44 protein-coding genes and 1 tRNA gene (1 of these 45 only partly in view) are annotated in these 57,671 nt (G+C 41.6%); 32 read left to right on the plus strand and 13 right to left on the minus strand.

The window, feature by feature from the left end:
- Positions 1-69 carry the 3' end of a RidA family protein gene (locus C0V77_RS04230; protein ID WP_101725096.1) on the plus strand. The gene continues 393 nt to the left of window position 1, outside the view, so 69 of the gene's 462 nt are visible here — the last part of the coding sequence; the start codon falls outside the window, past its left edge; the stop codon is at positions 67-69.
- A 78-nt stretch (positions 70-147) separates the two neighbouring features.
- On the plus strand, positions 148-549 hold the full coding sequence (locus C0V77_RS04235) for a MoaF-related domain-containing protein (RefSeq protein ID WP_101725097.1): 402 nt from the start codon (positions 148-150) through the stop codon (positions 547-549).
- 137 nt (positions 550-686) lie between these two features.
- On the opposite strand, the gene C0V77_RS04240 is transcribed toward C0V77_RS04235, so the two are convergent.
- On the minus strand, positions 687-1,925 hold the full coding sequence (locus C0V77_RS04240) for an alkaline phosphatase family protein (protein ID WP_101725098.1): 1,239 nt from the start codon (positions 1,923-1,925) through the stop codon (positions 687-689).
- A gap of 508 nt (positions 1,926-2,433) precedes the next feature.
- On the opposite strand from C0V77_RS04240, the gene C0V77_RS04245 reads away from it, so the two are divergent.
- Both C0V77_RS04245 and C0V77_RS04250 read left to right on the plus strand, forming a co-directional pair.
- Positions 2,434-4,086 (plus strand): M28 family metallopeptidase, encoded by a 1,653-nt coding sequence (locus tag C0V77_RS04245; protein WP_101725099.1) that lies wholly within the window; start codon positions 2,434-2,436, stop codon positions 4,084-4,086.
- Positions 4,087-4,099: 13 nt separating this feature from the next.
- Positions 4,100-4,438 (plus strand): hypothetical protein, encoded by a 339-nt coding sequence (locus C0V77_RS04250; protein WP_101725100.1) that lies wholly within the window; start codon positions 4,100-4,102, stop codon positions 4,436-4,438.
- 81 nt (positions 4,439-4,519) lie between these two features.
- On the opposite strand, the gene C0V77_RS04255 is transcribed toward C0V77_RS04250, so the two are convergent.
- Both C0V77_RS04255 and C0V77_RS04260 read right to left on the minus strand, forming a co-directional pair.
- A complete protein-coding gene (locus tag C0V77_RS04255; RefSeq protein ID WP_101725101.1) occupies positions 4,520-5,425 on the minus strand; it encodes an OmpA family protein in 906 nt (301 codons plus the stop codon).
- Between the two features lie 499 nt (positions 5,426-5,924).
- A tRNA-Glu gene (locus C0V77_RS04260) sits at positions 5,925-5,996 on the minus strand.
- Positions 5,997-6,176: 180 nt separating this feature from the next.
- On the opposite strand from C0V77_RS04260, the gene C0V77_RS04265 reads away from it, so the two are divergent.
- Both C0V77_RS04265 and C0V77_RS04270 read left to right on the plus strand, forming a co-directional pair.
- Positions 6,177-8,675 (plus strand): M14 metallopeptidase family protein, encoded by a 2,499-nt coding sequence (locus tag C0V77_RS04265; RefSeq protein WP_101725102.1) that lies wholly within the window; start codon positions 6,177-6,179, stop codon positions 8,673-8,675.
- Between the two features lie 25 nt (positions 8,676-8,700).
- Positions 8,701-9,630: a sugar phosphate isomerase/epimerase gene (locus C0V77_RS04270; RefSeq protein ID WP_101725103.1), complete on the plus strand. Its 930-nt coding sequence runs from the start codon at positions 8,701-8,703 to the stop codon at positions 9,628-9,630.
- A 191-nt stretch (positions 9,631-9,821) separates the two neighbouring features.
- Here C0V77_RS04270 and C0V77_RS04275 read toward each other — a convergent pair whose 3' ends face one another.
- The gene (locus C0V77_RS04275) at positions 9,822-10,859 is read right to left on the minus strand and encodes an SMP-30/gluconolactonase/LRE family protein (RefSeq protein WP_101725104.1); all 1,038 of its coding nucleotides are present in this window, start codon (positions 10,857-10,859) and stop codon (positions 9,822-9,824) included.
- 201 nt (positions 10,860-11,060) lie between these two features.
- Here C0V77_RS04275 and C0V77_RS04280 point away from each other — a divergent pair, with 201 nt between their 5' ends.
- Entirely contained in the window at positions 11,061-11,912 is an 852-nt protein-coding gene (locus C0V77_RS04280) for a family 16 glycosylhydrolase (RefSeq protein WP_101725105.1), read from the plus strand.
- A 502-nt stretch (positions 11,913-12,414) separates the two neighbouring features.
- On the opposite strand, the gene C0V77_RS04285 is transcribed toward C0V77_RS04280, so the two are convergent.
- The 3 genes from C0V77_RS04285 to C0V77_RS04295 form a co-directional block, all read right to left on the minus strand.
- On the minus strand, positions 12,415-13,089 hold the full coding sequence (locus C0V77_RS04285) for a response regulator transcription factor (RefSeq protein WP_143706001.1): 675 nt from the start codon (positions 13,087-13,089) through the stop codon (positions 12,415-12,417).
- On the minus strand, positions 13,070-14,950 hold the full coding sequence (locus C0V77_RS04290) for a 7TM-DISM domain-containing protein (RefSeq protein WP_158237883.1): 1,881 nt from the start codon (positions 14,948-14,950) through the stop codon (positions 13,070-13,072). The genes C0V77_RS04285 and C0V77_RS04290 overlap by 20 nt, the downstream gene beginning before the upstream one ends.
- A 75-nt stretch (positions 14,951-15,025) precedes the next feature.
- Positions 15,026-16,261 carry a nucleoside recognition domain-containing protein gene (locus C0V77_RS04295; RefSeq protein WP_101725108.1) on the minus strand — a complete coding sequence of 412 codons (1,236 nt, stop codon included), beginning with the start codon at positions 16,259-16,261 and terminating at the stop codon, positions 15,026-15,028.
- A 117-nt stretch (positions 16,262-16,378) separates the two neighbouring features.
- Between C0V77_RS04295 and C0V77_RS04300 the strand changes: the two genes are divergently transcribed.
- The 9 genes from C0V77_RS04300 to C0V77_RS04340 all read left to right on the plus strand — a co-directional run bounded on the left by C0V77_RS04300 (position 16,379) and on the right by C0V77_RS04340 (position 25,984).
- Complete coding sequence (locus C0V77_RS04300) at positions 16,379-17,149, plus strand: M15 family metallopeptidase (protein WP_101725109.1); 771 nt, start codon at positions 16,379-16,381, stop codon at positions 17,147-17,149.
- Between the two features lie 33 nt (positions 17,150-17,182).
- The gene (locus C0V77_RS04305; RefSeq protein WP_101725110.1) at positions 17,183-17,767 is read left to right on the plus strand and encodes a Crp/Fnr family transcriptional regulator; all 585 of its coding nucleotides are present in this window, start codon (positions 17,183-17,185) and stop codon (positions 17,765-17,767) included.
- 150 nt (positions 17,768-17,917) lie between these two features.
- Positions 17,918-18,856, plus strand: a complete 939-nt coding sequence (locus tag C0V77_RS04310; RefSeq protein WP_101725111.1) for a ring-cleaving dioxygenase — start codon at positions 17,918-17,920, stop codon at positions 18,854-18,856.
- Positions 18,857-18,876: 20 nt separating this feature from the next.
- Positions 18,877-19,506: an alpha/beta hydrolase gene (locus C0V77_RS04315; RefSeq protein WP_101725112.1), complete on the plus strand. Its 630-nt coding sequence runs from the start codon at positions 18,877-18,879 to the stop codon at positions 19,504-19,506.
- A 90-nt stretch (positions 19,507-19,596) separates the two neighbouring features.
- Positions 19,597-20,406, plus strand: a complete 810-nt coding sequence (locus C0V77_RS04320) for a glutaminyl-peptide cyclotransferase (RefSeq protein ID WP_101725113.1) — start codon at positions 19,597-19,599, stop codon at positions 20,404-20,406.
- Positions 20,407-20,610: 204 nt separating this feature from the next.
- Positions 20,611-21,420 (plus strand): glycogen/starch synthase, encoded by an 810-nt coding sequence (locus C0V77_RS04325; protein ID WP_101725114.1) that lies wholly within the window; start codon positions 20,611-20,613, stop codon positions 21,418-21,420.
- A complete protein-coding gene (locus C0V77_RS04330) occupies positions 21,329-22,801 on the plus strand; it encodes a DUF4270 family protein (RefSeq protein ID WP_101725115.1) in 1,473 nt (490 codons plus the stop codon). Before C0V77_RS04325 ends, C0V77_RS04330 begins: the two co-directional genes overlap by 92 nt.
- A 160-nt stretch (positions 22,802-22,961) precedes the next feature.
- Positions 22,962-24,800: a glutamine--fructose-6-phosphate transaminase (isomerizing) gene (gene glmS, locus C0V77_RS04335; protein ID WP_101725116.1), complete on the plus strand. Its 1,839-nt coding sequence runs from the start codon at positions 22,962-22,964 to the stop codon at positions 24,798-24,800.
- Between the two features lie 215 nt (positions 24,801-25,015).
- Positions 25,016-25,984: a hypothetical protein gene (locus tag C0V77_RS04340; RefSeq protein WP_101725117.1), complete on the plus strand. Its 969-nt coding sequence runs from the start codon at positions 25,016-25,018 to the stop codon at positions 25,982-25,984.
- 174 nt (positions 25,985-26,158) lie between these two features.
- On the opposite strand, the gene C0V77_RS04345 is transcribed toward C0V77_RS04340, so the two are convergent.
- Complete coding sequence (locus tag C0V77_RS04345; protein WP_173830520.1) at positions 26,159-26,665, minus strand: GbsR/MarR family transcriptional regulator; 507 nt, start codon at positions 26,663-26,665, stop codon at positions 26,159-26,161.
- Positions 26,666-27,002: 337 nt separating this feature from the next.
- Between C0V77_RS04345 and C0V77_RS04350 the strand changes: the two genes are divergently transcribed.
- The 5 genes from C0V77_RS04350 (at position 27,003) to C0V77_RS04370 (ending at position 35,901) form a co-directional block, all read left to right on the plus strand.
- The gene (locus tag C0V77_RS04350) at positions 27,003-28,376 is read left to right on the plus strand and encodes an aminopeptidase P family protein (RefSeq protein ID WP_101725119.1); all 1,374 of its coding nucleotides are present in this window, start codon (positions 27,003-27,005) and stop codon (positions 28,374-28,376) included.
- A 52-nt stretch (positions 28,377-28,428) separates the two neighbouring features.
- Positions 28,429-29,688 (plus strand): acetylxylan esterase, encoded by a 1,260-nt coding sequence (locus C0V77_RS04355; RefSeq protein WP_101725120.1) that lies wholly within the window; start codon positions 28,429-28,431, stop codon positions 29,686-29,688.
- Between the two features lie 129 nt (positions 29,689-29,817).
- A complete protein-coding gene (locus C0V77_RS04360; protein WP_101725121.1) occupies positions 29,818-30,684 on the plus strand; it encodes an ABC transporter ATP-binding protein in 867 nt (288 codons plus the stop codon).
- 20 nt (positions 30,685-30,704) lie between these two features.
- Positions 30,705-34,331 (plus strand): M1 family aminopeptidase, encoded by a 3,627-nt coding sequence (locus C0V77_RS04365; protein WP_101725122.1) that lies wholly within the window; start codon positions 30,705-30,707, stop codon positions 34,329-34,331.
- A gap of 310 nt (positions 34,332-34,641) precedes the next feature.
- The gene (locus C0V77_RS04370; protein WP_101725123.1) at positions 34,642-35,901 is read left to right on the plus strand and encodes a nucleoside permease; all 1,260 of its coding nucleotides are present in this window, start codon (positions 34,642-34,644) and stop codon (positions 35,899-35,901) included.
- A 61-nt stretch (positions 35,902-35,962) separates the two neighbouring features.
- Here C0V77_RS04370 and C0V77_RS04375 read toward each other — a convergent pair whose 3' ends face one another.
- A complete protein-coding gene (locus C0V77_RS04375; protein WP_101725124.1) occupies positions 35,963-37,399 on the minus strand; it encodes a sodium:solute symporter in 1,437 nt (478 codons plus the stop codon).
- Positions 37,400-37,603: 204 nt separating this feature from the next.
- Here C0V77_RS04375 and C0V77_RS04380 point away from each other — a divergent pair, with 204 nt between their 5' ends.
- The 9 genes from C0V77_RS04380 to C0V77_RS04420 all read left to right on the plus strand — a co-directional run bounded on the left by C0V77_RS04380 (position 37,604) and on the right by C0V77_RS04420 (position 47,153).
- Complete coding sequence (locus C0V77_RS04380; protein WP_101725125.1) at positions 37,604-37,897, plus strand: ATP-dependent Clp protease adaptor ClpS; 294 nt, start codon at positions 37,604-37,606, stop codon at positions 37,895-37,897.
- Positions 37,898-37,960: 63 nt separating this feature from the next.
- Complete coding sequence (gene recR, locus C0V77_RS04385; protein ID WP_101725126.1) at positions 37,961-38,575, plus strand: recombination mediator RecR; 615 nt, start codon at positions 37,961-37,963, stop codon at positions 38,573-38,575.
- A 40-nt stretch (positions 38,576-38,615) separates the two neighbouring features.
- Positions 38,616-39,311, plus strand: a complete 696-nt coding sequence (locus C0V77_RS04390; RefSeq protein ID WP_101725481.1) for a phosphoribosylanthranilate isomerase — start codon at positions 38,616-38,618, stop codon at positions 39,309-39,311.
- Between the two features lie 63 nt (positions 39,312-39,374).
- Positions 39,375-40,070, plus strand: a complete 696-nt coding sequence (locus tag C0V77_RS04395; RefSeq protein ID WP_101725127.1) for a superoxide dismutase — start codon at positions 39,375-39,377, stop codon at positions 40,068-40,070.
- Between the two features lie 101 nt (positions 40,071-40,171).
- Positions 40,172-42,787: a DNA gyrase/topoisomerase IV subunit A gene (locus C0V77_RS04400; RefSeq protein ID WP_101725128.1), complete on the plus strand. Its 2,616-nt coding sequence runs from the start codon at positions 40,172-40,174 to the stop codon at positions 42,785-42,787.
- A 96-nt stretch (positions 42,788-42,883) separates the two neighbouring features.
- Entirely contained in the window at positions 42,884-43,780 is an 897-nt protein-coding gene (locus tag C0V77_RS04405) for a DUF6454 family protein (RefSeq protein WP_101725129.1), read from the plus strand.
- 133 nt (positions 43,781-43,913) lie between these two features.
- Positions 43,914-44,699, plus strand: a complete 786-nt coding sequence (locus C0V77_RS04410) for a LexA family transcriptional regulator (protein WP_143706002.1) — start codon at positions 43,914-43,916, stop codon at positions 44,697-44,699.
- An 87-nt stretch (positions 44,700-44,786) separates the two neighbouring features.
- Positions 44,787-44,981, plus strand: a complete 195-nt coding sequence (locus C0V77_RS04415) for a hypothetical protein (protein WP_101725131.1) — start codon at positions 44,787-44,789, stop codon at positions 44,979-44,981.
- 309 nt (positions 44,982-45,290) lie between these two features.
- A complete protein-coding gene (locus tag C0V77_RS04420) occupies positions 45,291-47,153 on the plus strand; it encodes a penicillin-binding transpeptidase domain-containing protein (RefSeq protein WP_101725132.1) in 1,863 nt (620 codons plus the stop codon).
- A gap of 51 nt (positions 47,154-47,204) precedes the next feature.
- Here the strand turns inward: C0V77_RS04420 and C0V77_RS04425 are convergent, their stop codons facing one another.
- On the minus strand, positions 47,205-48,080 hold the full coding sequence (locus tag C0V77_RS04425) for a PIG-L deacetylase family protein (RefSeq protein WP_101725133.1): 876 nt from the start codon (positions 48,078-48,080) through the stop codon (positions 47,205-47,207).
- Positions 48,081-48,339: 259 nt separating this feature from the next.
- On the opposite strand from C0V77_RS04425, the gene C0V77_RS04430 reads away from it, so the two are divergent.
- A complete protein-coding gene (locus C0V77_RS04430) occupies positions 48,340-48,843 on the plus strand; it encodes a hypothetical protein (protein ID WP_101725134.1) in 504 nt (167 codons plus the stop codon).
- Here the strand turns inward: C0V77_RS04430 and C0V77_RS04435 are convergent, their stop codons facing one another.
- Entirely contained in the window at positions 48,844-51,831 is a 2,988-nt protein-coding gene (locus tag C0V77_RS04435) for a DNA polymerase III subunit alpha (protein WP_101725135.1), read from the minus strand.
- Positions 51,832-51,858: 27 nt separating this feature from the next.
- Positions 51,859-53,049, minus strand: coding sequence for a DNA polymerase IV (dinB, locus tag C0V77_RS04440; RefSeq protein WP_173830521.1), 1,191 nt, complete (start codon positions 53,047-53,049; stop codon positions 51,859-51,861).
- 93 nt (positions 53,050-53,142) lie between these two features.
- Here dinB and C0V77_RS04445 point away from each other — a divergent pair, with 93 nt between their 5' ends.
- The gene (locus C0V77_RS04445) at positions 53,143-53,943 is read left to right on the plus strand and encodes a LexA family transcriptional regulator (protein ID WP_101725137.1); all 801 of its coding nucleotides are present in this window, start codon (positions 53,143-53,145) and stop codon (positions 53,941-53,943) included.
- Between the two features lie 296 nt (positions 53,944-54,239).
- On the opposite strand, the gene C0V77_RS04450 is transcribed toward C0V77_RS04445, so the two are convergent.
- Complete coding sequence (locus tag C0V77_RS04450) at positions 54,240-57,596, minus strand: ThuA domain-containing protein (protein WP_101725138.1); 3,357 nt, start codon at positions 57,594-57,596, stop codon at positions 54,240-54,242.
- Positions 57,597-57,671: the final 75 nt, after the last annotated feature.

The raw sequence follows: 57,671 nt of genomic DNA on the forward strand, positions 1-57,671 counted from the left end.
GTAAGCCATTTGTATAGAGAGGATGTATTGATTGAAATTGAAGCCACAGCCATTATCCCAAAAAAATAAGTTCTTCAGATAGTATTTTTTTACTGTTTTAGAATATTAACATAAAACCCTGAACAAGCTTTAAAAACACCCTATCCTATGCCTAAGCAATTGATAAGAAAATCGATTTTCGCTGCTGGTTTAATAGCAGTTTTAGCTTCTTGTATTAATAATGGAGAAGAGATTTCGCTCATAAAAAACACCAGGTTTGAGGTTGGCGAAACCTATCTTTATGATTACGGCGATGCCCGCTATGAAGTAAAAATATTGACTGACAGCACCTTAAACTGGCAATGTGTTTTTGGCGAAGAAAAAGGCAGACAGGAAACCGACAGATTTCATCAAAAAGAAATGGAAGGGAATAACCTGTTTGTTACATGGGCCGAGGCCGATGGCATTGGGGTTAGCCAGATTATTGATTTTGATAAAAGCCTGGTGAAATCATACCTGCTGATTGATAAAAAAATAGAGCTGGCAGAAGCTAAAATCAGTAAAAAGTAGGCTGCATGTTTGGCATTCTCTTCAATATTAAACGGATGTCTTTTCATAATTCAACCAAAAAAATATGGCCCCGGAATATCCTAAGGGCCATATTCTTTATGTACTAAACTGTTTTTAATCAACAGATGTACTTCTGGTTAGTTCTTCTTTTCCAATACCACCCAACGGTTAAGGGTATTGTGAGGCATTTCGATTACCACCTTAAAAAAACTTGAGTTAAACTGGCTCACATCAATCAAGGTGTTTTCGGCGCTTACCGGCACTTTTTTAACCAGCAGATAATTATCCATTTTTCCGGTTTCAAAATAATTGGTGGTACTAAGCCATATTTTGGCTTGTCCTTTTTTGTCAATGGCTTTCCAGGTTAGGGCAATTTTGCCATCATTAAACGAAGCAGTAGGCTGCACCGCAGATACCTTACCTACAAGCGATACACCATCAATCTCAAATAAACGCTCGCGCAGAATTGTTATATTCAGAAAAGAGGCTATAGACGGCATAATATCAACAATACCGGGTTTGAACTGACTAAAATATGGATTCAGGTTTCTGGCATTCGTTACTACCCATGTGCTTCTTTCTCTGTCCGACTGCCCACCGTGCCCCTTTCCGGTTGCGGCATCACGACCATGGTCAGTAGTTATGTAAATCACCCAGTCTTCCTTAAAATTTTTCTGTCTGTACTGAATAGCCTGCCATAAACGCCCTACCTGTTTATCCATTTGCTCAATGGCAGAATAAAACTGTGGGCTATCGCCAAATTTATGGCCCATGTCGTCGGTATACTCCAGATACACCCAGGTTAAATCGGCGGCATCGGTTCTGATAGATTGTGCAGCAGCATCTGTAATTTTTTCATCAATCAGGTTAATATGCTTGCTGTCTTTGGTATGTGGGTAATTAATGGTGTCCAATTCCAGCCCGTCCAGATGGTAGTTGGTCATTATATTACCTGTTTGCGGCAGGTCTTCGCCTATTAGTTTGGTACGGTTATCTAACCATGTAGAAAACACAGCCGTTTTCTTTTTAGGGTACTGCTCTTTCAGAAAACGGAAGATAGTCCAGTAGTTATAATTGGGCGCTTTAATATCATTTCCCCACACATTATGTTTGTTTACCCAGGTACCTGTCAGCAGACTATTATAGCCAACAGCAGAAATGGTAGGTGTTTGCGAATAACTCTTTTTTTCACCTCCTACATAAGCCCTTGCATAGCCGCCCGCTTTCGCAATTGAGTCTAAATTAGGTTTGTTCAATTTCTCAATCACATCGGCCGGAATCCCATCTACAATTACAAATACGGCCTTTTTTGCAGTTTGCGCCAGACAGCAAACTGTGCTTAGATATATAAAACCAGCTATCAGAAGTTTTTTCATCCGAAAAAATAATTTGTTTTAAGAAGCGCAAAGATAATCAAAGAGTACTGCCGTTGGTTTGAGTAAATATAAAATATACATTAAATGTATGGTAGTACTACAATGGTTTAAAACGTATCAATCAGGTTTAAAGTACAACAAAACCCGGTCTGGTATCTGAAATGTGCTTTGGTTTAATTAACCTGCCATTCAGAAGGATTAGTGATAACACCCCAAATTGGACAAAAAGGGCAATAAAACTTTCCTTTATTTATAAAGTTAGAACTCTTTTGCTATTTCAACTGCCATTCAGGTTGAATCTCTGATTAAGCTATATGTAGAAAACTATCTTTAAACGCGTTTGATTTACGCCTGCATGGCATGCAACTGAATAGCACAAGCCGCCTAAGCAAGACTGGTATCATTAGCAGAACAATTTTTATTGTATATTTGAGCACACACTCATTTAATAACCACAGGTGCCGAAAGAAACAATTCAATGTGCCTGGGTATCTAGCATTTTACCATTATGAATAAAATATTATCAAGCACACTAACAGCTTTTATCATTGCTTTAGCGCTGGCATGCAGTAAAACTGAGAGTTCGGTTGACGAACAGGATGGTTTAAGCGCTTTTAGTCAGGACAGCCTGATTAAACATATTGTAAAACTATCTTCTGACGAATTTCAGGGACGCCGCCCGTTTACGATTGGCGAAACCAGAACGGTAGAATACCTGACGCAGTCGCTCAGAAACATGGGGGTTGAACCCGGAAACGGTAGTGAGTATTTTCAGAAGGTGCCTATGGTTGAAATAACCCCAACCTGCGACCCTGCCATGTTAGTAAACACTGGTAAAGGGGATTTCAGCCTTAAAAACATGGAAGACTACGTTATCTGGACAGAAAATACTGATTCTGTTATTTCTGTTGAAAAAAGTGATGTGGTGTTTGCAGGTTTTGGCGTAGTTGCCCCGGAATATAACTGGAACGACTACCAAGGCATTGATGTAAAAGGAAAGGTTGTGCTGGTAATGGTAAATGACCCCGGCTTTAGCACCGGAGACACTACCCTTTTTAAAGGAAAAGAAATGACTTATTATGGCCGCTGGACCTATAAGTTTGAAGAAGCTGCCAGACAAGGCGCCAAAGGCTGCCTGATTGTTCATAACGAAAAAGCAGCATCTTATCCGTTCAGCGTTGTTCAGAACTCATGGGGAAAGTCGCAGCAGCATTTAGACACACGCGGAAGCAAAGAATACCGTTGCCCCGTTGAAGGGTGGATAACCGAGGCCGCAGCAAAAAAACTATTGAACACCATTAGCGATGGCGAAGCGCTTCTGGTAAAAGCAAACCAAAAAGGCTTTAAGCCCGTGGCACTACCAGCTAAAGTTTCAACCTCAATGAAAGTAAAAGCTGTATTTAATGAGTCTAAAAACGTAATTGGTAAAATAACCGGTAGCAAGCGCCCGAACGAATACATTATTTACAGCGCTCACTGGGACCACTTCGGTATTGGCAAACCGGATGCCAAAGGGGATTCAATCTACAATGGTGCGCTTGATAACGCCAGCGGAACGGCCGCTGTACTGGAAATTGCCCGTGCTTTTAAAAGCCTTAAAAATAAACCTGAACGAAGCATTGTTTTCTTATTTGTTACCGCCGAAGAACAAGGCCTGCTGGGCTCAGCTTACTACGCGCAGCATCCGGTTTATCCGGCTCATGAAACAGTGGGGAATCTGAATATTGATGTTATTAATAATTTCGGCCGAACCAAAGACATTTCAATTGCCGGAGAGGGCCAGTCGGAACTTGAAGACTATCTGAAAAAAGAAGTAGAAAGCAAAGGCAGATACATTGCGCCTGAAGCGCACCCGGAGGCAGGCCACTACTTCCGCTCTGACCACTTCAGCTTTGCGAAAGCAGGTATACCAGCCTTAACAACCGGAAGCGGCATTGTCGAAGTTGCAAAAGGAAAAGAATACGGACAAAAGCAACAGGAATTATACACAGAAAAATTTTATCATCAGACAACCGACCAATACGATGCCGCAACCTGGAAACTTGAAGGCGGACTGGAGGATACCATCCTTTTGTTTCAGATAGGAAAAAGACTGGCCTTTGAAACTACCTGGCCACAATGGAAAGAAGGCTCTGAATTTAAGGCATTGCGTAAGAAATAATATCGTTTAAATCATGAATCAATCATCAGAAACCAGCCGGCCTGCGGCCATTACTTTTATTTGTACAGTTGCCTTTGTTTGGGCAACATTAACGGTGCCTCTTATATTTTACAGCACTACCAAAGCAGTTGGCCCCTGGTATCCTCCGTATCTGGCTTTTTCAGTGGCGGCCAGCTACCTGGGTACCGGCGGTATATGGCTATTAAGAAAATGGGGTTTGTATGTGTATGCAGGTTTTCATCTCATTAATCAGATTGTGCTCATTAGTGCAGGTATGTGGACTTTGTTTTCAATTCTGGTTCCGGCCATAGTTATTGGCGTTGCTTACACACATTTAAAACTAATGAAATAACTTTAGTAAAATTATTACAAACAAAAATAGCCGGACGGGTTCCCCCATCCGGCTATTTTTGAATAGTATATACTTTAATTCTTATTTCTCAGGATTCAACAAGTCGTAGAACTGATCCAATTTAGGCATCAGAATGATTCTTGTACGACGGTTAGCCGCACGACCTTCAGAACTATCGTTGCTTGTTAAGGTATTGAATTCACCTCTACCGGCAGCGATTAATCTGTTCGGATCAATTTTGAAGTTATTTTGAAGCGAACGCACTACAGAAGTGGCTCTTTTCACACTCAAATCCCAGTTATCGTTGATACAGTCAGTATTGATAGAAACGTTATCTGTGTAACCTTCAATCATTACTTCAAGATCAGGACGAGATTTGATAATCTGTGCTATTTTACCAAGAACCTCATTTGCTCTGCTCGACAATTTGAAGCTTCCGCTAGAGAACAACATTTTGTCTGAAATATTAATCATGACAACAGTTTTGTCAACTTTCACGTCAATATCTTTATCTTCAATTCCTGAGCTAAGTACGCGGGTCAGGTTAACGGCCAAAGCCAGATTAATTGAGTCAGCTTTGGTTCTGGCAGCGTGCAACAAGTTGATGTACTTGTCTTTTTTCTCTAATTGGGCCAAAGTTTTATCAATATTATCATTAGCAGCTTTAGAAAGCACAGTAAGGTTACCTACCTGCTCTAATTGTTTGTCACGTAGGCCTTTCAAATCTGTTACCTGATCTTTCAGGTCTTTAATTTGGGCATCACGTTGTTTGATTTCAGCTTGTGACGTGTTACCAAGATTAACTCTGTCTTGCTCAGATTTTGAGAGACGATCTTTATAATCCTGAACGGTGTCGCCACATTTAACTAAATCTGCCTGCGCTTTGTCGTATTGTTGCTGAAGACTAACAAATTTTTTCTTAGCCACACACGACGACATAAAAATACCTGCTGCAATTAAAAATAGAAACTTAGAAGGGGTTTTCATACACTAATCTACTTTGTGTTTAGGGTGAAAAATTTCACAAATTTGGACAATTATGAATTAATAAAAAATTAAATCTGAACTCAGTTATTGATTTTTAACAATTAATACTATTACACAACAGAAAAGTACTATTTCACGAACGCCCCGAATTAAACTTTATTGATAATTTAATAATTTTTAATCTGAACTATAAGTTGTGGCTACTTTCTAACTGCCCCAAACACTTACTTAAAATGGCTTAAAACTAAAGACAGTGATACTTTAAACAACCTGATAAATCAACCGCGCAATATTTAATTATGAAAAAATTCTATTAACAATTAAAATCATGCCGAAACAAAAAATGCGATGGCTAAGTGTTTGTCTGAAATTCTTCTCCTGAAAAATTATCCTGTGATTTTTGATATTGAAAAATTCTCTTCTTAAGGATTTAAAAAAACAAGAGCCTGATAATTATCTCATTACCAGGCTCTTACAATTTCAATATCGCAGCGATTTGTGACCCTAAGGGGAATCGAACCCCTGTTTAATCCGTGAAAGGGACTTGTCCTAACCGCTAGACGATAGGGCCGGCTGGTTCCATTTATCGTCTGCGTTTGTAAATTGTGGTGCAAAAGTACGGCAATTTTTTTACAATGCAATAGCTGGGCAAAAAAAAAGTAAAAAATTTTCAATTTTTTTTTTCAACCCCATTTTCAACGCTAAAAACATTATATTTGATGCATGTAAAAAACTACTCTGAACGTAAGACATGAAAAAAAGCTTTTTGTTTCTGTTCCTCTTCATTAACACATTGTGGGTACAGGCCCAGAACACTAAAACACCCGACGAATTTCTTGGTTACAAACTCGGAACCAAATTCAGCTTCCACCACCGCATTGTAGATTATGCCAGACATGTAGCTGCACAGAATCCGACACAAGTAAAAATTTTCGATTACGGAACCACCTTTGAAGGCCGCCCACTTATACTGGTAGCCATTGCCACTCCGGAGAATTTATCAAAGCTGGAAGACATCCGCACATCCAATCTCAAAAGTATTGGTCTTCTGGAAGGCAAACCAACAACCAAAGTGCCAGCTATTGCATGGTTGAGCTACAACGTTCATGGCAATGAAGCCGTAAGTTCTGAGGCCGTTATGCAGGTTTTATACGAAATGCTTAATAAAAGCAACAGCGTTACCCAGAACATATTAAAAAATACGGTTGTACTGATTGACCCTTGTATAAACCCCGACGGCAGAGACCGCTATGCACAATGGTATAACCGGGTAACCAGCAAAGTATTTAATGCTACCCCGTTTGCAGCCGAACATAACGAACCCTGGCCCGGAGGGCGTTTCAACCACTACCTGTTTGACCCGAACCGTGACTGGGCCTGGCAAACACAGGAGATATCGACTCAGCGTTTGAAAATTTATAATCAGTGGATGCCACATCTGCATGCCGATTTCCATGAAATGGGTGTCAGCAGCCCTTATTACTTTCCACCATCAGCCAAACCTTATCACGAAGATCTGACAGCCTGGCAAAGAGAGTTTCAGCAAACCATAGGCGAATACAACAAAAAATATTTCGACAAAAACTACTGGCTGTATTTTTCAAAAGAAAATTATGACCTGCTTTACCCAAGCTACGGCGACACCTACCCCTCTTATAACGGCGCCATAGGTATGACCTACGAGCAAGGCGGTGGCGGCAGAGCCGGCATTGCCATAGCTAAAGAAGACGGCGACACCCTTACACTATCTTACCGTATTGCTCATCATTTTTCTGCCAGTCTGGCGACTCTCGAAGCTATTTCGTCCAGGTCTGAAAAAACAGTAGATGAATTTGTAAAATTCTTTGATCGCAACAAAAACAACCCTGTCGGCACTTATAAGTCGTTCGTAATGAAAAGCAAAGGTAGCGAGGCAAAGGTAAAAGCCTTAACAGGCCTGCTTGATAAACTGAATATTACTTACGGGTATGCAGGCAAAGAAATGTCTGCCACGGGTGTTAACTATCAGAACCTGAAAGAAGAAAGTTTTAAAGTAGAAGCGAACGATTTAATTGTGAGTACCTACCAGCCCAAAGGCACTTTTGTAAAGATTCTTTTTGAGCCTAAAACCATGCTGGAAGACTCACTAACTTACGACATCACTGCCTGGGGTATGCCTTATGCCTATGGTTTAAAAGCATTTGCGACAAAAGAAAAACTATCAGCGGGTAACTCTCAGCCTAATTACAGCATACCCGAATTAGCAGTTGACGGAAAACCCTATGCCTATGTGGCAACGTATAATTCTTTTGAAGACGTGAAGTTTCTGACGCAGATATTATCAAAAGGCATTAAGGTTCGCTTTAATGAAAATGCTTTTGAAACCGGTGGCCGAAAATTTGATGTTGGGTCTATTATTATAACCAGAACCAATAACCTGCGCATGGGCGATGAGTTCGACAAAGCCGTGCAGTCGGCAGCTAAAGCATTTGGCATTAACTTACTGGCTACCAGCTCCGGGATGGTTACAACGGGCAACGACTTTGGCTCAGGCTCTGTTAATATACTTAAAAACCCAAGAGTAGCTGTTATATCAGGCGATGGCATTTCGCCAACAGCTTTTGGCGAGGTGTGGCACTTCTTTGAGCAACAAATCAATTATCCTATAACCGTAATTGAGGGTTCTACTTTCTCAAGAGTGCCATTAGACCAACTGGATGTTTTAATACTTGCAGATGGAAATTACGACAGAATTTTCGGTAATGGTGATGCTCTTAAAAAGTGGATTCAGGGCGGTGGAAAAGTAATCGCATTGGAGTCGGCCACCAGTTATTTTGCCGATAAAGACGGGTTTGGTCTGAAACGCAAAAAAGAAGGCGAAGCCAAAGATAAACCTGAACTGAAAACCTATGGCACCAGAGAACGCGAGAGTATATCTGAACAGGTGGTTGGCGCCATTTATAAAGTTGACATCGATAAAACACACCCTTTGGGCTATGGCACCGATGGCAGCTATTATCTGCTGGCCCGTGACCCCTACAATTTTGAGTATCTGAAAGAAGGATGGAACGTAGGTTATCTGAAAGACAACAACTACATTACCGGATTTGTAGGCCAGAAAGCCAAAGATAAAATGAAAAATACCCTTGTTCATGGGGTGCAGGAATTAGGAAGAGGAAAAATTGTGTATATGGCAGACGACCCGATTTTCAGGGGTTTCTGGTATGGAGGAAAACTATTGTTTGCCAACGCTGTATTCTTAGTCTATTAACATAACCTGATTTTTGTTTAAACTCATGAATTCAACCCGACGAAACTTTTTAAAAACTGCAGCGCTTGGCAGTGCGGCGGCTTGTGCCCCTGCTCTGGTACAGGCACAACCGGAAGTTAAACCAGCCGGGAAAATCAAACTGAGTGTATCCAGCTATTCTTACTGGCACTTTAAAGGCGAGAAATTTCCGATTGAAAAAGTGATTGATGAAGCCGCAAAACTGGGTCTTGAAGGCATTGATGTGTTGCATCGCCAGATGGCCGGTGAAGACAATGCGTATCTGCAAAAGCTAAAAAAGCATGCGTTTGTGAATGGCATTGCCATGACCTGCCTGTCTATTCATCAGGGCTTTGTATCGCCCGACAAGGAGGTTTTAAAACAACATATAGACCATACCAATCATTGTATTGAACTGGCCTATAAAATGGGGATTCCGTGTATGCGCTTAAATACCGGTCGTTGGGGAACCATCAAATCATTTGATGAATTTATGGCCAAAAGAGGCATTGAACCTGCCATTGCCGGATACACCGAAGATGAGGCCTTTAAATGGTGCATCGACAGCATACAGCAATGCCTGAAAAAAGCCGAAGAGTGTGGGGTGTTGCTTGCTCTTGAAAACCACTGGGGGCTTGGCTCTACGCCGGAAGGCATGTTGAGAATTAAAAATGCAATAGATTCTCCCTGGCTGAGCTTGTTGATGGACACTGGTAATTTTCTGGAAAATCCTTACGATAAACTCGAAAAAATTGCCCCGCAAACCAGCTTTGTACAGGCTAAAACCTATTATGGTGGAGGTGTATGGTATAGCCTTGACCTTGACTATAAAAGAATAGCAGATATACTGAAAAAAGTAAATTATCAGGGTTATGTATCTATAGAATTTGAAGGCAATGAAAACCCGGAGACGGGCGTCAAAAAAAGCGTGGATCTGATGAGAAGCGTTTTTGCCTGACAAATTAATTGTTTGGCATTCGTCTAAAGAGCGTTCGTAAACTGGTTTTACGGACACTCTTTTTTTTTAACAGCTTTGGTTTACACCGGCAATGGTATCAATGGCCCTGTCATTGTTCTCATAACCATACTAAACCAAAAGCAAATGACCCAGCCATGCCTAAAGATAATAAAAAACAGGCAAAACAAATATTATTGCTTCATTGTGCATAGGAGTACTTTATCGCCAAAAACACTCCCTATAAGCAATTTATTACGCCAAACTGCACCCACGCTTGAGCCTGATAGTTGTGTACCATCATTTAAATAAATACTCTTTATGGCTGGAGCGCCAGTTTTTAAAGAAACGCTGATAACCTCAGACGGTGATAATTTAGAGTGGTCTTTGGCATGAGCCAGAAAAGCCAGTAATTTGGGATGACAGCCCACCCACAAGTCGCCCGATTCATCTATCTCAATATTGTCGGCTCCGTTAATGGCAATCTCACTGCTTTCTTTTATGTTTCCTGTAAGGATATCCCGGTCAAATACTACTATTTTTCGGCCCGAAGTAGCCGCAACATATAACTTTTGCCCGTCGTTACTTACGTTTATGCCATTGGCATACAAAAAGCCATCAGCCATAATCTTAACCTTGCTGCCATCAAAGTAGCCTACATTGCCCATGGGTATCTGAAGTAAATCTTTTTTTGACCGCCATTCTGAAATTTCCTCATCATGGTCGTTTGTAAAATAAAATTGCCTCTCGCCAACCGCCACCAGATCATTAGGGCTGGCAAATAAATTACTGTTGATGGTCTCCAGATGTGTCAGTATGCTGTCTTGAAAACTGAATATTTCAATACTTGTGCGGTTTTTCTTATGATTAACCACAAAGAGTCGTTTTTCACCCTCTGGCGATTGAAACAAACTAATACCATGCGGGTGGAAATCTGTTAATGTTAATGGCGCCGTAAGATTGACAGGTTTGGGAGCTTTCTGTGTACAATCAATCAAAAAAATGTTTCCATTAGGTGCATTTGCAATAAACCCGCCCGACGAAACAAAAGCCAGCCCGGTAGTTTTGTCTATGGTTATATCTTCTGCACCATTAAAACCTGGCAATTCTTTAATTTTTCCATCAAAATGTGGCTCAATTTTTGTAAAAGTTCCCGCGTTCCACAGGGTTTTCAGCACAAATGCCGTGATTATGAGCACAAAGGCAAAAATTATTTTTATGAAGCGTTTCATAGAAATTGTATTTATCTTTAGGGTTGAAAACGTACAAATGAACAAAAAGAAATTGAAAAACGGGCTTCATTATCCAAATTTGATTTCATGCTCAAAAAATGGCGTTAGAACCCACAATTATTCCGTTTGGTGTAAATACTAAAACTCCATAGTGGGTGGCCTGATTTTTAATGTTTAAAATTGCTCTTAAATCTATTACTCATGAAAAAAACTCTTGTTTTCAGTTTAGGTTTGTCAGTTCTTTTGCTTTATGTAGCCTGCCAAAAAACCGGCCAAAATGAGGTAAATACCGAAGGAACATTTAAATACGACATAGATAAGTCGGCACCAGTGTGGGCAGATGAATTTAACTATACAGGTTTGCCGGATACCGGCAAATGGAGTTACGACACTGGCGGTAATGGCTGGGGAAATGACGAAAAGCAATTTTATACCAAAGACGCAAAAAATGCGCGTGTTGAAAACGGTGTGCTAATTATTGAGGCCAGAAAAGAAAAATTTGAAAACAATAACTATACATCTGCGCGACTGGTAACTAAAAACAAAGCTGATTTTTTGTATGGGCGATTTGAAATAAAAGCTAAATTACCCAAAGGAAGAGGTACCTGGCCTGCAGCGTGGATGCTGGCCACTGAGAAATCGTACGGAGCCAATTACTGGCCTGACAATGGGGAGATTGATATCATTGAACACGTTGGATACGACCAGAACCGGATACACGGTAATATCCATACCAAGGCCTTTAACCATACTATAAAAACCAATAAAGGTAATAATGTTGTGGTACCCGGGGTTTCAGACGATTTTCATGTCTATGCCTGCGAATGGACACCCGATAAAATAAGTATAGAGATAGACGGTAACAAGTATTTTACTTTTACCAGAGAGGCTAATTACGGCTGGGCGGAATGGCCGTTCGACAAGAAGTTTCATTTGCTGTTGAACATAGCCGTAGGAGGCAGCTGGGGAGGCCAGCAAGGCATTGATGACAATATATTTCCGCAACGCATGGAGGTAGACTACGTAAGAGTCTACCAGGCGTCAAAAAAATAAATGAGTTATAAGTGGATAGCGGGAAAAGAGGCTGTAAGGTATAAAGTAACCAGTTGTGTTAAAATAAGAAAAGCAAGAATCAGATGACTCTTGCTTTTGCTCTCGTCAAACTGCTGTTGATTATTAAAATCATCGAGCCGTTGGCTCCTGCGAACGGGCCGGTGATTTTATGATAAAGCTCTGTTTATGCCTTGCAGGCGTTTATGGCTACTATCGTTATAAAAAACATTACAACAACAATTTCGTCAAAATACTCGTAAAAAAACTTCTTCATATACTACTTAAAATTAAAATTTATTATACGATGATTCCTGTTTCAGATAAAAGGTTGGAATCTGTGTATCAAATTTTTATTAAGCAGATTTACTAAATATGCAGAAGGTCGTCTTCATGGCTATAACACCTTCGTGTTCATAATGCAAATATCGTAAAGACTATTTTGCAGGCCAATACCCATTTCAGGGTATTTTTTAACTTGTGCATCCGTACCAGTACGTATTGCTTAAATTAATTTGCGTTCTACGGCATACTTTATGAGCCCCACTATGGTTTTGGTATTGGTTTTACGGTATATATTCTTTCGGTGGGTTTCTACAGTTCTTTCAGAAATATACAATTGTTTGGCAATATCAGCATTAGAAAACTCTCTGGCTATTAACTTCAGAATCTCAATTTCTCTGTCTGACAAACGATAAATTTCTTCTTCGGGGTCATTTCTGTTGGCCAGGCTTCTGAGAATTTCATTAGAAACCTCGCGGCTGAAATAAACATTGCCCTTAGATACCTCATTAATTGCATCAATCAGTTCGTTCCTGCCGATTGTTTTAAGAATAAAGCCCGAGATGCCCGCGTCCATCAGGTCATGAACAATAGAAACATCATAAGAAACCGACAACGCAAGGACTTTTAAATCAGGAAATGCTTTCTTAACCTTTTGAGTAAGCTCAATACCTGTCATTTTAGGCATATAAAGGTCTGTGAGGAGGATATCAACAGGGTGATCAGACAGATAAGTTAAGGCTAGTTTTCCATCGAGCAGTTTACCCACAACTTCAAAGTTATCTACACCCTGGAGCATAGCTTCTATACCATCAATCAGAATCTGATGATCGTCAACTATTAAAATTTTGAGTTTGGCGGCTATCATTACAAACGAATCAAATGAGGGGAATTTCAACAATTACGCTGGTTCCTCTTCCGATTGCTGAATCAAAATTAACACTTCCATTCAAATATTCTACTCTTGTGGTCACATTTTTAATTCCAATACCATCTTTACCAAGTCTCTGGTTATCAAAACCCTTTCCGTTATCTTCTATAATCAATACCAGTTCTTTTTCGTGTATTACCAGTTCTATACTTACTTTTGTGGCTTCTGCATGACGAAAAATATTACTCAAAGCCTCTTGTACAACACGGTAGAGGGTAGTTTCAATTTTTTCGTTGAGTCTTTCTTTTAATCCTATTATCTGCAATTCAATTTGCAGTTCTCCGAGCGAATTTATTTTATTAACAAACTGCTTCAGGGCGGTAGACAAGCCAAGTTTTGTTAGGGCACCGGGCATCATGTTATGAGAAATCTCCCGTATCTCCTTGATGCTCTCTTCCAGCAAATCAAGCGAGGTTTGAATGTGTTCATTTTCTTCCTTTTTCTTTGCCATAAAGTTACCAAGAGCCATTCTGGCTGCGGCCAGCATCTGCCCTATGCCATCGTGCAGGTCGCGCGCTATTCTTACACGTTCTCTCTCTTCTGCCTGCAATATGGCTTCTGTTCTCTGCTGCTGTGCTATGGCTTTTTCAAGAAAAAGCTGCTCGGCGGTATCTTGCATGGCCTTTAGCCGATAGGCCAGTAAAACCATCAGAAATACAATTTCAATAATATAAGCATAAGCAAAATAATCTATTTCAACCAGTCGGCTTCCTCTTACTATCTCATAATTACTTAAAGCAGAATAAAATATTATAAATGCAACTGGTAAATTAGCAATAAGAAAATAAATGGCCTCTTTTCTGTAATGGCCTATCCTGATACAATAAAATGAGATAAGTATAACATAGGTGGTGGGTATCCAGAACACCAGCCCAAGCATCTTATTTACAACTTTAATGTAACGCTTAAACCAATCGCCATGTACCAACAGGCTGTCGGCATATAAAAAGATAATCATGCCTGTAAGGATGGCTATCATACCAATATGCAGGTAGTTGATATATTTGTTTTTGACGAGGTCCCAGCGAAGGTATTTTCTGATAAATAAAAGCCCGGCTATCAGCAATAAAAGCGAAGCAACGTATCGGAGCCGGTTGCCCTGCACACCAAAGGAGCCATCTACATAATACCTGATGAAATACCCCTGCGAAGTAGCAACAAACGCAAGTGCCATGAGAACATACAAGGCATAAAAAAAATAGAGCATGTCTTTAAAAGCAAAAAGAAGCAAAAAAGACATAAAAACCACAAACAGCAAAATGCCAATTACAAAGCCCCAGGTGTGGTAGTCGGTTGAATAATAATAGTAGTCAAAAATGTTTCGCTCCCAGATATTGACAGGCGCCCAGATAGACCCTACCTCTATCTGAAGTTTAAGATAACATACAACCTCCTGATGTGCTTTTAAAATAACAGGAAAGAAAAAATTACGGTGTTTAATAACCCTGGCAAGCTGGGGAGTCTGCCAAGAAAGAAAGTGTTCTGACAATATAACGCCATTTTCGGTGGTGTAAAATCTGGCCTCGTCATAAAGAGGCGTAGGCAGGTCTATAATAAAGCTCTGGTCAATGCCTGTAGAGTTTTTTAACCTGAACTTAAACCAGAAGGGGTTACCTCTTGCCCAGAAAGTAGGTGCATTGCCTTTGGTTTGTTTAAAATGAAAGGCTTCGGGTCTGGTTAGTAATTCTTTAAGCGTGAGCTGCCGGCTTTTATCCTGATAATAACTCAAACCTGGGGGCATATTTTTCATTTGCCAGTTACCGTCGTAGTTCAACAGTATAACCTCTGTTGAGTCTTTACCATTAACACCCAGAGAGGCAAAGCTCATAAATAGCAGAAATAAAAACCTGCCGAATAGTCTTATGCTTCCGGTATTTATGTAAATGGCTGGCTGTATCATGTACTAATAAAAAAATATATAAGACACAACAATGGCAGTAACTACGCCGGCAAAGTCGGCCAGCAAACCGGCTACCAATGTATAACGGGTATGCTTAATGCCTACCGAGCCAAAGTAAAGCGCTAGAATATATAGGATGGTGTCTGAACAAGCCTGAAAAACACAAGACAAACGCCCGACGAAAGAGTCGGCCCCGTGGGTTTTCATGGCGTCTATCATCATGGCTCTTGAGCCACTGCCGCTTAATGGGTGCATCAGAGCTGTTGGAAGCGCCTCAGTAAAATCTGTATTAATGCCGGTAAGACCTATCACCCATTTCATACCATCTACTATATAAGTTAAGGCTCCGCAATTCCGGAAAACACTAATGGCCACTAACATACCAACCAGATACGGAATTACTTTTACTGAGGTTTCGAAACCGTTTTTTGCGCCATCAATAAAAGCTGAGAAAACATCAACTTTTTTGTAAACAGCTCCTCCTATAAACCCCACAATAAAAACCATCAGCAACATATTACTTACAACTTTCGATGTGGTCTCTATTTCTTCTTTAGAGAGGCGCGCAAAATACCAGATTACAAAACCAATAAACGCCGTTACCCCGGCCAGCCAGCTAAACAATGTTTTGTCAAAAAAATTGATGCGCTGCTTAATTCCAACAAAAAGCATTCCTGTCAGTGTAGCCACATATACCGATATCAATGCCGGAATAAAAATATCTGAAGGGTCGGCTGCATTATAAATAGCTCTTTGAGCCATAATACTTAAAGGTATCAACACTGGCCCGGCGCTATGCAGTACCATAAACATAATCTGGGCATTACTTGCCGTTTCTTTATTAGGGTTTAACTCCTGAAGACTCTGCATGGCTTTAAGCCCGAACGGCGTAGCAGCGTTATCTAACCCCAACATATTGGCCGAAAAATTCATAATCATCTGGCCGTTTGCCGGATGGTCTTTCGGCACTTCCGGAAACAGCTTGCTGAAAAACGGGCCTATGATTCTGGCCATGCGTCTGATAACCCCTGCCTCCTCACCCACTTTCAATATCCCTAAAAAGAATGTCATAACTCCGGCCAAAGGCAGGGCAATATCCATCACGGCCAGCTTGGCGGAATCGAACATGCCATCAACAACCAGCTTGAATATCTCGGTATCCCCGGTAAATATGACTTTAATAAGTGCAACAACAAATGCGATAAGAAAAAATGCTACCCAAATGTAGTTTAATGCCATAAAATTGAGATTTTAGGGTTAGATTTGCCGGCAAGATATAAATAAACTAAGATTTATAATTGCTTGCCTTTCATTTTCTACAAAAAACCGGAACTGCCGGAATAATGAACCAATTTTATGGCAAAACTAAAGCTAATTTCAGGAATATCAATAGTAACCCTGTTGATAGGAGCTTGTACTTCTCAGACACAAACCGAAAAAACAGATACATTAAAGACAGATACCATACAAATAAAGAAAGATACCCTTGCGGTTGTAGAAACGGTGAAGATTCCTGAATTAGAGCAACGGATGATTAATCAGGGATTAGTGAATGTACAAACCCTAGACTCTACAATAATGGTTGAACTGAAGTACTCAACAACCGATAATTTTGTGCGCTCGGATGTTTACGGAGACCTGACCCGCGCCTACATGCAGAAAAAACCGGCAGAGATGCTGGCCAAAGCCAGTAAATATCTGCAAAGCCGGCACCCTGAATACAGGCTACTTGTCTATGACAGCGCGAGGCCGTTATCGGTACAGCATAAACTGTGGGCAATGCTAGACACCATACCCCCTGCCAAAAGAGCCGATTTTGTGGCGAATCCGGCAGAAGGCTCTATTCATAACTTTGGCTCGGCAGTTGATTTAACTGTGTTTGATACCAAGTCTGGTAAACCTTTAGACATGGGCACCAAATATGATTATTTTGGCGATTTAGCCTACCCTATTTACGAAGACGAGATGCTGGCAGAAGGCAAACTGACTCAAAAGCAGATTGATAACCGTCTGGTTTTACGCAATGCCATGCAAAAGGCCGGATATATGCGCATAGACAGCGAGTGGTGGCATTTTAATGCCATTTCGAGAGCCAAAGCCAAAGAATTATATAAAATAATAGAATGACGTTGGAATTAACCTACCGAAGAGTATCAGATTATGTTTGAAGAGATAAACGCTTACATTGCACGGTATGCATATTTCACCGATCAGGAAGTTGCCATCTTTAATGCATCATTGCAGGCAAAAAGTATAGCCAAAAAGGCCTTTTTGCTACAAGAAGGTGAAGTGTGCAAATTTGAAGCATTTATAAAGAAGGGATGTGTAAGAACCTATTACCTTGACCCCAGCGGCGCTGAGGTAACCCTTCAGTTTGCCATAGAAAACTGGTGGGTGAGCGACATAGCCAGTTTTCATGAGCAGAAACCCAGCCGAATGTTTATAGAAACCCTGGAAGACTGCGAGCTTTTTGTTTTAACCCCTGAAACCAAAGAGAAATTACTGGCCGAAGTGCCTAAGTTTGAACGTATGTTCAGGCTGATGGTTCAGAGAAACCTCACACGCATGCAGGAGCGGTTGTTTCAGACCATTGCTACTACCGCTGTTGAAAAATACCTTGATTTCCTGGAAAGGTACCCAACTATACCCCAAAGAGTTGCCCAACATTACATCGCCTCGTATCTGGGCTTTTCGCCTGAGTTTCTTAGTAAAGTAAGAACCAAACTGGCAAAGACCAAAGCCTGACAACCTTCTGTTTTTTTTATGCCTGTATTGTTTCTTGTCCTAGTTCAATGTTTTTGAAATTTCAAGACTGCAACTTTGTATCATCAAATCAACAACAGAGATGTTAAGATTTGAGAAACAACATTCTTGATTTCTAAAATAAAAAAGACAATGGAAAATAAAATCTTAGGCATACACCATATAACAGCGATAGCTGGAGATGCCAAACGCAATTTTAATTTTTACACTAAAGTACTAGGCCTGCGTTTCATTAAAAGAACCGTAAACTTTGACGACCCCGGCACTTACCATTTTTACTTTGCAGATGGAGAGGGTACTCCGGGCACGGTGCTAACTTTCTTCCCCTGGGGAAACGCCGTGAGGCAGGGGAAACGCGGTGCCGGCATGGCCACCGAAATCGGCTATGCCGTACCAGAAGGCAGCCTTGATTTCTGGGTAGAGCGTTTTAAAAAATACAATGTAATTTATAACAAACCGTCTGAAAGATTCGGGGAAAAATACCTTACTTTTCTTGACCCTGACGGATTGAAACTTGAACTGATTGTACCCAAAAATGCCGACCCCAGAAAACCCTATGAAACAGAAGAGGTAAAGGCAGATTTGGCAACAAGGGGCTTTTATAATACAACCATTACACTAAATGATATTAAGCCTACGGCAACCGTATTAACAGAGGTGTTTGGCTATAAGTTAATGGCTCAGGAAGCCAACCGGTATCGTTACGCTACCGATGCCATTGATACAGCCAATATCATTGATCTGGTTGAATTACCCAACGAAGCCAGAGGTTTAAGCGCCGGTGGTACTATACACCATATTGCGTTCAGAGTTAAAGATGATGCAACGCAGATGGCTTATCATAAAAAAATTCTGGATCTGGGGTTCCATATTACGCCACAGATAGACCGTAACTATTTCCACTCTTTATATTTCAGAGAACCCTGTGGCGTTTTATTTGAGATAGCAACTGATAATCCGGGGTTCACGGTAGACGAACCTTTGGAAGAATTGGGTACTAATCTTAAACTGCCTGCACAATACGAGCCTCGCAGAAAAGAGATTGAAGCCCATCTGGTAAAATTAGATTAACCACATAATTGTTTAAAATAATGGATTTTCAGGCATTAAAGTACATATATGTGCCAGTAGAACAACCAGGAGCAACCACTTTGTTGCTCCTGCACGGCACTGGCGGCAATGAGCATGACCTGCTACCCATTGCCAAAGAAATAGGCAGTGGTTTTAACATACTCAGTCTAAGGGGTAATGTATCTGAAAACGGCATGCCAAGATTCTTCAAAAGATTGGGTATGGGCATATTCGACGAAAAAGATTTAACATTCCGTACGCATGAAATGGTGAGTTTTTTAAAAGAACTGGCAGAAAAAGAAGGTTTTGATGTAAACAAGATTGTAGCACTGGGCTATTCTAACGGCGCAAATATAGCCGGTAGCACATTGGTGCTATATCCTGATTTTCTGGCTGGAGCTATTCTTTACCGCCCCATGCAGCCATTTAAGAGCATAGATTCGGATCTTAAAAACACCCGGAATACCCCTGTTTTTTTAAGTAATGGTACCAGTGACCCCACGGTTAATCAGGCTGATACCGTAAAGTACGTGAAAATTCTTAAAAATGCAGCATTTGGAGTAAGCAATCATAACCTGCCTACGGGGCATCAGCTTACCAGAAATGATATTCTGCTTTCGGCAGAATGGTACAAAAAGCACTTTAGTTAAAAGAAGTTAAAAGCAAAGGATAATAGCCGGGCATAGTATCGGGTTGAAATACTTTTTTTAGATTTGCGGAAAAGTTTCCGTCAATTAAACATGAAAAAGACATTAACCGGTATTTGTTCGCTTGCTGTTATCCTTTTTTCCTGCAATGATTCCAGTAAATCAAGCTCTGAAGAAACATCAGCTATACCTAACATACCATTTCAATTAGTAAATTCTTTTCCGCACGACACCACCGCTTTCACAGAAGGGCTGCTGTTTCATGATAATCAGCTTTACGAGAGTACGGGTTCACCTGATGAGCTACCAGAAACCTCGTCTGTCATTGGTATTGTTGATTTAACATCGGGCCGTCTGGATAAAAAAGTAAGCCTCGATAAGTCTAAATACTTTGGTGAAGGCATGGCTATTCTGAACAACAAGGTGTATCAGCTTACCTACAAGTCAAAAACCGGCTTTGTTTATGACTTAAAGACATTTAAAAAAATGAAGGAATTCAGTTTCAACAACGCTGAGGGCTGGGGGCTAACCACCGACGGTAAGTGGCTCATCATGAGCGATGGTACTTACACCCTTACCTATCTGGACCCTGAAAGCCTTGCAGTTGTTAAAACCTTATCGGTAAAAGAAAATGGATTTGCAAAAGAGCAACTCAACGAACTGGAATATATTAAGGGTTTTATTTATGCCAATATATGGCAGACTAACGAAATTGTAAAGATAGACCCTGCCACCGGAAACGTTGTAGCAAAACTGGATTTAGGCTCGCTGGCCTCTGATGCCCGCACACGATACCCCAAATCAATGGAAACAAACGGTATTGCCTATGACTCAACCGGTAACAAAGTTTATGTAACCGGTAAAATGTGGCCAAGGGTGTATCAGATAGATTTCAAGCATTAATAATATAAGTAGCAAAGGCTGCGCGAAGCTAGGGGCCATTCCCTGCAGAAAGGTGGCAATGCAAAGTTGCAAACAGAAGATTTTTAATAGTTTACAGGGCCCGATGATTTGTTTTAAAAAGATTTTATAACAAATTGTTAGTTTTTTTCGTATCTTTGCATACTTTTTTGGAAGACACTCCCAAATAAATTATTTTTTATCGATATGCGTAAACTTCGTATTCTGTACGTTGCCAGTGAAATAAATCCCTTCCTGCAAATTTCAGAAGTAGCAGAATTTCTTCGTAAACTTCCGCAAGCCATGCAAGAAAGAGGCATGGAAATCAGAATCCTGATTCCTCGTTTTGGTTCAATCAATGAACGTAAAAACCGTCTCCACGAAGTGGTAAGGTTATCAGGAATCAATATTACTGTGGGTGAAGACGAAAAACCGCTTATTATTAAAGTGGCTTCTATACCAAGTGCTAAATTGCAAGTATATTTTTTAGATAACGAAGACTATTTTAACAGGAAATACGTTTTCTTAGATAAAGAGGGAAGTTTCTATGATGATAATGACGAAAGAACAATCTTTTTCTGTAAAGGTGTTCTGGAAACTGTGAAGAAATTAGGATGGGCTCCTGACATTGTACATTGCACCGACTGGATGACAGCTCTGATTCCTTTGTATCTGAAAACAACTTACAAAAACGACCCTGTTTTCAAAGACACAAAGTCAGTATTTACAATTTATAATAACGCATTTGAGCACAAGTTTGACGAGGACATCCTTGAGAAAGCCAAAGCTATGGATGTATCGGATGAGGCCTTGGCTCACCTACGCTCGGCAGATTTTGAAGGATTCATTAAAATTGGTTGTCAATATGCCGACTCAATAGTGAAAGCTAACGAGGGCATGAACGAAAATTTAAGTAAATTATTGAATGAAATTACAGCTAACAAAATTGAAGCAGGCATTGAAGACGACAACGTTACGGAAACGTACTTTAATCTTTACACAGAACTCGTTCCTTAAAAATAGCGGAAATTTCACACTTAAAATGCGGAATGTAGCCATATTGCTACTTTCCGCATTCTTTTTGTCGTGCGAAGACCCTATTAATATTGCAGTAGACGCTCCATCGGGCGGTGGACAGTTTGGTACTACTTTTACTGATACCCTTACGGTAAGCAGAGCCACCGTCATGATTGACTCAGTAGTTACATCTGCCCAATCGGGTGCGGTGCTGGGCCATTATACTGACCCCGTTTTTGGAGACGTTTCTGCTACTTTATTTACTCAGATAACACTTCCGATTGATGGAAATACAGGTGGGTATGCCGCACTGACTTTCCCGGATGCGGATAAAGACAAAGCCGTATATGACTCTATGTATGTCTATTTTGCGCACAATGGTTTTGCCTACGGAGACTCTACCCAACCAGTTACGCTTAATCTTCACCGATTGACTGAAGACTTTGTTAAAGGCAAAAAATACCTTAATAAAGATAAACTGGGTTATAACGCCACCCCTATTGCCAGCAAAAATTTAACTTACAAAGAATTTAAACGATCAGCAACTTCAACGGCTAAAGACAGTTTGATTTCCTTTAAGCTCCCTGCCTCTATAGGTAACGAAATCTTTTCGATTATTGGTAAAGACCAGTCGTCAGACATTGACAAATTTACTGCTGCCATTAAAGGTTTTGCTCTTACGCTCAACAATAATGCCCAAACAGTTTATGGCATTTCTATGGCACTGGGTAGCAGTGCACCGGTTCTATATTACCATGCGCAAGGCGATACCGTTGGCAAGGCCATGTCGCTTACTTTTCTGGGAGAACGTTTCAGCGAAATTAAAACCAACAGGCAGGGTAAGGTATTGCAAAATATAAAAGAATTTGATACTGTACCTGCCCAGTTAACAGGTAATATTACTTATATGCAGTCTGGCGCTGGTATAACCACCAAAATTTTGTTCCCCACGCTGAACAACCTTCTAAAAGCCGGAAACAACAATGTGGCTATTAATAAAGCTGAACTGATTATTGAACCTGACATGGACAAGGTTGCCGGAAATTTAAGGGTGCCACCGCAGTTTGTACTGGTTGAAATAGGCAAAGATAATCGTCTGAAAAAGACGAATAATGTTGAAGACTTCGTAGCACTGGATGTTGCCACTGGTACACAATACATTGCAGACTTCAACACTACCAATAACAACTATCAGTTTAACTTTACCTCTTATCTGCAAGACCTGCTCAATAAGAAAAAGACAACCGACGGCATTGCTCTGGTACCTAGTTTTGTAAGTACTACATCGTCTGGTTCAACTATCGGAATCTACAATAATAACGTGTCTCGCGTAGTTATAAAAAACATAAAACTGAATGTTTACTATTCAGGCAAGAAGTAACATCAGGTTATTTCAGACAAAAGAGAGGAGACCAAAATCTCCTCTCTTTTTGTTTTTATATTGTATTTTTTTCATAAATTTGATTAGATATATAGCCAGATATTGGACTTTTTCTATTTAAAACTTCTTTATTTATAGAAAACTAAAACTTCAATAAACCATGTGTGGAATTGTTGCTTATGTAGGGCACCGCGAAGCTGCACCTATTATTATTAAAGGCCTGAAAAGATTAGAATACCGTGGGTATGACAGCGCCGGCATAGCCTTATTAAACGGACACGAACTTAATATATACAAGAAAAAAGGTAAGGTGTCAGACCTTGAAAACGAGCTGAAAGGTAAAGACCTGCATGCCACCATAGGAATAGGCCACACCCGTTGGGCCACACATGGCGAACCAAACGACGTAAACGCGCACCCGCATTATTCAACCAGCAAAAAACTGGCTATTATACATAATGGTATTATAGAAAACTACTCTGCCATTAAGCAAAGCCTTATCAACAAGGGCTATAGTTTTGATAGCGCCACCGATACTGAGGTTCTGATAAAATTTATTGAAGATATTCAAGCCAATATGGGATGCTCACTTGAAGAGGCCGTACGAATTGCACTTCGTGAGGTAGTAGGTGCGTATGCCATTGTAATTATTGATAAGGAAAACCCAACCCAACTGATAGCTGCCCGTAAGGGCAGCCCACTGGTTATTGGTGTTGGTGAAGACGAATTCTTCTTTGCATCTGATGCCACCCCTATTATTGAATACACTAAAGAAGTGGTATATCTGGAAGACCTTGAAATAGGTATTATAAAAAATAATGAGCTGGTAATTAAAAACCTGGCCAATGAAGATGTATCTCCGTATATAGAAACCGTTGAGCTGGAGCTGGAAGCCATAGAAAAAGGCGGGTATGACCACTTCATGCTTAAAGAGATATTTGAGCAGCCACGCTCAATAGCTGATTCGATGCGTGGCCGTATCAATCTGGAAAACGCCACGCTTCAATTAGGCGGCTTAAGAGATTATCTGGATAAAATTGCGGGTGCCAACCGCATTGTGATAGTGGCCTGTGGCACCTCCTGGCATGCAGGCCTGGTAGGAGAATACCTTTTTGAAGAGCTGGCACGCATAAACGTTGAGGTTGAATACGCGTCGGAGTTCAGATACCGCAACCCAATCATCAAAGAAGGAGACATTGTAATAGCTATTTCTCAATCAGGAGAAACAGCCGATACCCTGGCCGCCCTTGAGCTGGCCAAATCAAAAGGTGCCATTATTCTTGGTGTTTGCAATGTGGTGGGGTCGTCTATAGCCCGTATAACTCACGCGGGGGTTTATACCCACGCCGGCCCCGAAATTGGGGTAGCCAGCACCAAGGCTTTTACGGCTCAGGTTACTGTTCTGAGCCTGATAGCCCTAGCAACAGCCCATAAAAAAGGAACCATCAATCAGAATTTATACCGGGAGTTACTTCTGGGGCTTGATGCCATACCATCAAAAGTAGAGAAAATTCTTAAAAATGCAGAGCATATAAAAGACATATCGAAGCTATTTACCTTTGCCTCTAATTTCATATTTCTGGGCAGAGGACTGAACTTCCCCGTCGCGTTGGAAGGCGCGTTGAAACTGAAAGAGATTTCATACATTCATGCAGAAGGATACCCCGCCGCCGAAATGAAACATGGCCCAATTGCTTTAATTGATGAAGACATGCCCGTGGTATTTATAGCCACCAAAGATAATTCTTACGAGAAAATAGTATCAAACATTCAGGAAGTAAAGGCCCGTAAGGGACGTGTAATTGCCATTGTAACCGAAGGCGAAACCCAGATACCTAGAATGGTAGACTTTGTAATAGAAGTACCCAGAACCAACGACCTGCTGCTGCCATTAATAACCTCTATTCCATTGCAGTTAATATCTTATTATATTGCCGTAATGAGAGGCCGTAATGTAGACCAGCCGAGGAATCTGGCTAAGTCGGTAACGGTAGAATAAGGTATTGAATAAATCTTTAAGTAAGACCCGAACCAAAAATAAATTATAGTTTGATTATAGCTGCGCTAAAAACTATTAAGTTCGAATTAAGCTATTATTTAGTTATACCTAAAACAAATTTCATTAATCTAAGATACTTATTTAATTAAAAAATTAATTTTGTGAGTATAACATAAATAGTTATTTCGTTCAATTTTATATTAGATTTTTTAAATATGGAGGTTTTTAATTTAAAAAATAATAAAGTAGAGTTTATTGAGCTTTATCCATTCAAAGTAGAAAAAGAAATACAAGAAATAATCGAAAAAAATACGGATACATTTTTTAGACTAGAATTTGTACGTTCCGAATTTCCTATAGGAGAATTTAGAATTGATACTTTATGCTTTGATAAAGAAACAAGTTCATTTGTTTTAATTGAATACAAAAGAGGTAGTAGTTATTCTGTAATTGATCAAGGATACTCTTATCTTTCCTTGATGCTAAATAATAAAACGGAGTTTATTGTAGAATACAATGAAAGCCTAAATAGAACATTGAAAAGAGATGATGTTGATTGGACACAATCAAGAATTATATTCATTTCACAATCATTTAACGCATACCAAAAAAATAGCATAAACTTTAAGAATATGCCATTTGAGTTATGGGAGATTAAGAGATTCTATAATGAAACAATAATTCTTAATAAACATATATCTGCCTCAAAAGAGAATATTAATTCTATTAGCACTATTACAAACTCTCCAATAATTCAAAGTGTAAATAAGGAGGTATCTCAGATTGATGAAGATGCCCATACTTCAAAAACTGATAAAGAGATAGTGAATAAATGGGGAGAATTGAAATCTAAAATTCAAGAATTAGATAATACTGAATTAGTTTCAAAAAGGCAATATATAAGCCTAGTTTATAATACTAAAATCCTTTGTTACTTTAACTTTAGAAAGAATTTAATTTTAATTGAAATAATACGAGGAAATATTAATCCAGATGGAACGACATCTAAAAATTACTTCACAATAAATGACCCAGAAAAAATATCTTCTGAAGGAAGTTGGGAGTGGAAATCAGGAGTAAAAGGGACTTCATATAAAATTAAGTTAACTAATACATCAGATATTGACTATATTATGTTTTTAATTACTCAAAAATTCAAAAGTGTCGCTGGAAATAGGTATTAGCAAATTGTCGATTGACACTTAGACTACCGAATTTTATATTTAGAAAATCTCAATTTAAATTAATTAGATAAAGATAGAGTAAAAACATAAAAAAAGCAGTAATCGTCTATCAAAGAGATGATTACTGCTTAACCCCAAAACTCCAAAAAAATACAGCTCAGTTGAGCCAAAATCTTATTTGTTAAAAACTTTGACGAAGTTACTGACCAACCAGTTCTCATCAGCTTTTAATAATGAACTCATCGTGTTATTTGCAAAAACTGTAACAGTGCTGATCTCGTTCACAATCTTAAGAAACTCTTCTTTTTCAGTACTATCTGGTTTTATACCCTCTTTCAACTCTTCCATCGCCTCAATCAACGGGCCAATTTCTCTTCTGCGTCGCTCTTTGGCAATCTGCTTGGCAACTTTCCAGATATCTTTTTCTGCAATAAAATACTCTTTTCTTTCTCCGGGCAGCAGCTGTTTGTAAATCAATCCCCAATCCATCAGGTCGCGTAAGTTCATGTTTACATTTCCTCTTGAAATCTGCAGTTCTGACATTATTTCGTCCGCATTCATTGATTTGGGCGCAAGTAAAAGCAAAGAGTGTATCTGTGCCATGGTGCGGTTAATACCCCACTGCGTGGCAAGAGTACCCCAAGTATGGATAAACTTGTCTTTTGCTTCTTTTAACTCCATTGTAGCCATCCTTTTTGGTAAAACTTTTTTGCACGTAAGTCTAATTGCCTCAAAGTAAAATAACAATTTTGAATTTTCAAAATTTTCTGAAAATATTTTGAAAAATTAAAACAAAAACTCCAATCACCTAATACATTGATTCACAATTGTTTACACAACACTTGAAAGCTCAGCAATGCCCACATACGCCCGGCTGAAAGCCAGCCCATCAACTCAGCAATGAAAAACGTAACCTAATCACTGGTACAATGTGCCTTTTGCGCACAAATTAATCAACTGAAACCTATATTTTTTAAGTCATTTTCGCTTATTTCGTGCCTTAAAATATCAAAAGCACATGTTCTCTACGCAAACATATATAGAAAGACGCAACACCCTGAAACGTAGCGTTGGAAGCGGTCTGATTTTAATTATGGGCAATGAAGAAGCCCCAATGAACTACCATGATAATACGTACCGTTACCGGCAAGACAGCAATTTTCTCTATTATTTTGGCATAAGTCTGCCCAATCTGGCAGCAATTATTGATGTAGATTCAGGTGAAGAAATCATCTACGGAGATGAATTCAGCATGGACGACATCATCTGGGTTGGCCCCCAGCCTACTCTGGCAGACCAAGCACGCAGGGTAGGTGTTTACAGAACAGATGCTTATGCAAAACTGCCTGAAAAACTAAGCAAGGCAGGCAAGGTACACTTTACCCCGCCTTACAGGTACGAGAATAAATTCAAACTAAACAGCTGGTTGAATATTCCTGTAGCGCAACTCAAAGACCGGGCCTCAACAGACCTGATAAAAGCCATCGTCGGGCAGCGTTCATACAAATCTGCTGAAGAAATTGTGCAGATGGAAGAGGCCGTAAACATTACCCGCGAAATGCACCTAACCGCCATGCGCGAAACCCGGGCTGGCCGGAAGGAATTTGAAATAGCCGCCTTACTACACCAGAAAGCACTGGAGGGCGGCGGAGACCTGGCCTACCCAATCATTTTCAGTATCAATGGGCAAACATTGCATAATCATTATCATGGCAATACCATGACCGAGGGTAAACTGGCGCTGAATGATTCTGGAGCTGAAAACAGTATGTTTTATGCCGGAGACATTACGCGTACGATTCCTGTCAGTAATAGATTTACAGAACAGCAAAAAGAGATATACAATGTGGTATTGCAAATGCAATTAAAGGCAATTGAAGCCCTGAAACCCGGTGTGCTTTTCAGAGACGTTCATTTGCTTGCCAACCAAGTGCTTTTAGAAGGGCTGAGCGCTCTGGGCATTGTAAAAGGTGATATAAAAGAAATGCTCGCGCTTGGCGTGCAAGGCCTCTTTATGCCACATGGCCTGGGCCACGCCATTGGCCTGGATGTACATGATATGGAAGACCTTGGCGAAAACTTTGTTGGCTACAGAGAGGGCCTTGAGCGTAGCACACAATTGGGCTTGAAATCGCTCAGACTAGCCAAAGAACTGGAAGCAGGCTTTGTAGTTACCGTTGAACCCGGGCTGTACTTTATACCCGAGCTGATTGAAAAATGGAAAGCCGAAAACCAATTTACCGGTTTTGTGAATTACGACCGACTGGAAGCCTATAAAGACTTTGGCGGAGTACGCATAGAAGACAACTGCCTGATAACTAACACCGGCTACAAAATTTTGGGTAAACCTATACCAAAAACAGTTGAAGAGGTAGAAAATTTGAAAAATTAGTTTAAATTGAGGCACATTTCAACAAGAAGTGTGCCTCAATTTTTTATGAGCTATGAAAAAAATTATCTGCATTTTATTTTTCATTCCGCAAATGCTAGCCGCCCAGAATGTCAACTACGACGAAGCCAGAATACCTGCCTATACACTACCTGATATTCTGACAGGTATTGATAACAAAAAAATTACCTCTGCTGCACAATGGGAGGCCAACAGGCCGGCTTTGGTTCGGCTGTTTGCCGAAAATGTGTATGGCATTACGCCAGAAATAAAAAGCAGGGTAAAGTATAAAATTATTGAAACAAATAATAATGCACTTGGAGGCAAAGCCATCAGAAAACAGGTACTGATTACGTTTGAGGATTTCCCTCAATTAAACGGAATCAATTTATTGCTTTATATCCCGAAGCATATCAGAAAACCATCTGTTTTTATAGGCCTGAATTTTGAAGGAAACCACTCATTGGGTAATGACCCGGATGTACTGATTACTCAGAACTGGATGGTTGATTTTCAGAAAAACCCAGAGCATATTTTTAAAAACCGTGCGACGCTGGCATCGAGAGGCAAAGCAGTTGTAGAAACCTGGCCTGCCGAAACCATTATCAGTAAAGGTTTTGCTATGGCAACAGCCTATTATGGAGACATAGAGCCAGACCATGCAGAAGGCTGGAAAGCAGGATTGAGAGGCTGCCTGAATAAGACAGAGGAAACCGAATGGAGCGCGATGGGCGCCTGGGCATGGCAACTGAGCAGAATGCTTGACTACCTGGAAACCGATAACGACGTAAACAGCAAAAAAGCCATAGTTATTGGCCATTCAAGATTGGGCAAGGCAGCTTTCTGGGCAGCAGCACAAGACCAGCGATTTGCTGCCTTTATCTCTAACGAATCTGGCGAAGGCGGCGCTGCTTTGAAAAGAAGGTGGTACGGCGAAACGCATGAAATAATCAACAAAAACTTTCCGCACTGGTTTTCAGGTAAATACAAAACGTATGCTGGTAGCATAGATGCGCTTCCGTTTGACCAACACCAGTTGTTTGGCCTTATAGCCCCTCGGGCGGTGTATGTATCAAGCGCAGAAGGTGACCAGTGGGCTGACCCAAATGGCGAATTTCTGGCATTAAAAAATGCCGAACCTGTTTTTGCCCTCTACGGTAAAAACGGGTTGGGAGTAGATGCTCAGCCAAAAGTTGACAATCCGGTAGGAAGCGATATCAGATACCATTACAGGTCTGGGAAGCACCACATGACAGCCTATGACTGGGAACAATATTTAAAATTTGCCGCAGAAGTAGTAAACAAGCGGAAGTAAAAACGAATACCAGTATACAGGCAAAAATCAGCCCTATATATAAAATCGTCCTTTTGTCATTTTTTTTCTCTCTCTCCTTAATTTATCCCTAATATTAGGTTCAATTTCTACCTAAATAACACCTTCATTATGCAACTGGTTATTTCTAATCTCAACAAAACGTATTCCAACGGCGTGCATGCCCTGAAAGAGGTAAACCTCACCATCAATCAGGGTATGTTTGGTCTGCTTGGCCCTAATGGCGCAGGTAAATCATCACTCATGCGAACCATCGCCACCTTACAGGAACCAGACAGCGGAGAAATAAGTCTTGGAAACATCAATGTTCTGACCCAGAAAGAGGAAGTGCGTAAAACACTGGGGTATTTACCACAGGAATTTGGCGTGTACCCAAAAGTAGATGCGCTTACCCTGCTCAACCATCTGGCAGTGTTGAAAGGCATCACCAATTCGGTCGAGCGCAAAGCAGTTGTAGAGGCGCTCTTACAAAAAACCAACCTCTGGGACGCCCGCAAAAAGAACCTGGGTGGGTATTCGGGCGGTATGAAACAACGCTTTGGTATAGCGCAGGCACTATTGGCTAACCCAAAGCTGATTATTGTAGATGAACCAACTGCAGGGCTGGACCCTGCAGAGAGAAACCGTTTTCTGAACCTGTTATCAGAACTGGGCGAAAACACGGTGGTGATATTATCTACCCATATAGTAGACGATGTAAAAGAGCTTTGCTCAGACATGGCCGTATTTAATAAAGGTGAAGTGCTCTTTAAAGGCAGCCCCGACGAAGCCCTGAAATCTATTGCAGCCAAAATATGGGAAAAACGCATCAGTAAAAATGAACTGGCTGAATATAAAAGCAATTTCAGGGTGATTTCAGAAAAACTCATAGCGGGTAATCCTGTTATCCATGTTTTTGCTGACACCAACCCCGACGGCACTTTTGAAGCCATTGAAGGCGACCTTGAAGACGTTTACTTCTCTAAAATATTTGCTTAAACCTTACATAGATTATTTTTATGCTTAACGAAATACTAAGGTTTGAGTTTTCTTACAGAAAAAACCGGCCTGCCACTTATATCTATTTTGGTATTCTGTTTGTACTCTGCTTCGCTGCCGCCACCTCTAAATATGTTAGTTTTGAAGGGGTAGCCGGAGGGCAAATTAAAGAGAACTCTCCGTTTTTTCTGGCCACCATGACCATCATCATGACCTTCTTCATGACCTTCATTGCCTCGGCTATTATGGGTGTGGCAGTGCTAAGGGATTTTGAACACAAGATGGAGTCTTTGATGTTCAGCACCACGGTGTCAAAGTTTGATTATCTCTTTGGGCGTTTTCTCGGGTCTTTTCTGGTTATGGTACTGGTTTATTCAGCCATCTGGATGGCACTGATGCTGGGTTTCAGCATAGGTGAGTATTTGCCCTGGGAGCCTTCCTGGAAAGGCAAATCAATGTTACCTTTCAATGCCTGGTCTTATTTACAACCTTTTATCTATTGGGGCATTACTAATATTTTCATACAGGGCGCTATCTTTTTTGCTGCCGGGGCATTGAGCCGCTCTACAGTGGTAATTTATACGCAGGGCATCGTTTTATTTGTACTCTACCAGATTACCGACACTATACTCGGAGACATTGAGAACAAAAATCTGGCAGCTTTACTAGACCCATTCTGTTTCAGGGCATTCAATATTTATACCGAATACTGGACACCCGCTCAAAAAAACACCCTTATTGCACCATTAGAAGGGGTTCTATTATGGAACAGGCTCATTTGGGTAGGTATAGCCTTGTGCATTCTGGTTGTTACTTACTTTTCTTTCAGCTACAATGTAGTTCGTAGCAGCTGGTTCAGAAAAAAAGCGGTTAAAGAAGAGAAATCAGGTATCCGGCCCGAGGCGGTGGTTATCCCTGTCGTTCAGCAATTCGGTGGCTTTTCAACTCATTTGAAGCAACTCTGGAAAGAAGCCCTGTTTTATACCCGAATGGTTGTGCGCGAGATTCCGTTCATTGCCATTATTATGATAGGCCTTGCCGATTTGATTATCAGCTCGTTCTATTTTGAAGAAATGTATGGTACCAGCTCTTACCCCATTACAGCCAATGTAATTGGTCTCCTGAATAATTTTGACCTTTACTTCCTTATCATTGTGGTGTTTTATTCAGGCGAGCTTATCTGGAAAGAGCGGGTAACCAATATGCACCTTATTATAGATGCCACTCCGGTGCCCGACTGGGTAAATCTTTTTTCAAAGTTTGTTGGCTTGCTTATAATTTATACCGGCCTGCTATTCATTCTCATTCTTTCAGGTATTGTCATACAGGCAAGTCATGGATATTTCAATTTCGAAATCTCTCTGTATTTCAAATCGCTTTTTACCAATACCATGATATTCCTGGTGCTTTATACGCTGCTCTCGTTCTTTGTGCAGGTTATGGCACACAACAAATTTGTGGGCTTTGCCATGATGTTCGTGTTCTTTCTGGTTACGTTCTTCCTGGCGGCATCTGGTATTCAGCATCCATTGTTTTCATTCGGTAGCGGTAGCTTACGAGATTACTCCGACATGAACAAATACGGGCACTTCATTACCCGTTTTTCATGGTTAAAATTCTACTGGTTTGCTTTTGTTGCTTTTCTTTTCATAGTGGCCGTTGTGTTTTCGGTGCGTGGGTCAGAGGCCGTAATGAAAACCCGGTTGCGCGTAGGCCGATTGCGCTTAACCCGTTCAGTTGTTACGCTTGGGCTTTTTGCACTGGCTTCATTTGTTGCAGCGGGTATCTATATTTTTTATAATACGAATCAGCTGAACACCTACGAAACCCGCGAGGAAGGAGAAGAAAAAAGGGTAGCTTACGAAAAAGCACTGAAGAAATTTGAGCACTTGCCACAGCCCAAAATAATAGATGTAAACCTGAAGGTGGAGATATACCCGCAGGAGAGGAATTTTACGGCCGAGGGCTATTTCTGGTTGAAAAACAAGACATCAAAAACAATGGCCGATGTACACATACAAAATGATGAAGCCCACAAAATGAAGCTCGATTACCTGCGATTTGACGGCGGCGCCAAAGAAAACAAAACCTATGGCAAGTATGGATATACTATTTATACGCTCAACAAGCCGCTGGCACCCGGCGACTCAGTAAGGATGTCGTTTAAAACCAGATATGAAACCAAAGGTTTTGAGGCCACCGGCGGCAACACCGATATTGTTTATAATGGTACGTTTTTTAATAACCTTTATTTTCCAACCATCGGGTATTCGGGCGAGTACGAACTAAGCGACGATGACACAAGACGGAAGCACAAACTACCAGAGAAAGAACGCATGATGGAGCAGAGTAATCCGGTGGGTTTATCGCAGAGCCTTTTTGGTGATGATGCCGACTATATTCGCTTTGAAATGGTAATTGGAACCGAAAAAGACCAGACAGCCATTGCACCGGGGTATCTGCAAAAAACCTGGAACGAAAACGACCGTAAGTATTTCCACTACAAAATGGATGTGCCTATGTGTAATTTCTATTCTATTGTATCGGCGAGATATGAGGTTAAAAAAGATAAATGGAAGAATGTTGACCTGGAGATATACTATAACAAAGGGCATGAGTATAACCTTGACAAGATGATGGCTTCTATGAAATCATCATTTGATTATTTCAGCAAGCATTTCAGCCCTTATCAATACCGCCAGATGCGCATTATGGAGTTTCCGCGTTATTCAGAATTTGCTCAGTCTTTTGCCAATACTGTTCCATTCTCTGAGGGTATCGGCTTTATTCAGAAAGTAGACAAACCCGAAGAAGACCTGGATATGCCTTTTTACGTAACAGCGCATGAGCTGGGACACCAGTGGTGGGGGCATCAGGTGGCAGAAGCCAACGTGAAAGGCAATGCCATGTTATCAGAAACACAGGCGCAGTATTCGGCATTAATGGTCATGAAACATGCTGTAACGCCAGAAATTATGCAGAAATTTTTGAAATATGAATTAAACAGCTACCTGAGAGGCCGGGCAACCGAACGCAAAAAAGAACAACCTTTGAATATGGTAGAGAGCCAGGGATACATTCATTACCGGAAAGGCTCAGTTGTGATGTTTGCCTTGCAGGATTACATTGGAGAAGAAAAGGTAAATGCGGCTTTACGAAACTTCCTTGCCGAATGGCAGTATCCGGGTCCTGACTCAAAAAATAAAAGATACCCTACCAGCAACGATTTACTGAAATACTTTAAAGACCAAACGCCTGATTCGTTAAAGAATATTATTCATGATATGTTTGAAACCATCACTTTGTTTGAGAACAAAGTTGAGCAGGTAGAGTACAAGCCTCTGAAAAACAAGACTTTTGAGATAAAAATCACATCAACCAACGAGAAATTCAGGGCAGACAGCTCAGGTAACGAAGCGCCGGTTGCCATTAACGACTGGATTGATGTAGGTGTGTACGGTAAAGGCAAAGACGGCAAAGAAAAGCTGCTTTACCTGAAAAAACATAAAGTAACGCAGAAGAAAAACACTTTTACCATCATTGTAAAAGAAGAACCTGTAAAAGCGGGCGTTGACCCCATTAACAAGCTGATAGACCGGCACGCTGAAGACAACACCAAAGCTGCCGAAAAATCAGAAGGCGCTTAAAATTTACCAGGGGGCTAACGATTAGCCCCCTTTTTTATGGAAATTTTTCTTAAAATGTGTTCATTTCAATAAAATTTGTTTAATTCACACCCTGACTATAAAAAAGTATTACTAATGCAAAATTTACAGGTTAAATAATAACTAAACTTTGTATTTAAGACAATCAATACACCTAAACACAATATGTTACTACTTAGCAGCATCTTCAGTATCAATCATAATTTTAAAATTGTGTGTCAATAGCAGGTTTACTGTATTTTAATAAGATACTTTCAAATTAATTTTAATCAACATTCTATCCCCGTTTACAATGAGTATCAGGTTCAGATTAATCATTATGAATTTCCTCCAGTTTTTTATATGGGCTTGCTGGCTCATTACAATCGGGAGCTACTGGTTTAATAATAAACACTGGTCAGGTGCAGAATTCGGAGCCATTTTTTCAACAATGGGTATTGCCTCGTTATTTATGCCTACACTTACTGGCATTATTGCCGACAAGTGGGTTAGCGCCGAAAAACTATATGGTATCCTGCATTTATTAGGGGCTGCTGCGCTGGTATATATTCCTGAAGTAAACAACCCCGGCGATTTCTTCTGGGCTATTTTGCTGGTGGTTATTTTTTATATGCCCACCATTGCACTGGCCAACTCTATCGCTTATACTATTCTGAACAATAAACAAAACGATATCGTAAACGACTTCCCCCCTATTCGTGTTTGGGGCACTGTGGGTTTTGTGGTGGCTTTGTGGGTTATCAGCTTAACGGGTAACGAAACATCGCACAATCAGTTTTACATAGCAGCCGCAGCGGCGGTAGTATTAGGTATCTATTCATTCACTCTACCTAATTGCCCTCCATTGGCTCGTGAATCAGATAAAAAGACATTTGCCGAAACTTTGGGTCTGAACGCCTTCTTTTTGTTTAAAGACGTAAAAATTGCTATGTTCTTTATATTTTCTATGTTTCTGGGAGCCTCCTTGCAATTAACTAACGCTTACGGTGACACCTTCCTGCATGACTTTGCAGGAGTTACCGAATATAAAGACGCCATAGCCGTTAAGTACCCGGCTATTATTATGTCAATATCGCAGATTTCAGAGACACTATTCATTCTGGCTATTCCGTTCTTTCTGAAAAGATTTGGTATTAAGCAGGTAATGCTCTTCAGTATGTTTGCCTGGGTATTGCGCTTTGGTTTACTGGCTTATGGGAATCCGGGTAATGGCCTTTGGATGATCATTCTGTCTTGTATCGTGTACGGCATGGCCTTCGACTTCTTCAATATCTCGGGGTCGTTATTTATTGAAACCTACACAAGCCCCAAAATTCGCGCCAGCGCACAAGGATTGTTTATGATGATGGTCAATGGTTTCGGTGCCATTTCAGGCAGTTTAATCAGCGGGTTTATTATTCAGCAATATTTCACTTTGCCCGATGGCACTAAAAAATGGCCCGGCATCTGGCTTACCTTTGCTATCTATTCGTTAATAGTTGCCCTTCTGTTTGCGATATTGTTTAAACACAAGCACGAAAAAAATGCGGCAGATGTAAAGATTAATCACTAAGCCAAAACGAAGAAAGCTGCAAATGTCTGCAGCTTTCTTCGTTTTATATATATCCTATCTCCTATTTCCGCGAAAATATAAAAAGGCCAACAAAGGTTATCAATCCATTCAGCATCAGCTTTGAGAAGCCGAACTCAAACGAAAATACATTCATGCTGATTTCTTCCAGAATGTAGGTCAGAAACGGAGACGCCACACATACAAACGGTACGAATCTGTCAATCACCGGGCGTTTCATGTATAAACCAAAAGCAAATAGCCCTAGCAGCGGCCCATAAGTATAGCCTGCAATATTAAATACGGCCGAAATTACCTCCTGACTGTTCAAAGCCTTGAACACCACAATCACTATAATAAACACAACCGTAAAACCAATGTGTACCCAGTGTTTTAGTCTTTGTCTTTCTTTTTCAGAGCGATTCTCGAATTTCAGAAAGTCGACACAGAAAGAAGTGGTAAGGGCTGTAAGCGCTGAGTCAGAACTTGCATAAGTAGCAGCCGTAATACCCAACAAAAAGGTTACAGCAGCAAAAGTACCAAAATGGTTACCTAAGGCAAGCGAAGGGTATAAATCATCCGTTTTGGCAGGTATAGGCAAGCCCATTTTCTCTGAATAGAAATAAAGCAAAACGCCCAGACTCAGGAACAAAAGATTCACAAACACCAGCACCACATAAAACCAGAACATATTCTTTTGGGCCTCGCCAATGCTTTTGCAGGTAAGGTTTTTCTGCATCAGGTCCTGGTCCAGTCCTGTCATGGTCATGGCAATAAACGCACCAGATAGAAAATCTTTTACAAAGTGGTGTTTATTGGCCCAGTCCCACACAAATATTTTAGAATAAGGGCTATCCGTAATGGTAGTCAGTAGTTCTCCTCCGGTCAGGTTCAGTTGTTTGGCTATCAGATAGATAGTCATTACCAGAGCAGCCAGCAAGAAGAAAGTCTGCAAGGTATCCGTTATAATAATGGTTTTTACGCCACCCTTAAATGTATATACAAAAATAAGGCTCATGGCTATTACCACTGTCAGTTCAAAAGGTACGCCCAGGTCTTCAAAAATAGCCAGTTGCAATACCTGTACTGCCACGTACATGCGTACTGCTGAACCAACGGTGCGAGAAAGCAGAAAGAACGCAGAGCCGGTTTTGTATGACCAGAACCCAAAGCGTTTTTCGAGATAGCCGTAGATAGAAATCAGGTTTAGCTTATAATACATGGGCATCAGTATGGTGGCAATTACCCAATAACCCACCGCATAACCCAGCACAACCTGGAAGTAAGAAAACTGGATTTTACCCACCGCACCGGGAACAGAAACGAACGTTACGCCCGAAATTGATGTTCCTATCATACCAAAGGCAACTAAGTACCATGGCGATTGCCGGTTGGCGGTAAAAAAAGTATTGGTGTCGGCCCCTTTGGCTGTGTAGACAGAAATGATTATCAGAACCAGAAAATAAATAACAAGAATGGTCAGGGCAAGCGTAGAACTCATTGTACCGGGGTTTTCTGTTTGTGTCAATTTGATTCAAATATCAAAACTTTTTTTGCCATAACAAAACTGCTCTTTTCAAAGAATGAATTATATTAGCATAAAAATAGCCGGAAACTGAGCATTTCCGGCAGATGTATTTGTTTAGCTGTTGATTGTATATTCAATATTCAAAGTGTTTCATTAAATTTAGTAAAGTTTTTAGAAATGACACCATTACCGAATCCGGAGGTTGAAATCATTGAGGAAGTTGTAGAGGATATTGCAAGTATTAAACTATGGGAGCTGGTTGTGTTTAATGACGATTTTAATACCTTCGACCACGTGATAGAAACTTTAATTGATGTTTGTCATCATTCGCCCGAACAGGCCGAGCAATGCACACTTATTATACACTATAAAGGGCAATGTGCCGTAAAAACCGGTGATTTTGAAGAGTTGGTTGCTATGAGAAATGAAATTTGCAGAAGAGAGATTTCGGCTGAAGTAATGCTGAAATAAAGTATTTTACCCAACATTAAATCCGGTACAATCTTATTCGTTACAACAAAAGGCTTTATTGCATTGAATTTCCCCTCAAAATTAATAGAAGACGCTGTCGTTGAAATCTCAAAGCTTCCCGGTATTGGAAAAAAATCTGCCTTGAGACTGGTTTTGCATTTACTGAAAAGAGAAGAAGCGCAAACACAGTTACTGGCTGACGCACTGGTTGCCATGCGTACGCAAACCACCTATTGCCGCCAGTGCCACAACATATCAGACCAGGAACTTTGCCAGATATGCAGCTCAACACGTCGCGACCGCCAGATAATTTGCGTGGTTGAAGACACCCGCGACGTGCTGGCTGTTGAAAACACCGCCCAATACAGAGGCCTGTATCATGTGCTGGGGGGCATCATCTCGCCTATGATGGGCATAGGGCCCAACGACCTGCACATAGACTCCCTCTTAAAAAGATTAGAACATACAGATGAAACAGAAAAGGTACAGGAAGTGATTCTGGCACTAAGCCCGACTATGGAGGGCGATACTACCGCTTTTTATCTGCAGAAAAAACTAAGGGCATTTCCGGTTAAAATCAGCACCATTGCGCGGGGCATACCCATTGGCGGTGACCTGGAATATACCGACGAAGTAACCCTGGGCAGAAGTATTCTGAGCCGCATAGCTTATGAATAAAACGAATGCCTGTGCGTATGACCTTAATTTAGTTGCAAGCATGACAACCTCCGAAACCCCAATAGCCCTGCCTAAGCCCAGCCGTATACCACGTGTTAAAATCTGCTGCATCAGTTCTGTTCAGGAGGCTCAGGAGGCCATCAGTTTCGGAGCGTCGGCACTAGGCCTTGTGGCTAAAATGCCCAGCGGCCCCGGCCCTATTCCGGACGACTTAATCCGTGAAATTGTGGCCGCAATCCCGCCACCGATAGCCTCTTTTTTATTAACCAGCCGCACAGGCAGTAAAGCCATTATTGAACACCAGAGAGCCGTCAATAGTAATGTAATACAGATAGTTGATGCCCTTGAAGATGGCATTTATGAAGACTTCAGGGTTGAAATACCATCTGTAAAAATTGTGCAGGTTATACATGTAATTGATGAAAGCACGATTGATGAGGCACTGGCTATTGCCGAAAAGGTAGATGCGCTTCTGTTAGACTCCGGCAATCCGAATCTGTCAGTAAAAGAATTAGGTGGCACCGGCCGTGTACACAACTGGGATGTAAGCCGGAAAATCGTAGAGCAGTCGCGGGTGCCGGTATTTCTGGCAGGTGGGCTGAACGCCACCAACGTAAGAGCAGCCATTGACCGTGTACAGCCTTATGGTTTAGATTTGTGCAGTGGCGTGAGAACAAACGGTAGTCTTGATTTGTTTAAACTGGAAACATTTTTTAATGAAGTTAATAAGATTTAAGTTTTTATATTTACGAACCGAAATTCAAAAAAGATTCTTTTACCATAAATCCCTGCATAAACCATGAACAGAAAAGATTTCATCAAAGCAATCGTCGGAAGCTCCTTTTTATTAAAAATGGGTGATGTTTTTGCAAAACCTGTCAGCTTTGAAGGCATGTACACCCTGGCGCCGCTTCCTTATGCCAACGATGCGCTTGAACCCCATATAGATAAGCTAACCATGGAGATTCATCATGACCGCCACCATAAGGCTTATGTAGACAACCTGAATAAGGCTATTGCCGGCACCCCGCTTGAAAAAACACCCCTTACTGATATATTGAAAGATATAAGCAAGCATCCGGTAGCGGTAAGAAACAACGGTGGCGGACACTGGAATCATACCTTTTTCTGGCAGATTCTCGGCCCGAATGCTGGTGGCGCTCCTACCGGTAAACTAGCGGCTGCTATTAACAGCTCTTTTGGCAGTTTCGACAAATTCAAAGAAGAATTTGCCAAAGCAGCTACTACCCGTTTTGGTTCGGGCTGGGCCTGGTTAATTGTAGATACCAATAAAAAACTAAAGATTACCTCAACGCCTAATCAGGATAATCCGCTGATGGACGTAGCACCAGACAAGGGCACACCCGTATTGGCCATTGATGTTTGGGAGCATGCCTATTATCTTAAATACCAGAATAAGCGTGCCGATTATATTAACGCTTTCTGGAATGTAGTGAACTGGAAAAAGGTAAGCGAAAATTTTGAAGCAGCCTGATAAAAAGACATTTCGTACCATTACCCAAAAAAGGATTTACGCACCGTAAGTCCTTTTTTGCTTATTAATAGGCAATATTTTGCTATATTTGCATTAAAATAATGCTTTCTGAATTGATTCCCATGAATGACGAAAATCCGGAATATGATCCGCTTCACCAAAAAGAAGTTATCGATGATATGTTCGAGAGCTGGTTTCTCGACTATGCTTCTTATGTAATTCTGGAGCGAGCCGTACCGGCCATTGAAGACGGGCTTAAGCCTGTGCAACGCCGTGTAATGCACGCCCTGAAAGAAATGGACGATGGCCGCTTCAACAAAGTGGCTAACGTAATTGGCTCTACCATGCAGTTTCACCCTCATGGAGACGCCTCCATCGGTGATGCCATTGTTTCTTTAGGCCAAAAAAACCTTCTGCTAGACACCCAGGGTAACTGGGGTGATATCCGCACCGGCGACGGCGCTGCTGCTCCGCGTTACATTGAGGTAAGGCTATCCAAATTTGCCAACGATGTACTCTTCAATGAAGATACCACCGAATGGCAGATGTCTTATGACGGCCGGAAACGCGAGCCAATCAACCTGCCATCTAAATTTCCTTTGCTGCTGGTGCAGGGCGTAGAAGGTATTGCGGTAGGTCTTTCTACCAAAATACTTCCACATAATTTTGTAGAAGTGTGCGAGGCCGCCATGGCGTATCTCAGAAAAGAGCCGTTTCAGATATACCCTGACTTTCTGACGGGTGGTATGATAGACATAACCAACTACAATGACGGTTTGCGCGGTGGTAAGGTAAAAGTAAGAGCCAAGATTTCAGAGGCCGATAAAAAGACCTTAATTATTAATGAAATACCTTATGGTACAACCACTACGTCGCTCATTGACTCTATCATCAAAGCCAATGATACCGGCAAAATAAAGATAAAGAAGGTAGAAGATAACACCGCCAAAGAAGTATCAATCATTGTGCATCTGGCGCCGAATACATCGCCGGACATTACGATTGACGCCCTGTATGCCTTTACAGAGTGCGAGGTTTCCATTTCGCCCAATGCCTGCGTTATTATTGAGGAAAAACCTCATTTTGTAACCGTTAGTGAGATTCTGCGCCTGGCTACACAGCAAACCATGCACCTGCTGAAACGAGAGTTGGAGATAAGGAAGCATGAACTGAAAGAGAAATTATTATACAGCTCGTTAGAAAAAATATTCATTGAAAACCGAATATACCGCGACATTGAAGAGTGCGAAACCTTTGAAGCCGTTATAGAAACAATTGATAGAGGGCTTGAACCGTTTAAGAAAGATTTTTATCGCGAAATTGTCGAGGAAGACATCCTGCGTTTGTGTGAAATCAAAATCAAGCGTATCTCTAAATATGACTCATTCAAGGCCGATGAACTGATGCGTCGCCTGGAGCAGGAATTGGCAGAAGTAGAAGACAACCTGCAGAATCTGGTGCGCTATACCATTGATTTCTACAAAGAAATTCTTCGCAAATACGGAAAAGGTCGTGAGCGTAAAACTGAAATCCGACAATTTGATGCCGTACAGGCCACAGTAGTAGCCGCCAATAATCAGAAACTATATATAGACCGTGAAGGCGGCTTTATAGGCTATGGGCTTAAAAAAGATGAGTATGTGATGGACTGCTCAGATATTGACGACATCATTGCTTTCAAGCGAGACGGCAAGTATATTATCACCAAAATTCAGGATAAAGTCTTTGTAGGTAAAGACATCATCTATTGCTCGGTGTTCCGCAAAAATGATGAACGAAAAATCTACAATGTAGTTTATGTAGATGCCAAGTCGGGCACCTCTTACGCCAAGCGCTTCTTTGTGTCGGGCATTACGCGAGACAAAGAATACGACCTGACGATGGGGAATCCGAAATCGAAAATTCTATACTTTACAGCCAATGACAACGGCGAAGCAGAAATTGTAACCGTTAACCTGACGGCCAACTCAACTGCTAAAAAGAAACAATTCGAGTGGGATTTCTCGGCTCTGGCCATCAAGAACCGGAATTCGATGGGCAATGTGCTTACCAAGTTTCCGGTCAGAAAAATTATCATGAAATCGGCCGGAAAATCAACCCTGGGTGGTGTAGACATCTGGTTTGATGCCGTAATAGGTAAGCTGAATCGCGACGAGCATGGATTATATCTGGGCAATTTTGGTTCGGAAGACCGCATACTCGTACTTTATAAAGACGGACAGTATGAATTGACCAACTTTGAATTGACTAATCGATACGAACCAAAAGAAATTGCCGAAGTGGTAAAATTCTCGCCAGAGCGCATCATCTCTTGTCTGTATTTTGATGGCGAGCATAAAACCTATTACATTAAGCGCTTCAAGATTGAAACCACAACCATAGATAAGAAATTCTTGTTTATTACAGACACCAAAAACTCGCGTATGCTGGCGGTAAGTGTCGACAAGCACCCGAGGATACAGGTTAAAACCAAGGCAGATAAAAAATCGCCTGCTGAAAGCCAGACCATTCTGGTAGATGAGTTTGTTGAAGTAAGAGGCTGGAAAGCCATTGGTCAGAAACTGAACGTATTTGAAATACTGGATGTACAAATGCTTGAGCCAAAACCTGAAGAGGTGGAAGTGAAGCAGGAAGTGGCCGAAGAAACCAATACACAAACAGAGGCCGATGCCACTGAGAATACCGATGATAATGACGGGCAACTGGCATTGTTTTAACCGCAGGTAACTATAATTTAATGATACAAATGGGGGAAATTTCGGTTTCCCCTTTTATATTTCTGCCTATTTAGCATTCAACTATCATTTATTGCTATGCGTTACATACTGATTGCCATTGCGCTGTTATGCCCTGCTTGCTCGCTGGCGCAAAACCTCATTACCGATATAAAAAAATTAAAAAACGACACCCAATGGCAACAGGTGGCGGCTATACCTTTGCAGTTTTCTGCCTATCACCCACAGGGGATGGTCAAAGTCGGCGAGTTCTTTTATCTGAGTTCAGTTGAAGTAAAAACATCACCCGTAAACGGAAGTACCGGCAATGGAACAGGCCACTTGTTCAAGATAGACTCCACCGGTAAATTAATTGCCGGCATCACTTTGGGCGAAGGCACTATGTATCATCCCGGTGGTATCGATTATGACGGCGAGTATATCTGGGTACCAGTGGCTGAATACCGCCCGAACAGCCAGTCTATCATCTATAAGGTTAACCCGGTTACCCTGAAGGCAACCGAAGTAATACGCTTTAAAGACCACATCGGGGGCATTGTACACAATACCGACAACAGCACACTGTTTGGCGTTAGCTGGGGGTCAAGAAATTTCTACCAATGGAAATTGACACGGAAAGGCGCATTGAAGAATACAGACGTATCGCCGGAAAAACTACGCATAGCTAACCCATCATTTTATATCGACTACCAGGACTGCCACAATGTGGGCCAGAACCTGATGATTTGCTCAGGCTTGCAGCGTTACAGCCATAATGGGCACACAATCCGTTTAGGCGGTTTTGACCTTATTAGCCTGAAAGACCATCGCCCGGTGCATCAGGTACCAGTCAGATTGTGGTCACCCACAGGCGCACCCATGACCCAAAACCCCTTCTGGGTTGAATCAACACCTAAAGGCATCAGAGCCTACTTCTGCCCTGACGACGATAAAGCCGCAACGCTTTTTATATACGATGCTGTTTTAAAGCCATAAGAATCTTCTAAGGATATTAGAAGAAAAATTCCTAAAAAAAAAGATTTTTTTCCAATACTATTTGGAAGATAAAAAAATAGTATTTATAATTGCCGAAGATTTCGGCACAAAAATCCGAAAATATCGGCAGAACATGAAGACAGGTACAAACAAAACTTTGCTTTCACTCAATATAGCTCATTTACGTAAGCTGAAAGAGTTAAGCCAGGGCGCATTGGCAGAAACGCTCAATGTACCCAGAACCACGCTGGGGTCATGGGAAGAAGGCAAATCTTCTCCAACCATTGATGGTCTGACAAATATAGCAAAGTTTTTTAGCGTGTCAATAGATGCGTTGATAACAATTGACCTGACTACTGTAACCGACCCTCAAAGCCTGATGGAAATAGGCGGCAAAAGGGTGTTGTTTCCGATTATGGTTGATGAACAAGGCAATGATATGATTGAGCTGGTACCGGTAAAAGCCTCGGCAGGTTACCTGAGCGGCTATAATGACCCCGGCTTTATACAGAATCTGCCCCGTATATCTCTGCCTTACATTGCCAACGGTAAATACAGGGGTTTCCCGATTGTAGGAGACTCTATGCCCCCGCTTGAAAAAGGCGCTTTTGTGATAGGTAAATACCTGGAAAACCTCGCCGACATAAAAGACGGTAAAACCTATGTGATACTTACACAAAACGATGGCCTGGTTTATAAAAGAATACACCGGTTTAACAAAGCCGACGGGTACTTAATGTTACACTCTGATAATACGTATTACGCACCATATAAATTACCATTTAAAGAAGTTTTCGAAATATGGGAGTTTGTCTGCAGCATAAACCCTGCCGACACACAACCTTCAGATTTACTTTTCTCGGTTTTACAGAGCATTCAGAGCGATGTAAATACCATTAAGTTAAACATGAAGTTGTGATTATATCGATAGTAAGGACCTCGTTAAGGCTGGCTGATTATTAAAATCATTTTTAAAATATCTATTAATTCTAAAATATCCAGAAAAATGCAAACCGCTAAATTAGATTTAAGTATGAAAATTTATGAATTTATGGCTGAAGGTATCGACTTCAAGATGCACGATTTCCTGCCGGCTTCCAATAAAAAACAAGCCATTAAAAAAGTGAAAGTAACAATTGCCAAAATGGGCTATCAGAAACCCACATACCTCAACTTAATAGCCCTGTCAGACACCAAATAATTAATATGATTGAATCCCATCCCATCCATAAAAAAGCATTAGCAGAGAAGCAGGGTATCCACACAAAAAACCCGATAATTAATGTCCTTTAACTGAAACGGGCTGCTTCTCTCTGCTTTTATACTTTATAACTTGTGCACTTCAACATATAACTTAAATTTGCACACACAGCCGGGTAAATAGCATACCCCAACTACAATAGTGGCGGTTCAGGCTTTGCGCAAGCCAGAAAAATATTCTGCATCCAGGCAAGAATATTAACCAAAACTTAGCTAATTTCGTATTGTGCTTTAAACAATTACAATACGAATGCTCGAAAATCGTAAAACAACCATTCTTTTTATATTTTTTACAGTTCTTCTGATTTACATCTCAAGATTACTTTATTTACAGGTTATTGACGACCGCTACCGTTCGCTGGGTTCTAGCAATGCCATCAGAAAAAACATACAGATACCCTTACGCGGGCAGATATATGACCGCAACGGAAAACTATTGGTAGCCAATGTAGAGGTATATGATATGTATGTAACACCACGCAAGGTAAAGCCAATGGATACGCTTACCTTTTGCAACCTGTTTGGCATTACCCGAAAATTCTTTGACAGCACCATGCGTGTGGCCAAAGAATATTCGGTCAACAAAGCCTCAATCTTTATCAGACAATTATCAAAAGAAGACTACGCTAAAGTGGCCGACGCCATGGTGAATTTCTCTGGCTTTAATTTTGAGCAGTCGTTTTTCCGCACTTATCCGGCGGCTACTATGGCCAATGCACTTGGGTATATAGGTGAGTTATCAAAAACGCAATACGAGGCCCAGGGAGATAATAAATACTACCGCAAAGGAGATTACATAGGCCTTACAGGGCTGGAGAAAGAATATGAGCTTGACTTACGCGGCCAGAAAGGCACGCGTTTTACGCTTGTTAACGTAAAAGGAGAAGAAAAAGGGGCGTATGGCGGTGGCAGCTTTGATACACTGGCAGTGATTGGTAAAGACTTGCACTCAACGGTTGACATGGGCTTACAACAGTTTGCCGACAGCCTTTTTCAGAACAAGGTAGGAGGTGTGGTAGCTATTGAACCCAATACCGGCGAAATTCTGACGCTGGGCTCTTACCCTACCTATGACCCTAACGAGCTGTCTGGTAAACTTTTTTCGGCAAAATTCAGAGAGCTGTCAAAAAACCCCGATAAGCCGCTAATCAACCGGGTAACTAACTCGTTCTATCGCCCGGGTTCAACGTTCAAGCTGGTGCAGGCAGCCGTTGCATTGCAGGAGGGCGTCATTACACCTACTACGTCATTTACGGGTTACCCGTCTCCAATGGCCTGCCATGGGCACTCTGCATTGCATACAGCCAACCTGCATAATGCAATTCAAAGCTCATGTAACCCTTATTTCTTTAATGTTTTCAAGAAAATAATTGGTAACAATAACGAATCTAACCCCTTTATATCGGCGCGTGAAGGCCTTGCTGTATGGCATACCATGATGGAGAAATTTGGTTTCGGCATTAAGCTGGGTATAGACCTGCCGGGCGAAAAAGCCGGGCTTTTGCCAAGTGTTGAGCGTTACGATAAAGTATATGGTAAAAACGAATGGAAATTCTCAAATATTTATTCATTGAGTATCGGCGAAGGAGAACTGGGAGTAAACGTACTGAAACTGGCTAACCTGTGCGCCGCATTGGCGAATCGGGGATACTGGGTTACACCTCACCTGATAAAAGGTGTGGGGCAACCCAAAGGAGGTGTAAAACCTGACCTGGTAAAAGTACATCAGACAGGTGTAGAAGCCCGATACTTTGAGCCTGTGGTAAATGGCATGTATGCCGTGGTTGAAAGCGGCACAGGCCGTGTGGCGCGCATAGAAGGCATTGAGGTTTGCGGCAAAACAGGTACGTCACAAAACAAAAAGGGCGGCGACCACTCTCTTTTTATTGCATTTGCCCCAAGGGTAAACCCTAAAATTGCTATTGCCGTAGTGGTTGAGAATGGTATCTGGGGAGCACGCGCGGCTGCACCGATAGCCTCGTTGCTGATAGAGAAGTACCTGAACGGCCAGGTGAAACGTAAAGAATATGCCGTACAGATTATGAATACCAGCTACCGTACCACAGCCGCCAGCAAAGGACAGCAACCAAAGAACTTAACACCTGAAAATTAACATTGACTTTATAAATGCAGCGGGCTACTCAAATGAATAGCCCGCTTTTTTTTAATTCTTCAGCATCGGGAACAGCCTCTTTAAATCTTCATCAGTAGGTCTGGAGCCATATTCGCATACCTCAAAAGTTTCGGCATGTTTTACATTGGCTGCGTGCGCTTTTCCATACCATTTTTCCAGCGATGTTCTGGCTTCGGGTGTTATGTTTACGGCACGGGTCTTTGTTAGCCAGGCTTTTCTCTCTGCCTTACCCTGTGGAACCTGATCCAGAAAACCGCCTATCCAGGGCAGCCACTCATAAAACTGCGACACGTGCGCATCCAGAGCATGAATCTTCTGGTCATACACGCCAGATATATCAATGGCTACATCAGGCCTGAAAGGGTTTGGGCGCTGGAAACCATCCTGAAAATACAAAAACACCGGATTCTTCTTCAATGGCGGCACATCAGGCGCCACATTAGGCACACCTACCATATAGGCGGCATCCTGCACCAATACACCAGTATAACGGTGGTCGGGGTGGTAATCATTCGGCCTTGGTGCAATTACCACATCGGCCTCCCATTCTCTTATTTTACGGATAATCTGCAGCCTTACATTGAGGCTGGGTAATAGTTCACCATCGTGGTTGTCTAGCACATCGTATTCTACACCAAAGCGTTTGCCGGCTTCTTTAGCTTCGGCCAGCCTTCTTTTAGCCAGCATGCCCCCACCCTCGCTCTGATGCCCGGCATCGCCATTGGTTACAGATACAAATTTAACAGCATGGCCCATTTTTGAGAACAAAATACCTGTTCCGCCCGATTTCAAATCACAGTCATCGGGGTGGGCGCCAATCATAATAATTCTCAGCGGTTTTTGGGTCTGGCTGTATACCATAGCGCTTACCAGCAAAAAAGCCAGTAAAAATATACGTCTGATCATACTAGTGTTGTTTAAAGGGTTGAATATGACTAATTTACTGATAAAAATAGAATATTTTCAGGTGTTAAACAATCTATTCAAACTACTCAATAATTTTACATTACCCAAATGTATATACCACATAGCCTGTATGCACATTGCCCGGAATACAACAATAAAAGTTGACAGACACACTGGTCAGGATTTTTATCCGGCCATCCTTTACTTTTGTTTTTCTCTGAAAAAAACCATTTACATTTGCTAAAACAATAACAAAAAAATGACCTTACAGCAGCTTTTTCAGCAAATTGGCGCACATCCGGGCTTATTGCTGTTTTATTTTGCGGGGATTCCTGCCGCAGCCATTCTGGCGGGGTTGCTAGGCAAAAATGAAGGGCACCTGCCGCCCTGGAAATACCTGTATGCCGTGCTGATATATCTGGTAAGTATACCCGGTGTTTTTGCTGTTGCACTCAATATCTACTTTTTTGTATTTCAGCATGGCAACGTGATGGAAATGGACGTGTACATGCAAATTCTACCTGTGGTGGTGATGCTGGTTACTATTTTCATTATCAGCAAAAGCGTGCGTTTGGCTCTGATTCCGGGTTTTGGTAAAATAGCAGGCCTGTGGTTTATGCTCTTTGCAACTATGGCTTTCATGTGGTTTTTAGAGAAAATTCATATTGTTGTTTTCTCTTATATGCCTATTACTATGCTACTGGGCATTTTTGTGGTTCTCTTTGTACTTATTTATTTAGGCTGGCGGCGCTTTATAGCTTAGTTAATCGCTGATTACAAAAGCCAGTGAGGCATCAGAGATAGGCTCTGATACACTTCTGGGGTCTGGCTTTAGTTCAACTTTACGCATAGACTCTACTTCTATTGAATAAAAGCCGAAATCCTCTACCACTTTACCACAAAGATGATAGATACCAGAACCACGCAACGGGTATTTCTCAACCGTTTTAGGAAAATGTACGGTATCAAAAAATTTCCCTGAGTAATCATAAAAATAACCAAAGCCCATCAACTGCCCGTTTTTGGCACGTACTGATTTCCAGGTTATCAGGTAGCCGTATATGTTAACAGGCTGCCCCAGCATTTCGTGCAGTTTATCTATGGTGCAGGTATCGGACACGGGCTCGGCACATAAATCGAAGGGGGAGCCTACGGTAAAATCAAGAAATTCTATTTCGTCATACATATCTTCCAGGGGGTCATAAGACAAAGCCGGCAGATGGGTTTCTGGCTCAAGGTACTCAAACAGTGCCTCTTTATATGCCGACGGCTTGAAATTATTATGCAACAACAGGTGGGCTTCCCACAGCAGTTCTTTCTTGGTCATGCCGAAATTCCTGAATGCCCCCACTCTTATTAACACAATCAGTTGTTCAAGGCCAATCGGAACGCGATGGGCAAAATCAGCAAAAGACAAGAAACGGCCTTTCTGGTTTCTTTCGTCGAGTATGTTTTTAACAATTTTTACTTCAAGGCTTTTGATATGAATCCAACCCAGCCAGATGGTTTTGCCCTTAATGCCCGTAAGCATATTGCTTTCATTAATATCCGGCACTTCAATAGTTGCTCCGCAACGTTTGGCTTCATGTATATAAAACTCGGTTCGGTAAAAACCACCAAAATTGTTAATAACAGCCGTAATAAACTCTAATGGGAAATAGGTTTTCAGATACAAACTCTGGTAACTCTCTACTGCATAAGACGCCGAATGCGCCTTCGAAAAACTATAACCTGCAAAACTCTCTACCTGCCGCCATACTTCTTTTGCCAGTTCGTCGCTGTAGCCTTCAGCCCGGCAATTGGCAAACCATTTGTCTACTATTTTCTGAAATTCCATTCTGGCTCTATATTTGCCAGACATGGCACGCCTGAGCATATCGGCCTCGCCCAATGTCATTTTTGCAAACCCATGAGCCACTTTTATCACATCTTCCTGATAAATCATTACTCCGTAGGTATCTTCCAGCAAATCTTTCATTCTTGGATGCAGGTACTGAATATTGTGGGGGTCGTGGTGCCGTTCTATGTAGGCTTTCATCATGCCGCTGCTGGCAACACCCGGCCGTATAATAGAGCTGGCCGCTACCAGGGTAAGGTAATTATCGCATCTGAGTTTCCACATCAGCTGACGCATAGCCGGCGACTCTATATAAAAGCAGCCCATGGTTTCGTTGGCCTGTAGTTGCTTCCTGATGTTTTCATCTTTTTTGAATTTATGTACCTGATGGATATCAATGTTAATTCTGTGGTTGTCTCGCACCAGGTCAACAGCCATTTTTATATGCCCCAGCCCCCGTTGCGACAGCACGTCAAACTTGGCAAAACCAATTTCTTCAGCTACGTACATATCCCACTGGCATATCGGAAACCCCTTGGGCATGGGTTGCAGTGCGGTATAATTAAACAGGGGCTCTTCCGAAATCAGAATACCCCCTGCATGGATAGACAGGTTGTTAGGCATTTCGTCCATCAACGGAGCGTATTTCAGAATATACCGCATGTATTCGTTGCTCTGGGCCCTTTCGGGGTAGCGCAGGTACATATCGACCTCTGGCTTGGGCAGGCCAAATACCTTGGCCAGCTCACGTATGGCTGAGTTACGCTGAAAAGTGTTATAGGTGGCCAGCAGGCAAACGTGTTCTTTACCGTATCGTTTAAAAATATACTGAATGATTTCGTCGCGCTCATCCCACGAAAAATCAATATCAAAATCAGGCGGTGATGTGCGTTCAGGATTAATGAACCGCTCAAAGTACAGGTCAAGCTCAATAGGGTCTACATCTGTAATACCTATGCAATAGGCTACAATTGAATTTGCCCCAGAGCCCCTGCCTACATGAAAATACCCTCTTGTTCTGGCATAATTGATGATGTCCCAGGTCATGAGAAAATATGCAGCAAAGTTCATCTGGCTGATAATCGCCAGCTCCTTATCTATCCGCCTGATTACTTCAGCATTTGTTATATCATACCGGTTAGAAGCACCATCTAAAGTAAGTTTCCGCAGAAACTCCATATCAGTTTCTTTATTTTTAGTATAGAATCTTTTATTCTTATCGGTGTGCGTGTTAAACTCAAAATTGCAATTGTTAATTACCAGAGCAGTATTTTTCATAAACATACGGTAATCGGCAAATTTGTCGATCAGGGTTGGGATATCAACAAAAATCTCGTCAGGGCAAGCCTCTTCATTTTTAGGCAGCTTGCTCAAAAGTACATTCTTACTGATGGCCCGCAGCAAACGGTGCAGGTTAAAGGTAATCTTGTCATGAAACGTAACCGTATGTATGGCCAGCACCTTCTGAATAGCCGAGTGCTTATGAAACTTAAAAAGCCGGGTTAGCTCCCAGAACCGCACGCCTATATACTCGTGTTCGTCAAGCGTTGGGTTTGATTCAAAATAGCTCATCGGATAAATAGCAAAACTATCCCGGAATGGCGGCGCCTTTTGCGGATAGGGCTTTCCGGAAGCCAGATACTCAGACAAAAACCGGTTGATTTCATGCAGCCCATTCTGGTTCTTTGCCAGTACAGTGTATTTTACTTCATCGCTGTTTCTGAACTCTACCCCTACAATGGCTTTAATATCGGCTTTTTTACACTCTTTTATGAAATCGAACAGGCCGCTGGTGGTGTTAATATCAGTAAGCGCAAGGTTACGGCATCCGGCGGCTTTGGCTCTGGCAACCAAATCTTTGATGCTGAGCGTACCATAATTGAAACTGAAATGGCTGTGGCAGTTTAAATACATATATTATAGATGTTAAATGTTTGATGATTACCTGGTCAGTTGCAGGTCTTTTGCATTTACCATAGGGGCTTTACCCAATTGCATGCCGTAAGCCCTGCCCAGTATTTTTTCGCCATGTTTGTACTTCACTTTGTCCATAGCCTGATGCAGCGAGGCAAATCTGGATGAATTGTCGAACAGGTTTATCTGTGAGTACCCCTGCACCAGTTTGCTGAGCCTCACCCCTATCAGCCTTATTAAAAGCCTTTTATCGTACAGGTTATCAAACAAATCGAGTACTTTTTCAATAATCACCTGGTCGTCAGAAGTATAAAGTACATGAGTTTGCCGGGTGTAGGTATCAAAATTTGAATAGCGTATTTTAACCGTGATACATCCGGCACATTTTATCTGGCTCCGCAAATCGAAAGTCAGGCTTTCTACCATATACACCAGTATTGATTTAAGCCGGGCCACGTCGGTGGTGTCTTTATCGAAAGTCATTTCTTTTGAAAAAGATTTCTGGTCATGATACGGCACAATGGGGGTATCATCAATGCCATTGGCCCGCTCCCAGAATAACTTTCCGTTTTTGCCAAATACGGCCTCCATCATTTTTATGGGCATAGCGGCCAGTGTGCCTATGTTTTTTACGCCCATGGTTCTCAGGGTTTTGGCGGTGGTGTCGCCAACCATAGGTAGTTTATTGATTGACAGGGGGTTCAGAAACGGCCTTTCGTAACCTGTAAGTACCTGCATTTTGCCATTAGGCTTGGCCTCATTGGTGGCTACTTTGCTAACGGTCTTGCTTGTACTGAGGCCAAAGGTGGTATTAAGGCCCGTTTCTTTTGCAATCCGCTCTTTAATTCCTTTTGCCCATTTATAACAGCCAAAAAATTTATCCATGCCCGTAAAATCACAATAGAACTCATCAATACTGGCTTTTTCTACTACGGGTACATCTTCAGTAATGATATCAGTAACCATACCTGAATATTTGATGTATGACTCGTGGTCGCCTTTTACAAAAATGGCATCGGGGCACAGCCGTTTAGCCAGTTGTGAAGACATAGCCGAATGCACTCCGAATTTACGGGCTTCATAACTGGCCGAGGCCACCACACCCCGCTCGCTTGACCCACCCACAACCACAGGTTTGCCAATAAGTGACGGATTTTTTAATCGTTCGACTGACACAAAAAAGGAATCGAGATCATAGTGTACTATGGCTTTGTCCATATACAAAATTATAATGTGGAAAAATTTTACAGGGATTCTGCGATAAAAGTATAATCATTTTGTGTAATATTGTCTATACAAATTGTGTAGCTCATGGAAAATCAATTAGTTAGTCAGATAAAAATAGCGCGTAACATCAAATTAATGCGGTTAAGCAAAGGGCTCACACAAGAGCAACTGGCCGATGCGCTGGCCATTCCGAGCACCCGCTATGCCAATTATGAACAGGGTACAAGGGCAATACCTATTGATACGCTGGTGGCTATTTCTTCTTATTTTCATCTGGCGCTTGATGCCCTGGTGAAGTCTGACTTAAGCAAGGTTGATTTGAAAGGGCTGATGCACGTAGGCGAAAACCGATTGTTGTTTCCGATTCTAATTAAGGATGATGGCAAGTTTGAAAGCATTGAAGTAGTACCCGTAAAGGCATCGGCAGGGTATCTGAGCGGTTATGCCGACCCCGAATTTATAGAAACACTCCCCAAGGCAGCTCTGCCATTTATAGGTAACGGTACACATAGGGGGTTTCCGCTTACCGGCGATTCGATGCTGCCTATCCCCGATGAATCTATCATTATCGGGCGATTCATAGAACGTATGAGTGATGTAAAAGACGGCCGCACTTATGTGGTAGTGGCTACCTCTGGCATTGCGTATAAGCGCGTATATATAAAAAAGCAGGAAGGCGTTTTACTGATGGTATCAGACAACAAAATGTATAGCCCCTACGAAATACCGCTGGAGAGTGTACTGGAACTATGGGAATTTAAGTGCTACATCAGCACAAAGGAATATGCCCCTGACGAATACTCGCTGAATAATCTGTTTCAGCAAATGAGCGGCCTTACCAGAGGAATTGAGGAAATAAAACAGAGGCTTGGGGGTAAGGGTTAGTATTTAGCCAACAAGTTTTAACACGCTGACTTATATTCTGAAACTGTTTCAACTACTCTGGTTTCACCGAATCAATTCGGCGGCTATTTAAACAAAGGACTATCTGATTATACATACCAACTTAGGTAGGCTGTGAACATAAAATACCTTTGCTATGATAGGTAGCGGATTTATTCGCTGTCATTCAAGTAGTTAAAGGCACTGCATTACTTATTGATTATCATATCTTTCATTAATCAAAAAAGCGTACTTACGGCAAGCCATAAGTACGCTTTTTATTATCTCTCAGCCATCAATCAGTTCTGAAACTCAATGGTGTTTACAGCAAACAATGGTTTACCTTCAGCTTTCGGATTCTTGAATACAAAATAAATATCCTGCTCGCCGGCTGTGTTTACCTTTACTTTAACAGGAGCCATGCTTGCTTCCTGCACTTCGCCGGTGCCTACCACTGTTCCGGTCGGTGAGCCCAGTCTTACTTCCAGGGTACCACCTACGGTTGTGCCTTTCTGCGATATTGCCCCTACCACAATGGTTTTAATGCCCGTCAGGTCAATACCTTTGAAAACCAGGTAGCTGTCGTTTTCGTTCGCCACGGCCACATCGCCACCTAATTGTTCTACTGCAAATTTCGATATGGCTTTTGCGTCATCGTAAGTAACAGCCTTCATTTTAGGGCTACGCAAAGCTAAAGATCTGCTGGTTGTCAGCGGGCCTATTACTTTGCCGCCTTTGTCGGTATAAGTAGCCTGAATGATATAAGCACCTTCTTTTTTGCCTTTATGAGCAGCGCCTTCATAAGTACCTGTTACAGGCTGAGAGGTTTTTCTGGTGTCGTTCAATGACAATATGTAGTCAACCATGTCTCTGGCATCAGATATTGATAATTGCGGGTGAGCAGCCATGGCTTGTTCGCCCCATACACCGCCGCCACCTTTAATAACCTTTTCAGCCAGTTGGTTGATAGCCGTTTGTCCGCGACGGTACTTCTTGGCTACATCTATATAAGCAGGCCCGATTGATTTTTTATCTACCGAATGACAAGCCTTACAGTCGCTCAGATCAATCAGACGTTTACCGGCCGCAAAGTTCACATTTTCTTTGTGGCCTTGTTCAAGCATGGTTTTGTCGTAGCCTTCCAGATAATTGATGTTTACCACTACATCTTCAGGGTCAATACCTTTGCTTAGGGTACCGTCTTCTTTATCGGTTACTTTTACGTCGTAAGCAATTTTTTCGTTATCGAAGAAGAACGTCTTATTACCTTTTATTGAAATGTTTACTGTCGGTTCGGCATTTCCTACTTTTACAATCGTAGTTTGCGACGATTTGTTTCCGGCGGCATCAGTTACGGTCAATACCACGTTGTATTCACCTGGTTTGGTGAAAGTAAACTTCGGGTTAGCCTGTGTGCTTACAGGTAAACCCTTGCCGAAATTCCAGGCGTATTTCAGCGCATCCTTATCGTAGTCCATCGTTCCGGCTGATGAGAAGGCTACTGCCAACGGCGCTGCACCGGCCTTTTTATCGGCTGCCATGGTAATAACCGGTTTTCTGTTACCGGGGTTATACTCTATTACCGACAGGGTGGCTTCTTCGTTCTGGGCAAACCAGTTCATACCGTAGTCTAACACAAACAGACGGCCATCTTTTGAGAAAGCCATGTCCATCGGGTGATAAAAACGGGTATTAGGCATAAATCTTTCCATACCCTGATAGTTGCCGTCTTTATCCATACTTATCAGGTAAATCCAGTCGCGCATCCACTCATAGGCAAAGAACTTGCCATCAAAGTAACTCGGGAAACGTTTCGGATTTTTTGTATAATCGTCTGAATAATACACCGGCCCTGCCATTGGGTTACAACCACCCTTACCAAACTCAGGATATTGTCTCGATGGGCCATAACCATAGTAAATCCAGGCTTTTGTGGCAGGCATCAGTTCTTTCAGGCCTGTATTGTTTGGTGAATCGTTGATAGGCTTAGCTGCATCATATTTAGGGCCTGACTCTTTGGTTGCAAAATTATAGTGGTTGTAAGCAAAGTTGTCGCCCGTAAAAATAGGCCAGCCGAAAAAGCCCGGTTTACGCGCCTGATTAAACTCTACAATACCCTCAGGGCCACGTTTGTCGTTAGTTTTACCGGCATCAGGGCCTACATCGCCCCAATATAAATAGCCGTTGCGTTTATCAACCGCAATTCTGTATGGGTTACGCATACCCATTGCATATATTTCAGGGCGGGTTTTGTCTGTTCCTACCGGATACAGGTTGCCTTCAGGAATACTGTAGGTGCCGTTGTCTTCCGGTTTTATTCTTAGTACTTTACCGCGCAAATCGTTTGTATTACCCGATGAACGAAGGGCGTCCCATCCTTCACGACCCGGTTGAAAGTCAATAGGTGCATAACCTTCTGAAGCAAACGGGTTGGTGTCGTCGCCGGTTGAAAGGAAAAGATTTCCTTTACCGTCCCAGTCTATTGAACCACCTGTGTGGCAACACTCATCGCGTTTGACAAACACACGCAACACCACTTTTTCTGACGACATCACCACGGTGTCTTTTTTATCGTCATACACAAATCTTGACAGGAAATTATCTTTCGTTGCCTCGCGGGTTTCGTCTGGTGTATAGTACAGGTAAATCCAGTGATTTTTTTCATAGTCAGGGTCAGCACCCACACCCATCAGGCCATATTCAAACTTGGTGTAAACCGGCATTTGGCCTGCCACCTTCACTTTTTTGGTAGCGGGGTTCCATACTTTTACGGCTCCTTTGCGCTCTACAAAAATTACTTTGCCGTTAGGTAGAACGGCCAGTTCGGTAGGCTCGTTCAGGTTATTTGCCAATGTAATGCGTTCAAAACGGTTTTCTTCCGGTGCGCGTACCGAGCGGGCTTTTGAGTAGTCAAGCTTGTTTGCCATTACCCATTTTAAACCCTGCCAGAAGTGTTCTGCTATTAATGGCTCTTTGGTAAAGGTTTCAGGCGTATGACCAAAGTTTGAGTAAAAGGCTTTACCGCCGTCAAACTCATGATACCAGGCCATTGGGTGGAAGTCACCCATTCTACCCATCTGGTAGCTGCTTTCGTCTACCCTTACAATAAACTTCAGGATATCTTTTTTCAAAGATTTGAAATCATAGAACTCGTCGGTTTTTTCAAAAGTATCAGGAAAATGCGCCGAAGCCGGGAAGGTCTTGTCGAGCGTAATCATTTTACCTTTTTGCACGTTTGATACTCTGCCGCCCGGATGGCTGGCGAAATACCCTCCCATCAGGTCGTTGTACCAGGGCCAGTTATATTCGGTATCTGATGCCGCATGGATACCAAAGTAACCGCCACCGGCCTGAATATACCGCTCAAAATCGGCCTGTTGTGCCGGATTCAGCACGTCGCCGGTAGTACTTAAAAACACAACAGCATTGTAGTTTTTCAGATTGGCTTCATTAAACTTAGTGGCGTCGGTTGTGGTGTCTACCACAATACCCTGCTTTTTGCCTAAGTCAAGAAAAAACTGGTTTCCTTCTTTAATGGAGTTGTGATGAAAACCTTTTGTTAAAGAAAAAACCAAAACTTTTTTTTGCTGTGCAAAAGCGCTTGCACTCACAAGCAGAAATAGTAGAATAAGAATAGGATTGAATTGTTTTTTCATTAGAATTTCTAATAATTTGAATGACCGACAAATGTAATCAAAAAGCAAAGAATAAGTGTCAGTAATACATTAAAA

Origin of the sequence: Emticicia sp. TH156 (assembly GCF_002855535.1) — a bacterium.
GTDB lineage: Bacteria > Bacteroidota > Bacteroidia > Cytophagales > Spirosomataceae > Emticicia > Emticicia fluvialis.

Coding starts and splice junctions, on each gene's coding strand:
- C0V77_RS04235 (WP_101725097.1), top strand. CDS start 148: ATGCCTAAGCAATTGATAAGAAAATCGATTTTCGCTGCTGGTTTAATA.
- C0V77_RS04240 (WP_101725098.1), bottom strand. CDS start 1,925: ATGAAAAAACTTCTGATAGCTGGTTTTATATATCTAAGCACAGTTTGC.
- C0V77_RS04245 (WP_101725099.1), top strand. CDS start 2,434: ATGAATAAAATATTATCAAGCACACTAACAGCTTTTATCATTGCTTTA.
- C0V77_RS04250 (WP_101725100.1), top strand. CDS start 4,100: ATGAATCAATCATCAGAAACCAGCCGGCCTGCGGCCATTACTTTTATT.
- C0V77_RS04255 (WP_101725101.1), bottom strand. CDS start 5,425: ATGAAAACCCCTTCTAAGTTTCTATTTTTAATTGCAGCAGGTATTTTT.
- C0V77_RS04265 (WP_101725102.1), top strand. CDS start 6,177: ATGAAAAAAAGCTTTTTGTTTCTGTTCCTCTTCATTAACACATTGTGG.
- C0V77_RS04270 (WP_101725103.1), top strand. CDS start 8,701: ATGAATTCAACCCGACGAAACTTTTTAAAAACTGCAGCGCTTGGCAGT.
- C0V77_RS04275 (WP_101725104.1), bottom strand. CDS start 10,859: ATGAAACGCTTCATAAAAATAATTTTTGCCTTTGTGCTCATAATCACG.
- C0V77_RS04280 (WP_101725105.1), top strand. CDS start 11,061: ATGAAAAAAACTCTTGTTTTCAGTTTAGGTTTGTCAGTTCTTTTGCTT.
- C0V77_RS04290 (WP_158237883.1), bottom strand. CDS start 14,950: ATGAGCTTTGCCTCTCTGGGTGTTAATGGTAAAGACTCAACAGAGGTT.
- C0V77_RS04295 (WP_101725108.1), bottom strand. CDS start 16,261: ATGGCATTAAACTACATTTGGGTAGCATTTTTTCTTATCGCATTTGTT.
- C0V77_RS04300 (WP_101725109.1), top strand. CDS start 16,379: ATGGCAAAACTAAAGCTAATTTCAGGAATATCAATAGTAACCCTGTTG.
- C0V77_RS04305 (WP_101725110.1), top strand. CDS start 17,183: ATGTTTGAAGAGATAAACGCTTACATTGCACGGTATGCATATTTCACC.
- C0V77_RS04310 (WP_101725111.1), top strand. CDS start 17,918: ATGGAAAATAAAATCTTAGGCATACACCATATAACAGCGATAGCTGGA.
- C0V77_RS04315 (WP_101725112.1), top strand. CDS start 18,877: ATGGATTTTCAGGCATTAAAGTACATATATGTGCCAGTAGAACAACCA.
- C0V77_RS04320 (WP_101725113.1), top strand. CDS start 19,597: ATGAAAAAGACATTAACCGGTATTTGTTCGCTTGCTGTTATCCTTTTT.
- C0V77_RS04325 (WP_101725114.1), top strand. CDS start 20,611: ATGCGTAAACTTCGTATTCTGTACGTTGCCAGTGAAATAAATCCCTTC.
- C0V77_RS04330 (WP_101725115.1), top strand. CDS start 21,329: ATGAAATTACAGCTAACAAAATTGAAGCAGGCATTGAAGACGACAACG.
- glmS (WP_101725116.1), top strand. CDS start 22,962: ATGTGTGGAATTGTTGCTTATGTAGGGCACCGCGAAGCTGCACCTATT.
- C0V77_RS04340 (WP_101725117.1), top strand. CDS start 25,016: ATGGAGGTTTTTAATTTAAAAAATAATAAAGTAGAGTTTATTGAGCTT.
- C0V77_RS04345 (WP_173830520.1), bottom strand. CDS start 26,665: ATGGAGTTAAAAGAAGCAAAAGACAAGTTTATCCATACTTGGGGTACT.
- C0V77_RS04350 (WP_101725119.1), top strand. CDS start 27,003: ATGTTCTCTACGCAAACATATATAGAAAGACGCAACACCCTGAAACGT.
- C0V77_RS04355 (WP_101725120.1), top strand. CDS start 28,429: ATGAAAAAAATTATCTGCATTTTATTTTTCATTCCGCAAATGCTAGCC.
- C0V77_RS04360 (WP_101725121.1), top strand. CDS start 29,818: ATGCAACTGGTTATTTCTAATCTCAACAAAACGTATTCCAACGGCGTG.
- C0V77_RS04365 (WP_101725122.1), top strand. CDS start 30,705: ATGCTTAACGAAATACTAAGGTTTGAGTTTTCTTACAGAAAAAACCGG.
- C0V77_RS04370 (WP_101725123.1), top strand. CDS start 34,642: ATGAGTATCAGGTTCAGATTAATCATTATGAATTTCCTCCAGTTTTTT.
- C0V77_RS04375 (WP_101725124.1), bottom strand. CDS start 37,399: ATGAGTTCTACGCTTGCCCTGACCATTCTTGTTATTTATTTTCTGGTT.
- C0V77_RS04380 (WP_101725125.1), top strand. CDS start 37,604: ATGACACCATTACCGAATCCGGAGGTTGAAATCATTGAGGAAGTTGTA.
- C0V77_RS04390 (WP_101725481.1), top strand. CDS start 38,616: ATGACAACCTCCGAAACCCCAATAGCCCTGCCTAAGCCCAGCCGTATA.
- C0V77_RS04395 (WP_101725127.1), top strand. CDS start 39,375: ATGAACAGAAAAGATTTCATCAAAGCAATCGTCGGAAGCTCCTTTTTA.
- C0V77_RS04400 (WP_101725128.1), top strand. CDS start 40,172: ATGCTTTCTGAATTGATTCCCATGAATGACGAAAATCCGGAATATGAT.
- C0V77_RS04405 (WP_101725129.1), top strand. CDS start 42,884: ATGCGTTACATACTGATTGCCATTGCGCTGTTATGCCCTGCTTGCTCG.
- C0V77_RS04410 (WP_143706002.1), top strand. CDS start 43,914: ATGAAGACAGGTACAAACAAAACTTTGCTTTCACTCAATATAGCTCAT.
- C0V77_RS04415 (WP_101725131.1), top strand. CDS start 44,787: ATGCAAACCGCTAAATTAGATTTAAGTATGAAAATTTATGAATTTATG.
- C0V77_RS04420 (WP_101725132.1), top strand. CDS start 45,291: ATGCTCGAAAATCGTAAAACAACCATTCTTTTTATATTTTTTACAGTT.
- C0V77_RS04425 (WP_101725133.1), bottom strand. CDS start 48,080: ATGATCAGACGTATATTTTTACTGGCTTTTTTGCTGGTAAGCGCTATG.
- C0V77_RS04430 (WP_101725134.1), top strand. CDS start 48,340: ATGACCTTACAGCAGCTTTTTCAGCAAATTGGCGCACATCCGGGCTTA.
- C0V77_RS04435 (WP_101725135.1), bottom strand. CDS start 51,831: ATGTATTTAAACTGCCACAGCCATTTCAGTTTCAATTATGGTACGCTC.
- dinB (WP_173830521.1), bottom strand. CDS start 53,049: ATGGACAAAGCCATAGTACACTATGATCTCGATTCCTTTTTTGTGTCA.
- C0V77_RS04445 (WP_101725137.1), top strand. CDS start 53,143: ATGGAAAATCAATTAGTTAGTCAGATAAAAATAGCGCGTAACATCAAA.
- C0V77_RS04450 (WP_101725138.1), bottom strand. CDS start 57,596: ATGAAAAAACAATTCAATCCTATTCTTATTCTACTATTTCTGCTTGTG.